The sequence below is a fragment of the Demequina sediminis genome, assembly GCF_039545075.1.
GTDB lineage: Bacteria > Actinomycetota > Actinomycetes > Actinomycetales > Demequinaceae > Demequina > Demequina sediminis.
The window spans coordinates 1-55,790 of record NZ_BAABRR010000014.1; the positions used below are offsets into that span (position 1 = coordinate 1).

Genomic DNA, 55,790 nt, shown 5'->3' on the forward strand with positions numbered 1-55,790 from the left:
TCACGCCGATACTCCGGCGTATACGTCTTCCTCTTCTTCGTGCCCATCACGGACATCCTCCCCGACAGGCACTCGCTCACGCGAAACCCGTCTGGTCAGTGTCCGGAATCCGGGGTCAACCCCAGGGTGTCCGGGTGGGGTTGTAGCTGGCCGGGACGATGCGCGGGGTGTCCGTTGAGAGCGCTGCGGGCCTTACGGGACGCGTGCCCGCGCGAGTCACCTCAGATTGACAACACCGACTCGCGAAAGAGAGTCGCGTCGCTGTAGACCTTGTGAGCGACGTGGAGCACATTTCCGTCGAACTTCCAGTAGGCGCCTTCGACAGGAAGCACGACCATGTAGGTAAGCGTCGGCAAGTGCAGCGCTGTGTCCTCGGCCGCTAGCCAGATCGGGTTGCGCGCGAGCGGAGGGGCAAGCGATTGGATCGCGCGTTTGGCGGATGGCGACCAAGATCGCCAGACAATGACTGCTCCGGCCTCCGCGATCAGCGAGAGCACTTGCTCCGTGACGTCAGGCGAGGACTAGGCGGTAGGTGTGCGACTGAGCGTCTCCCACGCCTGTCGGGCGGCCGACTCAGCGTGTGGTGAGGGGTTCCTGTCGAGCGACCCGAAATCTGGCGGCGGCGCGCATGGCGGCGCAGCCGCGGCGATCGGGAGCCGCCATGCGTCCCGCAGGAACAGCACGCCCCAGAGATGTGACGGCGCGGCAACTCGGATCTCGGGGCGCGCTGTTGCACTCATGGGACTACCCCTCTCGTCGAGTAGTAGATGTAATCGCCATCACCGGGGACCTTCGATGCGCAGACCGCCCCGTTGGCTAGGACAGCACTTCCCGGCGCGAGTACTGCGTCTTAGCGTCGCTGGAATGCCAGTCCAGTCCAGGATGCCTTCCACCCGGTGCGGAAGCGAAGGCCGCCACTCCAGTTGTGGGCACAGCTCCCCATGGTGGCCCGCTACGGCGAGAAGACGGCGCTGGGTGTATCGGCCCAGCCTGCGGTGGCTCTGCGCTCCACTTCGCCGATATCGCACAGATGGCGCCACGACAACGGGAGTAACTCGTGAATGGACCCGCATGGTGGGCCTGCGCCCGTCAGCCACTCTCTCGGCCTGGTAGGGGAGCACCGTCGAGGAAAGCCTCGTATGCGACGAGGGCATCGTCGTCGATCTCGGTCGTCCGTGGCCCGTACCGTGTATCGCTTTGGTGGCTCTTCGCAAATGAGGCTGTAGCGCTGTCCCGGGGGTGGGTGGTTGGGGGTAGGGGTCGAGGTCCCCCAGGATGGAAGTTCTCACACTCACCGTCTGGAAGACCTCGACTTGTCTCACGCTACCTTCGCCGCGCCCGATCTCACGACCTTCTGCAACCTCGACGCCCTTGGCCTGATCGTCACCGGGCAGCGGATCGACGGCGACCGGGCGGTGCTCGAGTGCCGCGTTGCCGACCCGGATGACCTGTGCCACGAGTGCGGGAACCGGGGCGTGTCGCGAGGCACGCAAGATCGCCAGCTCGCGCATGAGCCGTTCGGGTGTCGGCCCACGACGCTGCTGGTGCGCGTGCGCAGGTTCCGATGCGATCCATGCGGACGGTTCTGGCTCGACGACCTCCGCGCGGCTGCAGAGCCGCGCGCGAAGGTCTCTCGCGGCGGCCTGACCTGGGCGCTCAGGGCGCTCGTCGTGGACCACCTGAGCATCTCCCGGATCGCGGCGGGGCTCGGCGTCGCATGGCACACCGCGAACGACGCGGTCCTGACCGAAGGGCACCGCCAACTCATCAACGACCCCACCCGCTTCCACGGCGTCGCGGTCATCGGGGTCGACGAGCACGTGTGGCGACACACCCGCTACGGCGGCAACTACGTGACCGTCATCATCGACCTCACCCCGGTACGCGACGGCGTCGGCCCCGCCCGGCTGCTCGACATGATCCCCGGGCGGTCGAAGGCCACGTTCCAGACGTGGCTGGCCGAACGCCCCCGATGCTGGCGCGAGCGGATCGAGTCGATCGCCATGGACGGCTTCAGCGGGTTCAAGACCGCCGCAGCCGAAGAGCTCCCGACCGCGACCGCCGTCATGGACCCGTTCCACGTCGTGCGTCTCGCCGGCGACGCCCTCGACCAGTGCCGCCGGCGACTGCAGCAAGCCATCCACGGCCACCGGGGACGGACCGGCGACCCGCTGTACATGTCGCGGCGGATCCTGCACACCGGGCTGGAGTACCTCACCGACCGCCAGCGGGCCCGACTCGACGCGCTCTTCGTGGAAGACGCACATGCTGAGGTCGAGGTCACCTGGGCCGCCTACCAGCGCATCATCACCGCTTACCGCCACCCCGACCGCGCGACCGCGAAGCGCGACTTCGCAAGCCTCATCGAGTCCCTGCGCACCGGCGTGCCAGCCGCCCTGGTCGAACTGCGACGCCTCGGGCGAACCCTGAGCCATCGCGCCGCCGACGTCCTCGCGTACTTCGACCGGCCAGGGACCTCGAACGGGCCCACGGAGGCGATCAACGGCCGACTCGAGCACCTCCGCGGATCCGCCCTGGGGTTCCGAAACCTCACCCACTACATCACGAGATCGCTACTCGAGACCGGAGGCTTCAGGCCACTCCTACAGCCCTAAATGCGAAGAGCCGCTTTGGTCCCGCTTCGGGCCCGAAAGCCAGAACCGCTCGTCGGTGTCGACGTCAAAGAAGTTGGCATCGAACATTCCCGGCCAACGTCGCAACTCACGGCCGCGATACTTGGCGGTCCTGAATGAGCGGTTGAAGTCGACCCAGCCAATCCAGGATGGTCCACGATCGATGTCAAAGCCGGTCTTCAGCTGAATGAACATGAGGCGCCTGGGCATGGAGCCAATGGTGGCGCATGTGGAGTTCCGGCAGCCGAGGACGCGCTCTCAACGCGCGGGCAGAACTTCGCACGGACCAGCCGGCTGCCGAGGGAAACACCTCGTCGTCCCACCGCCCGCAGGCGGTCGGGGCCTTTCACTACTGCGCCGCGGACCTCACTCGCATCGTGGGCATTTTCCGGCCAGCGCGCAAGCGTCGTGGCCCAATCGGGCCCAAGGTGCGACGCACAGACCAGCGCTCAAGCATCAGCGTCTCGAGCCACGCCATTCCACTCGCCGACCCGAGCCAAGGGGCCCAGTAGTCGGTGTCGCCGTACGCAAGCCAGTTTGGGGTATGCAGTTCGAGATAGACAGCGTCGCCTTCGAAGTAGAGCTCAAGCGTCGATGCCGTTCCTGAGGCCGTGCATTTCAGTGACGGCATGAATGGTGCGCCCATCGCTGGCCCGACTGCCGTTTCGAACCTCACATCGTGGCCAGCGCGCCTGATGCGCTCCTCAATGCGCTGCCTCCAGACGGCAAGGCTCTCGGCTTCACGTCCCTCCACGTGCATGAGCATAGGAGTGAGGAGTCTCTGATGGCAGCGAGCCGGTCGACTTGAGCCATGGCCGTGCGAAGGCGCCCAATGGAATGAGTCGATGCGCCCCCAACGGGCGAAGCAGTACGCCTAGGTGCCTATATGCACGCGCTCATGACTTGGGAGCGCTCCAGCGTCTAGGTGGGGTTCATGAGCGCGGTCGTTGAACAACAGAGGTCGAAGCGCAGGCACCTGTTCGCTGCCCTAGTCGCGGTCCCGACGATTGTGCTCATGGCGGTCGCGGTGTCTTGGTACTGGTCTGTGGGTTGGCATCGTGCGAGTTCGGTCTGCACCACGGACGCTGCGGTGCCGGCGGGTGTGTCCGGCGGCTCGATGGATCAGGCCTGGTCGTGGGTGCCCCTCGGATTCGCGTGCACGTGGCCTGCCGGCGACGGCGACGACTCGTTCACGATCGTCAAGGCGTGGTGGTAGCACGTCAGTTCGGCTCTAGTGCCAGATGTCAAGAGGTCGGCACGCTTGGACCTACCGCCACGCCCAAGGGAGCAGCTCGTGAGTGCATCCTGAGGAAACGGAGAGATCACATCCGCGCGCCTTGACAACACACGGCGTCGGTTGGCCGCGATAGAGTCACGACGTGGCCCAACAAATCAAACTGAGTAGATCGTTTGTCAAGACGCGATTAGAGCGCGCCACCCTCGAAGCAATTCTGACCGAAGCCCGTGCCACTCTCGGCGCGGCTGGTGAGGATCCGGACAGCCAGCTGCTCAAGGTGCAGCGCGGCGCCGACCAATGGACGCTTCCAGACGAACGGCAATTCCTGGCCGAGATTGGCAACGGATACTCGTCATATCACGCCTGGATCAAGTGGGGTTCCAAGGGTTCACTCGATCTCTTCTACGCAAGCGACTTCACGATAGAGATAATGGCTCCCGAGCGTACCGCTGTCGAGTCGGTCGCCCAGATGATCGCGCAGAAGCTTGGCGAGGGTGTCGTCGAGTGGGCGCCTGAGGTCCCTCTACGCGTTTTCATTGGCCACGGTCGATCAGGCGCTTGGAATGAACTGAAGCAGCACCTAATCGATATCCACCACATCGAAGTCGAAGCCTACGAAGTCGCTGCGCGGGGCGGATACACGATCCGCGAGGTGCTGGATTCGATGCTTCGTAGTTCCACGTTGGCGTTCCTCGTGATGACCGCCGAGGACGCACAGGCGGATGACACCATGCGCGCTCGCCAGAACGTGGTCCACGAGGTGGGGCTGTTCCAGGGGCGCCTTGGATTCAGCCGTGCCGTAATCCTCAAGGAGGCTGGAGTCGAGTTGTTCTCCAATGTGGATGGAGTTCAGTACATCGAGTTCTCCGCGGGAAACATCCGGGAGTGCTTCGGTGACGTCCTCGGAGTCATCAACCGAGAGTTTCCTGCCCTCCGACGCTCGCGCCCCTTGACTTGAAGTGGCAACGTTACTCGGGGGGGCAACCTAGCCACCTACGGTACTGTCACGCCTGCCCACGGTGCTCGCGCCAGACTCGGGCGTGGATTCGATACCGGAGGCCTCGGCGGTGGAGCGTGCCTGGTCCACCCGCTCCGACGCGCGGGCTTGACCCGCGCAGGTGCGGGGGCACCTTAGTCAGCACCTCACGAGGTAGCGGGCTGACGGCGCGCGTGGAGCCGCGATGCTGAGGGTCTCGGGTGGATGCCAGGCCACTGAAGCCGTACGGGCGAGGCGTTGACGCTGTCGGTGGCGTGCGCGGCACCTTGGCGCGGCGCGAGAGCCACAGTGGCTCCGACTCTGGTGGGTAAGTGGACGGGGCGCTCCCGACAATGGAGTGCCTCTGTGCACGCGTAGTCGCGTTCAGCGGCAAGTGGCCGCGCGCGACGTCGACCTCACGCGGGCCCGTTCAGGCTGTCCGCATGCGCGGCGTGAGCCGCACCTCCGGCATGGGCGGCGCGGGGATGCGAGTGTCGTGGCCAGGGACCTCCGCGAACCTCCCGGTGCGCCCGTTCCAGTCGTGCCACGCGGCCACGATCTCGTCGTGGGTGCGGCCCACGAAGTTCCACCACATCACCAGCGCGTCAGGAAACGGCTCGCCCCCGAGCAGCGCCACGGTGGCGCCCGCCGCGGAGCTCAGCGTGATCTCGGTGCGGTCCGTGCCCAGGTAGAGGATGCCGTCCGGGGGAGGGGCGCCGAGGGTCCCAGTGGTATCGGCCACCGTTCCGTCCGCCACCTCGATGTCACCCGAAACGGCCACCACGCCGTGCTCCCACTCGGGATTCAGCGGCACCCGGACGGTCGAGCCCGCCGGAATCGCGATCTCGGCACCTACGATCGGCGTGTACGTCGTCGCGGGCGACTCCACGCCCGCCAGCACGCCCATGATGACGGTGGCCACGGCATCGTCCCCGCGCAGCGCGCGCAACCCCACCGTCGGCAGAGACGCGTGTGTCTCGAAGCCCGGCGCGCTGTGGCGCGCCTCCTCGGGGAGCGCGACCCAAAGCTGGAGCGCGTCGAGCGGCGCCGGGTCCTCGCCCAGGGAGTACTCGGAGTGCGCGATCCCGTGGCCGCTCGTCATGAGGTTGAGTGCGCCGCGGCGCAGCACCACGTCCGAGCCGAGCCCGTCGCGGTGGCGCACCTCTCCCACGAGCGGCCACGTCACCGTCTGCAGCCCGATGTGCGGGTGCGGCTCAACGCGCATCACGGCCTCCTGCGGGCCGAACCTGTCGAGGAAGCACCACGCCCCGATGGTCGGCAGTCCGCGCTGCGGGAGCGACCGGCGCACCTTCATGGCGCGCAGGCCGCCCAGCGGCACCTCGCGCGCCTCGAGCGTGAGCGCCATCGGGCCGGGGCGGGTCATGACTCGGGCCACTCCACGCGTGCCCCGGGGACGTCGTGGCGGCGCAGGTAGCGCGCCATGAAGGGGCACAGGGGGACGATGCCCTCGCCGCGGGCGGCGGCATCCTCCAGGGCGCCCTTCGCGAGCGTGGTGCCGAGGCCCTGGCCCTCGAAGGCGCCGTCGATCTCGGTGTGGGTGAAGACGGCCCGACCCTCGCGCAGGCGGAACTCCGCGAAGCCGGCGAGCGCGCCGTCGACCGTGATCTCGTAGCGCGACCGCTCGTCGCTGCGGGTGACCTCGACGGTCATCAGGCCCTCCTGGGATCGAATGGGTCGTCATCGGCGCTGCGGAGCGAGCCGCCCGTCGCCAACTTCATCATGTCGGAGTCGAGCGAGATGTCGAGCTCGGTGCCCCCCGCGGAGCCGTACGTGTGCTGGTAGGCGCCCCAGGCATCGTCCCTCACGGAGCGCGCGAAGCCGGACTCCATGAGGAGGACCAGCTCGCGTGCGGCGCGGTCGATGCGTGTGCCGAGCGCGGCGTCCGTCCAGTCCTCGGTCGAGGCGAACAGGCTGGTCGGCACGGGCAGCGTGCGCAGGTAGGCGAACAGCGAGCGCATCTCCTGGTCGACCACGAGCGCGTGACGTGCCGTGCCCGCCGTCGCCGCGAGGATGACGGGCTTGCCGATCAGGAGGTCGTTGTCGAGCACCTGGAAGAAGCTCGTGAACAGCCCGGACGCGCCGGCCTTGTACACCGGCGCCGCCGCGATGATCGCGTCCGCGGCGAGCAGGGCGTCCACGGCGCGCGTGAACTTGGCGCCCAACAGCTGGTTGGACATCGCGGCCGGGAGCTCGGGCAGGAGCTCGCGCAGGTCGACGGTGGTGACGCTCACGGCGTGACCGTGCTCGCGGGCGAGGGAGGTCACGCGCTGCGTGGCGCGGTCGGCGAGCAGGCGGGTCGACGAGGGATCGGAGACGCCGGCGCTCACCACGACAAGGCGGAAGTCGGTCATGAGGGGTCCTTTGCGGGGTCGGCAAGAAGCTTGAGGGAGAGGGACTCGAGGAGTAGTAGCTCGTCGTCGGTGAGCCGGGAGGTGAGCGCCGCGGCGACCGCTGCGCCGTGGCCGCGGCCCACGCGACGCTGGACGGCACGCCCGGCATCGGTGAGCGACAGGTGGGCGGCGCGGGCGTCGGACGGATCCGCGCACCGCGCCACCAGCCCGCGCTCGACCAGCCGGTCCACCAGGCGGGACAGTCCCGGCTGGCTGAGCACCACGTGCCTGCCCAGGTCGCCCAGGCGCTGCGGGGTGTCGCACTTGGAGAGCGTGTAGAGGACGTCGTATTCGCGCATCGACAGGTCCTCCCACACGTCGTCCGCCGCGAACTGGCGCATGAGCGTCCCGTGTGCGCCGAGCGCGGCCTCCCACGCGTCGTTGGCCAGGCGCGTGCGGCCCCGAGTGGGGGCCGCGTCCCGGGTGGGGGCCGCGTCCCGAGCGGGTGTCGCGAGCGAGGTGGTCATGACGTGCTCCCTAGAGGCTCGGGTACGCGGAGACCTCGGTCTCCGAGTCCTGGTACGGCGAGCCGCCCGTGACGTTGTCGCCGCGGTTGGCGTTGGGGCGCGGCTGGCGCGGCTCGGCGTCGCCGTACTTGGCGCGCACCAGGTCCGCGTGCGACGGCGGGTTCGACGGGGCCTCGGGGTCGCGACGCGCCTCGAGCTCCGCGCGCAGCACCGGCACCACGTGCTCGCCCAGCAGGTCGAGCTGCTCGAGGACGGTCTTGACGGGCAGGCCCGCGTGGTCGACCAGGAACAGCTGGCGCTGGTAGTCCCCGAAGGCGTCGCGGAAGGTCAGCGTCTTGTCGATGACTTCCTGCGGGCTGCCGACGCTCAGCGGCGTCATCTCCTCGAAGTCCTCCATCGTGGGGCCGTGGCCGTAGACGGGGGCCTCGTTGAAGTACGGGCGGAACTGGTCGTGGGCGTCCTGCGAGTTCTTCGCGATGAAGGCCTGACCGCCGAGCCCCACGATCGCCTGCTTGCGCGTGCCGTGGCCGTAGTGCTCGAAGCGCTGGCGGTAGAACGTGATGAGGCGCTTGTAGTGCTCCTTGGGCCAGAAGATGTTGTTCGCGAAGTAGCCGTTGCCGTAGAACGCGGCCTGCTCGGCGATCTCGGGGGTGCGGATCGAGCCGTGCCACACGAACGGCGGGACGTCGTCCAGCGGACGCGGCGTCGAGGTGAAGCCCTGCAGCGACGTGCGGAACTGGCCCTCCCAGTCGACCACGTCCTCGCGCCACAGGCGGTGGAGCAGGTTGTAGTTCTCGAGCGCGAGCGGCAGGCCCTGGCGGATGTCCTGGCCGAACCACGGGTACACGGGCGCGGTGTTGCCGCGGCCCAGCATGAGGTCCATGCGTCCCTTGGTGAGGTGCTGGAGCATCGCGTACTCCTCGGCGAGGCGCACCGGGTCGTTGGTCGTGATGAGCGTGGTGCTCGTGGTGACCGTGAGCTTCTCGGTGAGCGCGCCGATGTGGCTCAGCAGCGTCGTGGGCGAGGAGCTGAAGAACGGCGGGTTGTGGTGCTCGCCGATCGCGAAGACGTCGAGGCCCACCTCCTCCGCGTGGACCGCGATCTTCACGATCGCGTCGATGCGCTCCGCCTCCGAGGGCGTGTAGCCGCTGACCGGGTCACGCGTGATGTCCGAGACGGACATGATGCCGAACTGCATGGTGTGCCTCCTGGGGATCCGTTCGGCTCGGGGGAGCCGCTGCTGGCGATTATATGCGTACGCATGTAATAACGCGAGGGGGCGGGTTTCATTCCCCGCGGGCGCGGGGCCGGCAGGGGGACGATGCCGGGGATGGGTGGTCGGGACGTCGGGCCCGGGCCTTGCTGCTGGCTGACTTGATAAAGTCATCATATGGAAACCGGACGGCCGCTCAACGAGGTCAAGGCGGACCTCTTCAAGGGTCTCGCTCATCCCGTGCGCATCAGGGTGCTCGAGCTGCTCGCCGAGTCGCCCGAGCGCACGGTGGCCGACCTCCTCGCTCACACCGGACTCGAGGCCTCGCACCTTTCTCAGCACCTCCGGGTGCTGAGGGGTTACGGGCTGGTCGCGTCCGAGCGGCGCGCGTCGAGCGTGTCGTATCGGCTCGCGCACGCCTCGGTCGCGGACCTCCTCGACGCGGCACGGCTGCTCCTGGGTGACGTGCTCGCGGAGCGTCGCGCGCTCGCGGACCTTCACGACGCCCACCTCGACGCCGCTCGCTCATGACCGCGGTCGGATGGCGTGCGCTGCTGCCGTCGCGCGCGGACTACGCGGGGCTGCGAGGATCCTGGCGCGCCGATCTCCTGGCGGGAGTGACGGTCGGAATCGTGGCGCTTCCCCTCGCGCTCGCCTTCGGGGTGTCCTCGGGTGCGGGCGCGGAGGCGGGACTCGTCACGGCGATCGTCGCGGGCGTCGTCGCAGCCGTCTTTGGCGGCTCGCCGGTCCAGGTGTCCGGGCCCACCGGCGCGATGGTCGTGGTGCTCGCGCCCGTGCTCGCGGCGCGAGGCGCGACTGCGCTCGCGCTCGTGACCGTGCTCGCGGGTGTCATGGTGATCGCGCTCGGCGTGTCGCGGCTGGGCCGGCTCGTGGGCCTCATCCCGTGGCCCGTCCTCGAGGGCTTCACGCTCGGCATCGCGATCATCATCTTCCTGCAGCAGGTGCCCGCGGCGATCGGGGTTCCGGCCGGCGGTCACGGCTCCAACGCGGCGGCGGCCGCGGTCGATGCGCTGCTCGACGCGCGCGTCGAGACGGCCTGGCCCGCGCTCGCGATGGCGGCCGCCGTCGCTGCCATCATGGTCGTGATGCCGCGCCTCACTCGTGCGGTGCCGGGGTCGATCGTTGCGGTCGTGGTGGTGTCGGTCGCCGCGGTGACCGCGGACGCCGCGGGCCTCTTCGCCGCCCCCGTCCCGAGCATCGGCGCACTGCCCGCGGGACTCCCCGCGCCCGGCCTCGCGCTCCCGACCCTCGCGGAGGTGACGTCCTTGCTGGCGCCCGCCGCGACCATCGCGGCGCTCGCGGCGATCGAGTCGCTGCTCTCGGCGCGCGTGGCCGCGTCCCAGACCGGGGGCGGCTACGACGCGGATCGCGAGCTCGTGGGTCAGGGGCTCGCCTCAGTCGCAGCCGGACTGTTCGGGGGCATGCCCGCGACCGGGGCGATCGCGCGGACCGCGGTCAACGTCCGGGCGGGGGCGCGCACGCGGCTCGCGGCCGTGGTGCACGGCGTGGTGCTGCTCGCGGTGGTGGCGGTCGCGTCCGGCGTGGTGTCGCGGATTCCGCTTGCCGTGCTCGCGGGGGTGCTCATGGTGACGGCCATCTCGATGGTGCACCGGCGCACGGTCGCGGCCGTGATGCGGGGCTCGCGGCAGGGTGCGGTGGTGTTCGTCCTCACCGCGATCATCACGGTGAGCGTGGACCTCATCTATGCGGTCGGAATCGGGATGGCCGTGGCGGCCTTCCTCGCGCTGCGCGCGGTGTCGAACTCGGCGGGCGTGCACCGGGAGGAGCTGCCCGGCGGCGCGCACGCCGGCGACGAGTGGATCGCGTTGCTCCGCCTCGACGGGGCGCTGTTCTTCGGCGCGGCCGAGCGCGTGCTCGAGCGCGTGTCGCGCGTCGAGGGCGCGCGCGTGGTGATCCTGCGCATGTCGCAGGTCGACCTGCTCGACGCGACCGGCGCGCAGCTGCTGGCCGAGGTCATCGCGAGCCTGCGCCGCCAGGGCGTGACGGTGCTGCTCAAGGGGATCCGGCCCGAGCATCGGCGCGTGCTGCTCCATGCGGGCGCGCTCGAGGAGCCGCGCGTGGGGGAGACAGTGTTCGAGACGCTCGACGGCGCGGTGGCGCGGGCCAGGGAACTGGTCGCGGGCTGAGGAGTCACCTGGAGGGTGCCGGAACCCGGCGGCCCTCCATCGCACCCGCGAGCGCCACGACCAAGAGTCCGAAGACCGGCACGAGGGTGAGTCCCACCCGGAGGCTGGTCGCGTCGGCGATCGCGCCGACCACCGGCGGCGAGAGCAGGAACGCGAGGCGCAGGAGCCACGACAGCATGGTGAGTCCGGTGCCTGCACGTAGCCCCGGCAGGCGGTCCGCAGCGTGCATCGCGCCGGGAATGAGCGTGGCGATGCCGAAGCCCGCCGCGCCGAATCCCAGCACGGTGCCCCACGAGGTGGGAATCGCGAGCGCGAGCCCCATGCCGACCGCGACGAGCGCGCCGCCCCAGCGGGCCACCGCGCGCTGGCCCCAGCGGTCGACCATGCGGTCGCCGAGGAGGCGCCCCACGAACTGGAAGCCCTGGAGAGAGACGAAGGCGAGGGCGGCGAACGTCGCGCCCGCGAGGAGCTCGTCGCGCAGGTAGATCGCGGACCACGTGGCCGCGGCGTCCTCGGCCCAGCCGCCCGCGAGCGCGATGACCGTGAGCGCGCCGAGCAGGCCCCACGTGCGCACCGGGATGCGCCGCAGGGGCACGTGCTGAGGATGGGGGAGTGCGGTCTCGTCGGCGCCCTCTTCGCCCGCGTGCTGCGGTTCGGGGCCCGCGAGCAGCATCGGATACGCGACGGCATTTGCCGCGAGGACCAGCACCAGCCCACCGAGGAACTGCCACGGCACCGCGACCCCAAGCCCGGCAGAGAGGCCGCCGATGAGGCCGCCCGCGACAGCGCCGATCGACCACAGCGCGTGGAACGCGTTGAGGATCGATCGCCCGTAGAGCCGCTGCACTCGCAGGCCGTGCGCGTTCTGCGCGACGTCGACCCACGCGTCAGTCACGCCCACCACGAACAGCGCCGCGCCGAAGGTCCACACGTTGGGCGCGAGGCCCGCGGCGAGCATGGCGGCCGCCGAGAAGACCATCGTCACGGTCGCGACCCGCGACGACCGGAAGCGCCGGATCATCGCGGCCGCCGTGAGGCCGAGCGCGAGCGCCCCGATCGGCCACATCGCCATCGCGATGCCGAGCGTCCCGTAGGAGACGCCCAGCTGGTCGCGCAGCTCGGGCACGCGCGGGGCGAATCCGCCCAGCACGATTCCGTTGGTGAAGAAGATGATCGAGACGCCCACGCGCGCGCGGCGCAGGTGGACCGGAACGGCGGTCGACACGGTTTCTCCTACATCGGGCCGGAGGGCGGGTTCATGGGCAGGCTGGGCTCGAGGCGGTCCGCCGCGCGGCGCGTCGAGAGCGCCCCGGCGAGCGCCACGATGAGCAACCCGGCCGCGGTGACCAGCAGCAGGCCCACGCGCAGGCTCGAGGCGTCCGCGATGGCCCCCACGACCACGGGCGACAGCATGAAGCCCAGCCGCAGCGCCCAGCTGAGGATCGCGAGTCCGGTGCCGGCCCGGAAGCCGGGGAGCTCGTCGGCCGCGTGCATCGCCACCGGAATCGTGGCGGCGACGCCCAGGCCCGCAAGGCCGAAGCCGACGATCGTGAGGGGCACGGAGGGCCACGCGAGCGCGACGCCCATCCCGACGGCCGTGATCGCGCCGCCCACACGGATGACGAGTCGCGCGCCGTAGCGGTCGATGAGCCGGTCGCCCACGAGCCGGCCCACGAAGTGCATCGCCATGAGCGCGACGAAACCGAGCGAGGCGAGCGTGGGCCCGGCCAGGAGCTCGTCCTGGAGGTAGCTCGCGGACCACGAGATGCCGGCATCCTCGACCCACGCGCCCGCGATCGCGATGAGTCCCAGCAGCGCGAGCGCGAGCCACGTGCGCGCGGACACCTTGGGGAAGGCGCGCGCGTGGGCGTCGCTCGCGGCGGCAGGCTGGGGATCGGCGCCCTTGAGGAGCAAGCGCGCGCAGCCGAGGTTGATGATCACGACGATGACCGCGACCACGCCCAGGTGGGTCGCGACCGGGATCCCGAGCCCGGCCGCGGCGCCGCCCATGAGTCCGCCGACCGCCGCTCCCACGCTCCACATGCCGTGGAACGCGTTGAGGATCGACCGGCCGTACTCGCGCTGGACGCGCAGCCCGTGGGCGTTCTGGGCGACGTCGACGATCGAGTCGATCGCCCCCACCGCGAACAGCACGGCGGCGAACACGATGCCGTGGGGCGCGAGGCCCACGAGGAATGCCGCGATGCCCATCGCGATCATGGTGGTCACGCCGACCATGCGCGAGGAGTAGCGGCGGATGATCGCGGCGGCCGTGAGGCCCACGACGAGCGCGCCGAAGCCGCTGAACGTCAGCGCGATCCCGAACTCGCCGTAGCTGAGCCCGATCGTGCGCCTGATCTCGGGATAGCGCGGCGCGAGGTTGGCCCAGATGAGCCCGTTGGTCATGAACAGCAGCGTCACGCCCAGGCGCGCGCGCCTGAGCTCGGGCGTCACCGCCGCGGCGGAGGTCACGCTCACGCGGTGACCTCGAGGTCACCGACCAGGAGGTCCGCGAGGCGCGAGGACGGGCCCACGAGCACCTGGAAGGCTCCCGGCTCGACCACGCGCTCGCCGCGCGCGGTGACGATGCTGCACGCCGCGACGGGGATGCGCACCGTCGCGTCGACCGACGCTCCGGGGGCGACCTCGACCTGCGTGAAGCCCTTGAGTTCGCGGTCCGCCCAGGTGGCCGAGCTGGTGACGTCGCGGATGTATGCCTGCACCGTCTCGAGCATAGGGCGAGCGCCGGTGTTGGTGAGCGTCACGGTCGCCTCGATCTCGCCGTCGAGGCCCAGCGTCGACTCCGCGAGGCGCAGGTTCGCGAACTCGATCGTGGAGTACGAGCGGCCCTCGCCGAAGACCCAGCGCGGCTCCTGCGTGAGGTCCGCGTAGCGGTAGCCGTGCTGCGCGTCGATCTGGTTGTAGAACGTGGGCTGCTGGCCCACGTGACGCGGCCACGAGATCGGCAGCCGGCCGCTGGGCTCGATCGCGCCGAACACGAGCTCCGCGACGGCGGTGCCTCCGGCCATGCCGGGGTTGGCCGCCCACACGATCGCGGCGGCGCGCTCGGCGGACGCGGGCAGCACGTGCGGCTTCGACGCGAGGATCACGAGCACCACCGGCGTGCCCGTCTCGACCAGCGCATCGAGCAGCGCGACCTGGCCGCCCAGCAGCTCGAGGGTCGCGGTGGACTTGCCCTCGCCCACGAGCTCGATGCGATCGCCCAGCACGGCGACCACGGCATCGGCCCCTCGCGCCACCTCGACGGCCTCCGCGATCATGGCCTCGTCGGGCCCCACGGGGAACGCGATGTGGGGGCGCGGCTGGCCGTCGGGGAAGAACGCGCCCTTGGGGTCGGGGCCGGTCGTGATGATCTCGGCGCCGCGCGCGTACGTCACCTCGGAGCCGGCGGGCGCGAGAGCGCGCAGCCCGTCGAGCACGGTGGTGATCATCTCGCGGGGGTGGCCCTCGGTGAGCCAGTCCGCCTGGCCCGATGCGCCCGCCCAGTCGCCCAGCGTGGTGTGCTCGTCGTCGGCGTTGGGGCCCACGACCGCGAGGCGCAGCGGGCGGTCGGCGGGCAGGGGCAGCGTGCCGTCGTTCTCGAGCAGCACGAGCGAGCGGCGCGCGACCTCGAGATTGAGGGCACGATGCGCGGGGCTCGCGATCACCTCGGCCTGACGCGCGGTGTCGGCGAAGCGGGGGTCCTCGAACAGGCCGAGGTCGAACTTCAGGGTGAGGATGCGCGCGACGGCCTGGTCGATCCGCGACTCCTCGAGCAGACCCTGCGCGACCGCCTCCTGCGCGCCCTCGAAGAACGCGGGCGTGGTCATGATCATGTCGTTGCCCGCGTTGACGGCGGCTGCGGCCGCCTGCGCGTAGTCGGGGAACAGGCGCTGCTCGCGCACCAGGTTGCCCACGTTGTCCCAGTCGGTGATGAGGGTTCCCGTGTAGCCCCACTCGTCGCGCAGGACGTCGTTCAGCAGCCACTCGTTGATCGTGATCGGCACGCCATCCGTCGACTGGTAGCCCAGCATGAAGGTCGCGCAGCCCGCGCGCGCCATGCGCTCGAACGGCGGCAGGTACCACGAGCGCAGCTTGCGCCGCGAGATGTCGGCCTCCGACGCGTCGCGGCCGCCCTGGGTCTCGGAGTAGCCCGCGAAGTGCTTCGCGGTCGCAAGGATCGCGGTGCGGTCGCCCAGGCCCTCACCCTGGTAGCCGCGCACCATCGCGGCACCCAGCTCGCCCAGCAGGTACGGGTCCTCGCCGAAGGTCTCCGACACGCGCCCCCAGCGCAGGTCGCGCGCGATGCACAGCACGGGGGAGAAGGTCCAGTGAATGCCGGTCGCTGCCACCTCGACCGCGGTGGCCCTCGCGACCCGCTCGAGCAGGTCGGGGTCGAACGTCGCGGCCATGCCCAACTGGGTCGGGTAGATCTCCGCGCCCTTGAAGAACGAGTGGCCGTGGATGCAGTCCTCGCCGATCAGCAGGGGGATGCGCAGCCGGGTCTGCTCGACCAGCGCATGCGCCTGCTCGAGGCGCTCGGGGGAGGCGTGCAGGATCGAGCCCACGTGCAGCTTCTCGATGAGGTGGGGGACGCCGTCATAGGTGTGCATCTGCATCATCTGCCCCACCTTCTCGGGCAGCGTCATGCGGTCCAGCAGGTCCGCGACGCGCTCGGACGTGGGGAGGGTGGGGTCGAGGTAGGCGGCGGTCACGCTGGTTCCTTGTCTCACGGCGGTGGAAGAGGGGTGGTACTTTCCTCAAGTTCTACCACATGGTAAAACAGTTCTCGAAACGATGCGACGGGCGGCCGATGCGGCGCCGAGGAGGGTGAGATGGTGGCGGCTCGCGAGTTGTCGGACAAGGGCGCCGAGACTCGCACGCTCATCCTCGACACGGCGATGGAGCTGTTCGCGACCCAGGGCTACCTGGGGACCTCGGTGCGCGAGGTCGCGGCCCGCTGCGGGCTCACGCATCCGGCCCTCATCTATCACTTTCCCGCGAAGGCCGACCTCCTGATGGAGGTGCTGCGCCGGCGCGACGACACCGAGGGCCGCGAGGTGCACCTCGATGATCTGCGCGGCACGGAGGTGCTCGATCACCTGGTCGAGACGGCGCGGCGAAATGCCGGCCGGCGCGGGATCGTCGAGCTGTACGCGACGCTGTCGGCCGAGGCCTCCACGCGGGCCCACCCCGCTCACGACTACTTTGTCGAGCGCTACGAGGGGCTGCGCGACCGGCTCACCCGCGCCTACGCGCAGGCCGTCGAGGACGGGCGGATGCGGGCCGGGATCGAGCCGACCGTGGCCGCGACGCAGGTGATCGCGCTCATGGACGGCCTCCAGGTGCAATGGCTCCTCGACCCGAGCGTCGACATGGTCGGCGCACTGGCCGCCCACCTCGCAAGCCAGCGGGCGTGACCGGGCGGGCGCGGCATCGTCCCTCGTCAGGGGTTGTTTTGCGACAGGTGGACAACTGTTTCGAAAGGTCGGGACCGAGGTCCCGTGAGAGGTAGGTGATGCGTCAATAGTCTCGTTCCCACGTGCTATCCCCAGCACGGAGGGCCCCCGGCCCATCCAAAGGAGCAGACTCATGGCAGACAACACTTCGACCGCGGAGCCCGCGGTCTCGACCCGCAGCAACCTCGGCTGGAAGCTGCTGAGCATCACGCGCATCGCGCTGGGCTTCTACTTCCTGTGGGCCTTCCTCGACAAGATGTTCGGGCTCGGCCGCTCGGTGTGTTCGATCAAGGATGACGCCGGCGTCATCACGGGCACCGACTACTTCTGCGACTCCGCCTGGATCAATGGCGGTCGCGTCACCGAGGGCTACCTGGTCTACGGCGGCAACCCCACCAGCCCGTTCCACGACTTCTTCGTGAACCTGGGCGGCCAGGCCTGGACCGACGTCCCGTTCATGCTCGGCCTGCTGGGCGTGGGTCTCGCGCTCATGCTCGGCATCGGCACCAAGGTGGGTGCCTGGTCCGCCGGCGCGATGCTGGTCTTCATGTACCTCACGCAGATGTGGCCCGGCACCAACCCGATCCTCGACGAGCACCTCATCTACGCCGTCGCGATCGCCGCGATCGTGCTGGTGGAGCTCGAGCGCCAGGACATCGGCCTCGGCTCGTGGTGGCGCAAGCTGGCGATCGTGAAGAAGAACGCCTGGCTCGTGTAGTTCACACGCGGACATCGGCGCCCCGGCGGGCTTCCCGCCGGGGCGCCGTGCCGTGTGACGGCATTCCCGGCGGCGGGCGTGTTTCCAGCGACGATGCGGGACCCGGGGCTACGGTGGAGGGGCGGACAACGACGTCCGTTGCGTCATCGGACCATCCCATCTCACCGGGAGGCACTCATGACCACCAGCGACACCGCCGTAGCGGCGACTCGCAGCCGAGCCGGATGGGTGCTGCTGAGCATCACCCGCATCGCGCTTGGCTTCTACTTTCTCTGGCCCTTCCTCGACAAGCTCATCGGGCTCGGCTACTCCGTGTGCCGCCAAGAGGACAACTCGATCGAGGTCATGTGTGATCGCGCATGGCTGTCGGGTGGCCACGTCACCGAGGGCTACCTCGGATCCGCGACCGGTCCGCTCGCGGACTTCTACGCCGACCTCGGCACCCAGCGGTGGACCGACTGGGTCTTCATGATCGGTCTGCTCGGCATCGGGCTCGCGCTCATGCTCGGGATCGGCACCAAGATCGCGGCGTGGGCCGCTCCCGCGATGCTGCTCATGATGTACACGTCGCATCTGTGGCCCACGACCAACCCGTTCCTCGACGATCACATCATCATGGCCCTCGCGATCCCCGCGATCGTGCTCGTCGAACTCGAACACCAATCGATCGGGCTCGGGCGGTGGTGGCGGCGCGTCGTCGGCGACCGTCGCTGGCTGATCTAGGCCTCGGCGCCCCACGCGCGGGTGGCGGCCCCGCCTCCACCCGCTCCGTGGCGGCGGGCCGTGCCGCCGCGACGGGCCACCCGGCTCGCGCGGCGCTCGGCCTGAAGCTCGCGCGCCACGACCATCGTCACCTGGGGGATGAGGTCCCTGCTGCGCTTGAGCGCCCACGGCAGCCCGTTGACCGCGAGCCACGCCGCGACGGCCGCGCGGCTCGGCGGCCGCGGCGGTGCCGGCGTGTCGTGGAGGCGCGGCCACTCGTCCTCGAGCGCGGACGCCGCGGCCCCTGCGAGGGCCCGATGCCCGAGCGGCGAGGGGTGGATGCGGTCGATGTGCCACGCGCGACGCCCCAGCGACGCGAGCAGGGTCGCGCCGTCGATCACGTCGACGTCGGTGTGCTCGACCGCGCGCGCGATCGCGGCATTCGCCTGACCGATCCGCCGGGCCATCGCCTCCGCGACCGCGCGCGGGGCGACGTCGAACAGGCCGATCCTGTCGAGAGAGACGGTGACGATCCTGCGGCCGGGACGCTCGAGACGGTCCACTGCCTCGCCCAGCGCGAGCTCGACCTCGATGGGGGAGAAGTCGCCCCTCAGCACGTCGTTGCCGCCCACCGTGAGCAGCACCACGTCCGGGCGCTCCATGAGCGCGCGCGGCACCTGGGTCGCGAGCATGTCGCGCGCCCGCGCACCATTGGCGGCCAGGTTGGTGAAGTGGGAGGCGCCCAGCGAGCGCGCGGCGAGCGCCGCCCAGCCCACGTCTCCCCGTGAGCGCTGCACGCCGTCGCCCACGCCCAGCGTGATCGAGTCGCCCAGCGCCACCACTCGGGGTCCGCTCATGCCGTCCTCCTCACCGTGTCCCCGCGAGTGCGCTCGCGTGGATCGCGCGCATCCTCGCCACCGTGGTCTCCCACGGGAAGCACTCCGCCCGGGCCCGCGCGGCGAGCCGACGCTCCCGGCCGTCCCTCGCGAGCAGCGTCTCGACGGCATCGGCGAATCCCACGGGCGTGCCCGCGGCGGCGACACCGGACTCGGCGATTACCTCGGGCAGCGCGGATGCCGCGTTGACCACGGCGGGCGTGCCCGAGGCGAGGCCCTCGAGGGCGGCGAGGCCGAACGTCTCGATGGGCCCGGGAGCGAGGAGTACGTCCGCGGTCGCGAGCAGCGACGCGAACGAGCGCCTGTCGCCCACGAATCCCAGGAAGTCGACGGGGAGGCCGCGCGCGCGGCGGCGCAGGTCGCGATCGAGCGGGCCGGCGCCAGCGACCACGAGCCGCACGGCCCGGCCGCGGCGCGTGAGCTCGCGGACCGCGTCCACGGCGAGGTCGGGCCGCTTCTCGGGGGAGAGCCGCGAGGCCATCACGAGCAGGGTCTCGCGGTCGGCGGCGAGAGCACGGCGCGCGAGGGCGCTCGCATGGCGCGGGTGGAACGTGTCGAGGTCGACCCCGAGCGGTACCGTCTCGACCGTCGCCCCTGCGCGGCGCAGCTCCTCGCCCGCGTACGACGTGGTGGCGACCAGGGTGTCGAAGCGGGAGGACAGCCCGCGCGTGTGCGCCCTCGCGAGCGGGGCGACCAGGGGCGACAGGGCGCGCGGGAGCGCGGAGGCGAGCACGCCATCGGCGCGCTCGTGGGCCGTGAAGGTCGCGACGATGCCGCGCCCGCGGGCCCACGCGCCCAACCGCGCGAGCGTGGTGCGGTCCGAGACCTCGAGCACGTCGGGGGCGAAGTCCGTGAGCGCGTCGCGCACCGCACCCACGCGGGTGATGACGCGATAGCCGCCCGATCCTGGCAACACGGGGCTGTGGAGCGTGACGACGCGACCGTGGGCGGTGAGCGTGTCCGAGTCCTCGTCTCCCGGCACGATCAGCAGTACCGTGTCGCCGCAGTCCTGGTAGCCGCGGCCCAGCGCGCGCAGCGCGGTGCGTAGCCCGCCCGAGCGTGGGCCGTAGAAGTTGGCCACCTGCGCGATTCTCATCGCGTCGCCGTTCCTGTGGTCGTGCCCGACGTTGCGCGCGCCGCGATCGCGGACTCGTAGTGGTCGACGAGAGCCTCGCAGACCCGCGGCCACGTGCGCCCCTCGACGGAGATGCGCGCGTGAGCGCCCTGGATGAGCCGCAGGTCCGTGTCCTCGACCAGCATCGCGACCGCGGCCTCCATCCGGTCGAGCCGGCCGGGCTCGTAGAGGAAGCCGTTCGAGCCGTGGTCGATGAGGTCGATCGGGCCGCCGCGGCGCGGGGCGATCACCGGCACGCCCGAGGCCAGCGCCTCCTGGACGGACTGACCGAACGTCTCGAGCTCTCCCGGGTGCACCATGACGTCGAGGCTCGCGACCGCGCGCGCCAGTTCCCCGCCGCCCAGGAAGCCGGCGAACTCCGCAGACGGCATGAGGCGGCGCAGCCGTGCCAGCTCGGGGCCCTCGCCGATGACGACCAGCCGCACTCCCGGCAGGCGCGCGATCCGGGCGAGGTCGCCCACGCGCTTCTCGTTCGCGAGCCGGCCCACGTAGCCGACCACGACCTCGCCGCGCGGCGCCCACCTGGCGCGCAGGGCATCGTCCCGATGCGCGGGGGAGAAGCGCGTGGTGTCGACGCCGCGCGGCCACAGCCGCAGCCGCTCGACGCCCATGTCCTCGAGCTGGCTCATCGCGGCGGTCGAGGGCGCGAGGGTCACGTCCGCGGCCGAGTGGATGGCGCGCACGCGGGCCCACAGCAGGGGCTCGCCCCACGGGGCGCGGTAGGCCGCGGCGTACGAGGGGACATCGGTCTGATAGATCGCGACCGTGGGCAGCCCCGCATCCGCCGCGGCCCTCACGGCCGCCCAGCCGAGCATGAATGGCGAGGCGAGGTGCACCACGTCGGGGGCGTGGGCCTCGAGGAGTCGGGTGACGCCGCGGACGCTCGACAGCGCGACGCGGACGTCGCGATAGCCGGGCCAGCCGACGGCGGGGACGTGGACCACGGGAGCGCCCGCGACGGCGTCCGGAGCACCGGGCGCCTCGGGGGCGATGATGACCGCCTCGTCGCCGCGGGCGGCGAGGTGATCGAGCACTCGCAGCAGCGAGTGGGTGACGCCGTTCGTGTGCGGCAGGAACGACTCTGCGACCAGCGCGACCTTCACGACTGCCAGTCTTCGGGCCGCGGGCGACGGCGCGGTTGCCGCGTGCTGGATGTCGCGTGACGGTCGAGTGACGGTTGGGTGACGGGGGCGCCGGTGCGCGGGGACGATGCCGTGATCGCGGGCCGTGGGAGACTTCTGGCATGCCTCACGCCCCCTCCGGACTCGTCCCCCGCGCGCTCGCGGCACTCGCGACCGTGCTGGCAGTCGCCGTGATCGCCGCCCCTCCCGCCGCGGCGCACGCGGCGCTCGTGGGCTCGACCCCCGCGGAGGGCGACACGGTCTCCACGCTGGAGAGCGTCGAGCTCGAGTTCAACGAGCAGCTGCTCGACATCGGCAACGAGGTCGCGCTCGAGGCCCCTGACGGCACCCGGACGCCGCTCGAGGTCGACGGCGAGGTCACCTCGACGCTCACCGCGATCGTGCCCGACGGCGCGGCGGGCGCGGGAACCAACCTGCTGCACTTCCGGGTGGTGTCCGCCGACGGTCACCCGATCGAGGGCACCGTGACCTTCACATACGCGCCGCCCTCGCCCAGCCCCACGCCGAGCGCGAGCGAGTCGCCCGATGCGAGCGAGGAGCCCACGCCCAGCGCGTCCCCGAGCGAGGTCGCGACCCCGACGCCGTCCGCGACCCCGAGCCCCTCCGCGACCGCGGGCGCCGCCGAAGAAGGGCAGGGCGCGAGCCTGTTGCCGTGGCTCGTCGGAGGAGCCGTGGCCGCCGCAGCCGTCACCGCAATCGCCCTCGCCGCCCGCCGCGGCGCGGATCCGAACGGCCCCGCGGGCCAGCACTAGGGAGTCGCCACGTGACCGAGCCGCAGCTCTCTCCCACCGCGGAGGACTACGTCAAGATCGTGTGGAGCGCGACCGAGTGGAGCGACTCCCGCGTCACGACCAAGCAGCTCGCGGAGCGCCTCGGCGTGTCCGCCCCGACCGTCTCGGAGAACGTCCGCAAGCTGGTGGCCGCCGGGCTGCTCGATCATCGCCCGTACGGCGCGATCACGCTCACCGCGGAGGGCGAGCGCAGGGCGCTCGACATGGTGCGCCGCCACCGCCTCATCGAGACCTTCCTGGTGACGCAGCTCGGCTACGGCTGGGATGAGGTCCACGACGAGGCCGAGGTCCTCGAGCACGCGTGCTCGCCGCGCATGATCGACGCTCTCGACCGGCTGCTGGGACATCCCACCCGCGACCCGCACGGGGACCCCATCCCGAGCGCCGCCGGGCGCATCGTCTCCCTCGACGGCACGAATCTCGCGCACGCGGCGCCCGGAGCGTGGACGGTCGCGCGGCTGTCGGACGCCGATCCGGCGGTGCTACGGGACCTCGCCGCCCTAGGATTGACGGTGGACGCCTCGATCCGGGTCATGGACCCGCCCGACCTCGAGGGCGACCGCGGAATCCTCATCGAAACCGCGGAGGCGACCACCGTCGTCGTCCCGCCCGCCACCGCGTCCGCGGTGTGGCTCGTTCCGCAAGGCATCTCATGACTTCTCTTCCCCCGGCCTCCGAGGCCGGCACCCCGCGCTGGCTGCTGCCGCGCACCGCCCACGCCGCTCACCCCGCGCTCGTGCTCGCCGGATTCGTGGTGGCGGGATTCGGGATCGGGCTGTCGCAGCAGGGCGCGTCGGGAGTGATCCTCGACCAGGTGCGCGGCCTCGACACCACGGTCGACATGATCGGCTGGACGATCGTCACGTACGCGCTGGGCGTCGTCGTGGGTGCGCCGCTGCTCATGGTGGGACTCGCGGCGTGGAATCGCCGGAGGCTGCTGCTCACGATGTCGGGGATCTTCGTGGTGACCTCGGTGGCGACGATGCTCGCTCCCACCGTCGAGTCGCTGCTGGTGATTCGCTTCTTCGCGGGCCTGCCGCACGGCGCGCTGCTAGGAACGGCCTCGTACGTGGGCATGCTCGCGCTGGGTCCCGAGCGTCGCGGACAGGTGATCGCGACCATCATGTACGGCCTCACGGCGGCCGCGGTGCTGGGAGTGCCCGGCATGCAGTGGCTGTCCGAGCTCGCCGGCTGGCGCGTGTCCTACGCCGTGGTGACCGCGGTGGGCATCGCGGGTCTCGCGCTGATGTGGGCGTACGTGCCGTCGATCGCCGGCACCGCGAGCGGTGGCTTCCGCGCCGAGCTGTCGGCGCTGCGCGGCCGCGTGCTGTGGACCGCGATCCTGACCATCACGGTGGGCTTCGCCGGCCTGGGCGCGGTGCAGTCCTACATGGTGCCCCTGCTCGAGGAGACCAACGGCTTCTCGACCGGCACGGTGACCGTGGTGCTCATGCTGTTCGGCGTGGGCATGACGATCGGCGCCTTCGTGGGCGGCAAGCTCACCGACCGCTCGGTGCTGCTCACCGCGCGCGTGGGGATCATCGGCGTCGCGGCGGCGTTGGCCGTGCTGGGCGTCGTGGGAGACAGCGGCTGGCCCGTGGTGCCCGCGCTCATGCTGCTCGGCGTCTTCATCCAGACCTTCTCGCAATCGGGGCAGGCGCACCTCATGGACGCGACCCACACGTCGCCGTCGCTAGGGGCCGCGCTGTCGCATTCCGCGCTCAACGCCGCCACGGTGGTGGGCACCGGCATGGGCGCGATCGTGATCGGGCTCGGCTGGGGATTCGTGGCGCCCGTGTGGTTTGCGCTCGGGCTGTCCGCGATCGCGGTCGTGCTGGTCTTCGTGGGTCCCGGCTACCGCCGCTGAGCGACGGTAGCCGTCAGGGACCGTCGCGCCCACTCGTTACCCTTGGTGCCATGGATCTCCGTCTGGGCACTCGTGGTTCCGCGCTCGCGACGGCACAATCGGGGCAGTTCGCCGATGCGGTGGTCGCGGCGGCCGCCGCGCGCGGCACGTCCGCCGGTGGTGGGGTAGCTGTCGAGTTGGTGACCATCACCACCAAGGGCGACATCGACCGCGGTTCGCTCATCGGCCTGTCGCAGACCGGCGTCTTTGTCACCGCGCTGCGCGAGGCGCTCCTTGCGGGCGAGTGCGACTTCATCGTCCACTCGCTCAAGGACGTCCCCACGCAGCCCTACGAGGGCCTCGAGATCGTCACGATCCCTCGCCGCGAGGACCCCAGGGACGCGCTGTGCACCGACGGCCGCACGCTCGCGGAGCTGCCCGAGGGCGCGCGCGTGGGCACGGGGTCGCCGCGACGCGCGTCGCAACTCAAGGCCATGCGCCCCGACCTCGAGGTGCTCCCGCTGCGCGGCAACGTCGACACGCGCCTGGCGCACGTCGGTGACGACCTCGACGCCGTGGTGCTGGCCGCCGCGGGCCTCAACCGCCTGGGCCGGTCCGCCGACGCGACCGAGCCGCTCGCGGTGACCGCGATGGTGCCCGCCCCAGGTCAGGGTGCGCTCGCGATCGAGATCCGCGAGGACGCGCCCGACGAGCTGCGGGCGCTGCTCGCGACGCTCGACGACCCCGCGACCCGCGCCGCCGTGACCGCCGAGCGCGAGGCGCTGCGCGTGCTCGACGCCGGCTGCGCCGCCCCCGTCGCGGCACACGCCGTGGTGAGCCGCGGCCGCCTCACGCTCCACACGCGCGTCATCAACGAGGACGGCACGCTCGCGCTCAACGAGCGCAACTCCGGAGTCCTCGCGGAGGCCTCGTCGATCGGCCGCTCGAGCGGATTCTCCCTGCTCGGCCGCGGGGCCGAGCGCCTCATGGGGCGCGCGTGAGTCTCGCGGGACGCCGCCTCCTGGTACCCGTGACCGCCGAGCGCACCGCTTTCGCCGACGAACTCGCCGCCGAGGGCGCGCACGTCACGCCCGTGGCGTTCATCGCGATCGAGCCCGCGACGGATCCTGCCGCGCTCGAGTCGGCGACTCTCGCGTGGCTCGCGGGGGAGTACGACTGGATGGCCGTCACGAGCCGCAACGCGGTGCTCGCAATGCAGCGGATCGCCCGCGCGCACGGCCGCGACCTGAGCGAGCCCCAGCCCGCCGCACGGGTCGCGACGGTGGGAGAGGCGACTCGCGCGGTGTGTGCGACGGCCGGACTCGAGGTGGCGCTGGTGCCGGCGTCCCGTGCCGACGCGCGCGGGATCGTCGCCGAGTTCCCCGAGCGCGTCCCCGCGTCGCGTGCGGTGGGCCGCGTGCTGGTTCCCGTGGGCAACCTCGCGTCGCCCGTGCTCGCGCGCGGGATCGCGCGCAAGGGGTGGTCGGTCGATCAGGTCGAGGCGTATCGCACGGTGGATGGCCCGGGCCCGGACGATGCCGTGGTTGCCGGGGTGGCGCGAGGCGCCTCCGGTGGTGGCTTCGACGCGGTGCTGCTCACGTCCGGCTCGGTCGCGGAGCGCTTCGCCGCGGCGTGCCCGACGGTCGCGCCCACGACGCGCATCGTCGCGATCGGTCGCACCACCGAGGCCGGCGCGCGTGCGGCGGGGCTGCGCGTGGACGCCGTCGCCACCGAGCCGACGTACCGTGGAATGCGCGCCGCTCTCGACACCGCGCTGCAGGTCCCAGAGGAGGACGCATGATCTCGCACCGCCCCCGCCGCCTGCGCACCACGCCCGCGATGCGGCGCCTGGTGCGCGAGGTGCGCCCCCACCGCGCGGAGCTCGTGCTGCCCGTGTTCATCCACGAGGACCTCGCCGAGGCCCGCCCCATCGCCTCGCTGCCCGGCGTTTCGCAGCACCCCCTCGCGGACGTGCCGGCGCTGGTCGAGCGCGCGATCGATGCGGGCATCGGCGGCCTCATGCTGTTCGCGATTCCCTCGGTGCGCGACGCGCGAGGCTCCGGCGCGGTGGACCCCGACGGCATCCTCAACCGCGCGATCCGCGCCGCGGCTGACGCCATCGACGGCCCACCCGGCCGCGGCATCGTCCTCATGGCGGACCTGTGCCTCGACGAGTTCACTGACCACGGCCACTGCGGCGTTCTCGCCCCCACGGGAGACGTCGACAACGACGCCACGCTCGACATCTACGCGCAGATGGCGCTCGCCCAGGCCCGCGCCGGGGCGCACGTGTTGGGGCTCAGCGGCATGATGGACGGCCAGGTGGCGGCCGTGCGCGCCGCGCTCGAGGCCGAGGGCTTCACGGACGTCGCGCTGCTGGCCTACGCCGCCAAGTACGCCTCGGCGTTCTACGGGCCCTTCCGCGAGGCCGTCGACAGCCAGCTCGAGGGTGACCGCCGCACGTATCAGCTGGATCCGGCGAACGGCCGCGAGGGGCTGCGCGAGGCCGAGCTCGACGAGCTCGAGGGCGCCGACATCGTTATGGTCAAGCCCGCCCTGCCGTACCTCGACGTGGTCGCGGAGGTCGCGCAGGCGTCCCGCGTTCCCGTCGCGGCGTACCACGTGTCGGGCGAGTACGCCCAGATCGAGGCCGCCGCCGCGCACGGCTGGATCGACCGACGCGCCGCGCACCTCGAGGCGCTCACGTCGATGCGCCGCGCGGGCGCGGACATCATCGTCACGTATGCGGCGCTCGAGCTCGCCGCCTGGCTGGAGGACATGTGAGCACGTACAGCGACCGGGCGCGGGCGATCCTGCCGGGCGGGGTCAACTCGCCCGTGCGGGCGTGGAACGGGGTCGGGGGAGAGCCCGTGCCGATCGCGTCCGCGCACGGCAGCCGCATCACGGACGCCGACGGCCGCGAGATGATCGACCTGGTCGCCTCGTGGGGTCCCGCCATGCTGGGCCACGCGCACCCCGAGGTGGTCGCGGCCGTCCAGGCCGCCGCCACGAGGGGCCTCAGCTTCGGCGCGACCACGGAGGCCGAGGTCGAGCTCGCGGAGCTCATCCGCGAGCGCTACGCCCCCGCCGAGCGCGTGCGCCTGGTGTCGACGGGCACCGAGGCCACGATGACCGCGATCCGTCTCGCGCGCGCCGCGACGGGCCGCGACGTGATCGTCAAGTTCGCCGGCTGCTACCACGGCCACTCCGACGCGCTGCTGGTCGCCGCCGGCTCGGGCCTCGCGACCGCAGGCGTGCCAGACTCCGCAGGCGTGACGCGCGGGGCTGCGGCGGACACCCTGGTGCTGCCGTACGGCGACGAGCCCGCGCTCACGGACGCTTTCGCCGAACACGGCGCGCGGATCGCCGCCGTCATCACCGAGGCCGCGCCGTGCAACATGGGCGTGGTGCGCCCGCCCGAGGGCTTCAACCGCCTCATCTCGACGCTGTGCCGCAACGAGGGCGCCGTGATGATCCTCGACGAGGTCCTCACGGGCTTCCGCGCAGGACCGGCCGGCTGGTGGGGCGTCGAGCGTGATCACGATCTCGCGGCGGGGGTCGACCCGTGGACGCCCGACCTCGTGACCTTCGGCAAGGTGATCGGCGGCGGGCTTCCCGTCGCCGCGCTCGGCGGACGGCGCGACCTCATGGAGCGGCTGGCGCCGCTCGGACCGGTGTATCAGGCGGGAACCCTGTCGGGGAATCCCGTGGCAGTGGCCGCCGGGCTCGCCACCATGCGCCTGCTCACCCCCGAGGTGCACGACCGCGTGGCGGCCACCGCGGACGCCCTCGTCACGGGTGTGTCCGGCGCGCTCGCGGAGCGCGGCATCGCCCACGCGGTGGGCCGCGCGGGCACGCTGTTCTCGATCTTCCTGGGATTGGACGATGCCCCGGTCACGTTCGAGGAGGTCTCGCGCCAGGACACGGCGGCCTTCGCGCGGATGTTCCACGCGGTGCGCCGCGAGGGGGTCGCGCTGCCGCCGAGCGCCTACGAGGCCTGGTTCGTCTCCGCGGCGCACACCGCCGCCGATGTCGACCACGTGATCGCCACGGTGGCCGCATGGGCGGACTCCGAGCGCACGTAGGGAGATCCGCCCGGCGGCCCGCAATCTCACCCCGCCCGAGCATCGTCCCTGTTCAGGGCCCATTTTCACGGGCTCCCACCCGCCGCGTGAGCGACCTCACCGCTGTCACCCCGTGCCGGTGAGGAAGAGTTCTCGCACGCTTCACACGCGAAGACGGCCGCCGTAACCTCCCCTCCCTACTGTCGGGAACGTCCGATTCACTCCGAGGCGCCCGCCCCGGACGGACGCGAGTGTTCCTGGGGAGGGACCATGACCGTTTCCGACAAGACCGCCGAGCAGGTGATCGAGCCCGGCGTGATCGGCAAGGGGCGCTGGATCGAGCGCTGGGAGCCCGAGAACGAGCTGTTCTGGGAGGCCCGCGGCAAGGCGATCGCGTTCCGCAACCTCATCTTCTCGATCGTCGCCGAGCACATCGGGTTCTCGGTGTGGCTGCTGTGGTCGATCGTCGTGGTGCGCATGTACGGCACCTTCGACGAGTCCGGCGCGCTGGTCGCCGCCGGTGCCAACGGCTGGGCCCTCACCGCAGGTCAGGGCTTCACGCTTCTCGCCGTCGCGTCGGGCGTGGGCGCGTTCCTGCGCGTGCCGTACACGTTCGCGGTGCCGATCTTCGGCGGCCGCAACTGGACCGTGATCTCCGCGCTGCTGCTGCTCATCCCGACCCTGGGGCTCGCGTGGGTGGTCGCGCGTCCCGAGACGCCGTTCGGCGTGCTCGTCGCGATCGCAGCGACCGCGGGATTCGGCGGAGGCAACTTCGCCTCCTCCATGTCCAACATCACGTTCTTCTACCCCGACAAGGAGAAGGGCTGGGCGCTGGGCCTCAACGCGGCCGGGGGCAACATCGGCGTCGCGGTCGCGCAGAAGCTCGTGCCCGTGGTGATCGGCATCAGCGCCTTCGGCCTCAGCGCCGCGGGACTCGTGTACGTGCCGCTCGCGCTCGCCTCGGCCATCCTCGCGTTCCTCTTCATGGACAACCTGCGCGAGGCGAAGGCGGACCCCAAGCCCACCGCTGCCTCGCTCAAGCACGGCCACACGTGGCTCATGGCCTTCCTCTACATCGGCACGTTCGGGTCCTTCATCGGCTACTCCGCCGCGTTCCCGACACTGCTCACCGTGGTCTTCGAGCGCGCCGACATCGCGCTCGGCTGGGGCTTCCTCGGCGCGCTGGTCGGCTCGCTGGCCCGCCCGTACGGCGGCAAGCTCGCGGACCGCGTCGGCGGCTCGGTCATCACGCTCGGCGCGTTCATCGCGATGGCCGTCGCAGGGGTCGCCGCCGTGATCGGCGTGCAGCAGGAGTCGCTCGGGCTGTTCTTCGTGAGCTTCATGGCGCTGTTCGCCTTCACGGGAATCGGCAACGGCTCGACGTACCGCATGATCCCGTCGATCTTCACGCGGATCCAGGCGGACAAGGGCGAGAACACCGACGAGAGCCGCCTGGACTTCAAGCGCCAGGCCGCGGGCGCCGTGGGCATCATCTCCGCGGTGGGTGCCTTCGGAGGCTTCGCGATTCCGTTCGTGTACATGATCGCCCGCGAGCAGACCGGCTCGATCGTGCCCGCGCTGCAGGCATACGTGGTGGTGTTCCTGGTGATGGCCGCGCTCACGTGGGGGTTCTACCTCCGCAAGGGCGCCGCGATGAGGAACGTCTGACGTGACGCCCCTCACGCAGGGCGAGGTGGCGCCGGGAGTCCCCGGCGCCACCGTCGCCACGCACTGCCCGTACTGCGCGCTCCAGTGCGCGCAGACGCTCACGGCCACGCCCGGCGGGCGCCTGCCCGTGACCGTGACGGGCCGCGACTTCCCCACCAACAGGGGCGGCATGTGCCAGAAGGGCTGGACCTCTCCCGAGGTGCTGCGCGCCGCCGACCGCGTCACGACGCCGCTCCTGCGCACCGCCGACGGCGGCTTCCGCGAGGCCTCGTGGGACGAGGCACTCGACCTCGTGGCGGGCCGCATCCGGTCCCTCCAGTCCGAGTCGGGGCACGATGCGGTGGCCGTGTTCGGCGGCGGGGGACTTACCAACGAGAAGGCCTACGCGCTGGGCAAGTTCGCCCGGCTCGCGCTGCGCACGCGCCTCATCGACTACAACGGCCGGTTCTGCATGTCCTCCGCGGCCGCGGCGTCCAACCGCGCGCTGGGCATGGATCGCGGCCTCGCCTTCCCGCTCGCCGACCTGGGTGGCGCCGATGCCGTGCTGGTGCTGGGTTCGAACATGGGGGTGACGATGCCCCCGTTCGTCCAGCACCTGGCGGGCGTGCGGGAGCGGGGCGGGCTGGTCGTGGTGGACCCGCGCGAGACCGTGACCGCGAAGCTCGCGGCCGACGGCGCCGGCCTGCACCTGGCTCCCGTCCCCGGATCGGACATGGTGGTGCTGCTCGCGATCCTGCACGTGGTGTTCGCCGAGTCGCTCGCCGACGAGGACTACCTCGCGCGACGCGTGAACGGCGTCGACGCGGTGCGCCGCTCGGTGGCGCAGTGGTGGCCCGAGCGCGCTGAGTCCGTCACGGGGGTGCCGGCGGAGACCCTGCGCGAGGTCGCGCGGCTGCTCGCCGCGGCCTCTCCCGCGCGCGGAGGTCGCGGCGCGTACATCCTCACCGGGCGCGGCGTCGAGCAGATGGCGCAGGGCACGGACTGCGTGAGCGCCGCGATCAACCTCGCGCTCGCGCTGGGCCTCGTGGGCCGTCACGGCTCGGGCTACGGCCCGGTCACGGGACAGGGCAACGGCCAGGGCGGCCGCGAGCACGGCCAGAAGGCGGACCAGCTCCCTGGGTATCGGTCGATCTCCGACCCGGCTGCGCGCGCCCACGTCGCCGCGGTGTGGGGAGTGGACCCCGCGGTCATCCCCGGTCCCGGAGTGCCCGCGATGCAGCTGCTCGAGTCGCTCGGCACGCCGGGCGGCCCGCGCGCGCTGCTCGTCCACGGCAGCAACGTCGTGGTGAGCGCGCCGCACGCGACGCTCGTCGAGGAGCGCCTGCGCGCGCTCGACCTGCTGGTCGTGTGCGACCTGGTGCCCTCCGAGACGGCGCTGCTCGCGGACGTGATCCTCCCCGTCACGCAGTGGGCCGAGGAGGACGGCACCATGACCAACCTCGAGGGTCGCATTATCCGCAGGCGCGCCGCGACCGCCGCTCCGGGCGAGGCCCGCTCGGAGCTGTGGATCCTGCGCGAACTCGCGCGGCGCCTCGACTGCGGCGCGCTGTTCAGCGAGGACCCCGAGGTGATGTTCGACGAGCTCGCGCGCGCCTCGGCGGGCGGTAAGGCCGACTACAGCGGCGTCACCTACGCGCGACTCGACGCCGGCGAGGAGCTGTTCTGGCCGTGCCCCGCGGCTCACGCGTCGGACCCCGCCCACCCCGGCATGGGCCACCCCGGTACGCCGCGGCCGTTCCTCGAGAGCTTTCCCACGCCCGACGGCCGCGCCGTCATGCACGCCGTCAACCACCGCGGTCCCGCGGATGACGTCCGCGCCGACGCACCGATCTACCTGGTCACGGGCCGCGTGCTGCAGCACTACCAGTCGGGCGCGCAGACGCGCCGCGTCGAGGAGCTCGCGCAGGCGCAGCCCGAGGCCTTCGTCGAGATGCACCCGCTGCTCGCCGACCGGCTGGACCTCGCGGGCGGTGACGTCGCGATCCTCACGAGCACTCGCGGACAAGCGTTGGCGCCGGTAAGGCTCACGACGGACATCCGCGCGGACACGGTGTTCATGCCCTTCCACTGGGCGGGCGAGGGCAGCGCGAACCGGCTCACGAACAACGCGACGGATCCGACGTCCTCGATGCCGGAGTTCAAGGTGACGGCCGTCCAGATCAGCGCGGCGCGGGTTGCCGCGGCAGCCATCGAGAGCGAAGGAGCGTTGCGATGAGGGTGGTGATTCTGGGCCACGGCATGGTGGGCTCGCGGCTCGCGCAGGACGTCGCCGCGCGCGTGCCGGGAGCGCGCGTGACGGTGCTGGGGCGCGAGCCGCACGCCCCGTATAACCGCGTGCTGCTGTCGAGCGTGGTCGCGGGCAAGACCGACGCCCGCTCGATCGCTCTCGACGCCGACACGCCCGGCGCCGACGTCCGCCGCGGCGTCACGGCGGTGTCGATCGACCGCGAGGCGCGCACGGTGAGCGCCTCGGACGGATCGCTGCTCGCGTACGACCGCCTGGTCTTCGCGACCGGCTCCGCCGCCCGCATCCCGCAGATTCAGCACGTGGCCGGGCCCGACGGGCTGGTGCCGGGGGTATTCGTGCTCAAGGATCTGGACGATGCGCAGGGGATCGTGGCGGCCCTGCCGCGCGCGCGGCGCGCCGTGGTCCTCGGGGCAGGCGTGCTGGGCATCGAGGTGGCGACGGGTCTCGCGGCGCGCGGCCTCGCCGTGACGCTCGTCCACCACGCCGACCGGCTCATGGAGCGCCAGCTCGGCTCGGTCGCGTCGCAGATTGCGGCGGACTCGCTCGGCCGCCTCGGCATCACCGTGGTGACCACCACCTCGGTCTCGCGCGTGCTCGAGCGCAGGGGCCACGTCAGCGGTGTCGAGCTCGACAACGGCGCACAGGTGCTCACCGACATGCTCGTGATGTGCGCGGGCACCATCCCCGAGACGGCGCTCGCGCGGCGCGCGGGGCTGCCGTGCGAACGCGGCATCCTCGTGGGCGACGGCCTCGCCTCGCCCGCGGATCCGGACGTGTTCGCGGTGGGCGACTGCGCACAGCCTCCCGAGGGCGGCACGGGTCTCGTGGCCCAGGGCTGGGACCAGGCGCGGCGGCTCGTCGACCTGTGGGCGGGCGACGCCGCTGGCGCGCAGGAGGACTCCTCGGGCGATGCCGCGCACGACCTCACCAACGTCGTGCGCGTCAAGGCCCCCGGTCTCGAGGTGGTCACGATGGGCCTGAGCGGCAAGTTCGATCACGGCGGTCGCGACCTCAGGGCCGTGCGCATCTCGGACCCTGCGGTCGGCAGGTTCGTCGAGGTCGTCGTGAGCGGCGGGATCCTGGTCGGCGCGACCGTCGTGGGGGACAAGGCCACCGCGTCCGACCTGCAGGCGCTCTACACGCGCCGTCTGCCCGTCCCGAGCGACCCCGCCCACCTCATCGTCCGTCCGATTCCCGGCGCCGCACCCGCACGCCGGTCGGCGGCGGAGCTGACGGACGAGGACACCGTCTGCCAGTGCAACGGGGTGTCGAAGGCGCGCATCCGCGCGGCCGTCGATGACGGCTGCGCGTCCCTCGAGGACGTCTCGCGCGCCACGCGCGCATCCACGGGCTGCGGCGACTGCAAGCCGCTCGTCCGAGAACTCATCGCGGCGCGTGCCGCGGATCACCACATCCCCGCGCTGGTGGGGGCAGGGGAGGCATCATGACCACCGAACGGATCGTCGTCGTGGGCGGCGGCATGGTCGCGCACCGCTTCACCGAGGCGCTGCGTGCGCGCGACACGGACGGCCGCTTCGCGGTCGAGGTGATCGCCGAGGAGCCGCGCGCGCCGTATGACCGCGTCGCGCTCACCAGCTACTTCACGGGCAAGTCTCCCGAGGACCTGCAGCTGGGTGATCCCGCGCTGTGGCACGACCCGCTGGTCGCGCTCCACCGCGACTCGCGCGCCACCGCGGTCGACCGCGAGCGACGCGTCGTGACGGTCGAGGGCGGCAGGGAGGTCGCGTACGACCACCTGGTGCTCGCCACCGGCTCGTACGCGTGGATGCCCCCCACGCCGGGAGCGGACCTGCCCGGCGTGTTCCTCTACCGCACGATCGACGACGTCGCGGCGCTGCGCGGCTGGGTCGAGGAGCGGCGCGCGGCTCTGGGCCGCCCGGTGCGTGGCGCCGTCATCGGCGGCGGCCTCCTGGGTCTCGAGGCCGCCGGCGCGCTGCAAGGACTGGGCGCCACGAGCACCGTGATCCAATTCGCCGACCGCCTGATGAACCTCCAAGTCGACGAGGGCGGCGGCGAGGCGCTCAAGCGCCTCATCGAGCAGCTGGGCGTGACGGTGAGGTGCAGCACCGCGACCTCCGAGCTGCGTCCGGGCAAGGACGGTCGCGTGGGTTCGATCGTGTTCGCCGACGGCGGCGAGCAACTGGTCGACGTCGTGGTGTTCGCCACCGGAGTGCGACCGCGCGACGAGCTCGGCGCCGCGGCGGGACTCGAGCTGGGCCCGCGCGGCGGCATCGTGGTCGACGACACGTGCCTCACCGCCGATCCCGCCGTCAGCGCGATCGGCGAGGTCGCGTGCATCCAGGGCTCGTGCATCGGCCTCATCGCTCCTGGCAACACCATGGCCGAGATCACCGTGGACCGCCTGCTGGGCGGCGCGAGCACGTTCCCCGGCGCGGACACCGCGACCAAGCTCAAGCTGCTCGGGGTGGACGTCGCGTCCTTCGGCGACGCGTTCGCGACCACGCCCGGCGCGCTCGAGATGGTCTATGCGGATCCGGTCAACGGCGTCTACAAGAAGCTGGTGCTCACCGACGACGCGCAGACGCTGCTCGGCGGCGTGCTCGTGGGGGATGCGTCGGCGTACGCGTCGCTGCGCCCGATGGTGGGCGCCCACCTTCCGGGCGACCCCGCCGGCTGGCTGCTGCCCGAGGGAGCGGTCGAGCGCCCGAGCGTGGACCTGCCGGACGAGGCCGCGGTGTGCTCGTGCAACAACGTCACAGCTGGCACCATCAGGGACGCCGTCAACCACGAGGGCTGCACCGACCTGGGCTCGGTCAAGGCGTGCACCAAGGCGGGGACGTCGTGCGGGTCCTGCCTGCCGCTCGTCAAGAAGATCATGGCGACCGAGCTCGAGAAGTCGGGCATCGAGGTCTCGAATGCGCTGTGCGAGCACTTCGCCATGTCCCGCGCGCAGCTCTTCAACGCCGTCAAGGTCGCGGAGGTGACCACCTTCTCGGACGTCATCGCCCGGTTTGGCAACGGCCGCGGCTGCGACATCTGCAAGCCCACCGTCGGGTCGATCCTCGCGTCGCTATACAACCAGCACGTGCTGGGCGACGACCGCGCGGCGCTGCAGGACACCAACGACCGCGTGATGGCGAACATGCAGAAGGACGGCACCTACTCCGTGGTGCCGCGCGTGCCGGGAGGCGAGATCCTTCCCGAGCACCTCATCCTGATCGGCCAGATCGCTCAGGACTTCGGGCTGTACACCAAGATCACGGGCGGCCAGCGGATCGACCTGTTCGGCGCTCGCCTCGAGCAGCTGCCGAGCATCTGGAAGCGGCTGGTCGACGCGGGCATGGAGTCGGGCCACGCGTACGGAAAGTCGCTGCGCACCGTGAAGTCCTGCGTCGGCTCGACCTGGTGCCGCTATGGCGTTCAGGACTCGGTGGGCATGGCGATCGCGCTCGAGTTGCGCTATCGCGGGCTGCGCAGCCCGCACAAGATCAAGCTGGGCGTCTCCGGTTGCGCACGCGAGTGCGCGGAGGCCCGCGGCAAGGACGTCGGCGTCATCGCCACGGACAAGGGCTGGAACGTCTACGTGGGCGGCAACGGCGGCTTCACGCCCGTGCACGCTCAGCTGCTGGTCGAGGACGTCTCCGACGAGGACGTGTTCCGCGTGATCGACCGCTACCTCATGTACTACATCCGCACCGCCGACCGCCTGCAGCGCACTGCGCCCTGGCAGCAGGAGCACGAGGGCGGGCTGGACGCGATCCGCAAGATCGTGGTCGACGACTCCCTCGGGCTGGGCGAGGAGCTCGACGCCCACATGGCGCGCCACATCGACAGCTATGAGGACGAGTGGAAGGCCGTGCTGAACGACCCCGAGCGCCTGCGCCAGTTCACGAGCTTCGTCAACGCGCCCGACCAGGCCGACCCGTCCCTCGCCTATGTGGAGCAGCGCGGCCAGCGTCGCCCCGCCACCCCCGCCGAGCGCGAGTCCGGCGCCGTGCTCATCGCCCCCTCGACCCTGGAGGTCCGTTCATGAGCGCGACCGTCACCCCGGCATCGTCCGTCGCGGGACCGTCCCTCGCGGGACCGTCCACGGCGACCGTCGTGTGCGACTACGACAGGCTCACGCCCGAGCTCGGGGTCGCCGCTCTCGTCGGCGGCGAGCAGGTCGCGTTGTTCCGTCTCGCGGACGGCAGCGTGCACGCGGTCCAGAACCTCGACCCGTTCTCCGGCGCGCACGTGATCTCGCGCGGCATCACGGGGGACAGGGCCGGCGTGCCGACGGTGGCCTCGCCCCTCTACAAGCAGGTGTTCTCGCTCATCGACGGCGCCTGCCTCGTGACCATGGACAAGGAACCCGTGGAGGGACACGCCGCGCACCTGCGTGTGTTTTTGGTCACGGTCGAGCACGGGAAGGTGCTCGTCGCCGCCGCGTAGGCGCGGCGTCGGGTCCAAGGTCACGGGGTGATCGCGCATGCCGTTTCTAGGGTGGAGCCAGCACTGGTCCCCACCGCAGCGGCTCGGTCGTGGACGCTGGGGCGTGCCGCGATGCGGGCCAGGAAAGGCAGCATCATGAGCACCCAGCGAATCGTCGTCGTCGGGGCGGGCATGGTTGCCCACCGCTTCGTCACCACGCTGCTCGAGCGCGACGGCGCCGGGCGATTCGAGGTCGAGGTCTACGGCGAGGAGGACTACGCGCCGTACGACCGCGTCGCCCTCACGAGCTACTTCCAGGGGACGTCCGCCGAGGGCCTCCTGCTGGGCGAGCCGAGCCTGTGGGAGGACCCTCGCGTCACCCTGCACCGCGGCGTCCGGGTCGAGTCGATCGACCGCGAGGCACGCACCGTCGCGACGTCCGACGGCGGCGAGGCGGGGTACGACCACCTGGTGCTCGCGACGGGATCGTACGCGTGGGCGCCGCCCGTGCCTGGCGTGGACCTGCCGGGCGTGTTCATGTATCGCACGGTCGACGACGTCGCGCGGCTGCGCGAGTGGGTGGAGACCCGCCAGCGCTTCTTCAACCGTCCGGTGCGCGGCGCGGTGATCGGCGGCGGCCTGCTGGGTCTCGAGGCCGCGGGCGCGCTGCAGAGCCTGGGCGCGACCAGCACCGTCGTCGAGTTCGCGCCGCGCCTCATGGCGCTCCAGGTCGACGAGTCGGGCGGTGAGGCGCTCAAGCGCCTCATCGAGAAGCTGGGCGTCACCGTCCGCACGGGCGTCGCGACCTCCGAGGTGCGCGCCGACCGCGACGGCAACGCCGGCACGCTCGTGTTCGCCGACGGCGGCGAGCAGCTAGTCGACGTCGTCGTGTTCGCCACCGGCATCCGCCCGCGCGACAACCTGGGCCGCGACGCCGGACTCGTGATCGGCGAGCGTGGCGGAATCGTGGTCGACGACACGTCGCTGACCGCGGACCCGGCAATCAGTGCGATCGGCGAGTGCGCGGCCGCCGCGGCGGACGGACACCTCTCGGTGGGCCTTATCGCGCCGGGCAACACCATGGCCGACGTCGCGGTCGACCGGCTGCTGGGTGGCGACGCGGTCTACATGGGCGCGGACACCGCGACCAAGCTCAAGCTGCTCGGGGTGGACGTCGCGTCCTTCGGCGACGCGTTCGCGACCACGCCGGGGGCCCTCGAGGTGGTCTACTCCGACCCGTTCTCGGGTGCCTACAAGAAGCTCGTGATGACGGACGATGCGTCGACCCTCCTGGGTGGGATGTTCGTGGGGGATGCCTCGGCCTACGCGACGCTGCGCCCGATGATCGGGGCGACGCTGCCGGGAGACCCGTCCGCATGGATCCTGCCCGAGGGTGCGGTCGAGCGGCCCGACCTCGAGCTGCCCGATGCCGCAACCGTGTGCTCGTGCAACAACGTCACCGCGGGCGCGATCCGCGACGCGGTCAACCACGACGGCTGCCACGACCTGGGCGCGGTGAAGTCCTGCACCAAGGCGGGCACCGCGTGCGGGTCCTGCTTGCCGCTCGTGAAGAAGATCATGGGTGCCGAGCTCGAAAAGGCGGGCCTCGAGGTCTCGAACGCGCTGTGCGAGCACTTCGCGATGTCGAGGGCTCAGCTGTTCAGCGCGATCCAGGTGGCCGACCTGCGGACGTTCTCGGACGTGCTCGAGAGGTTCGGCACGGGACGCGGCTGCGACATCTGCAAGCCCACCGTGGGCTCGATCCTCGCCTCCTTGCACAACGAGCACGTGCTGGGCGGCGACCGCGCCGCGCTGCAGGACACCAACGACCGCGTGATGGCGAACATGCAGAAGGACGGCACGTACTCGGTGGTCCCGCGCATCCCCGGCGGAGAGATCACGCCGGCCAAGCTCATGGTGATCGCGCAGGTGGCCGAGGACTTCGGGCTCTACACGAAGATCACGGGTGGCCAGCGGATCGACCTGTTCGGCGCTCGCCTCGAGCAACTGCCGCAGATCTGGAAGCGACTCGTGGACGCCGGAATGGAGTCGGGCCACGCGTACGGAAAGTCGCTGCGGACCGTGAAGTCCTGCGTGGGCTCCACCTGGTGCCGCTACGGCGTGCAGGACTCCGCGTCGATGTCGATCGCGCTCGAGCTGCGCTACCGCGGACTGCGCAGCCCCCACAAGATCAAGCTGGGCGTCTCCGGCTGCGCACGCGAATGCGCCGAGGCCCGCGGCAAGGACGTGGGGCTCATCGCGACCGAGCGCGGCTGGAACGTCTACGTGGGCGGCAACGGCGGCTTCACGCCCGCCCACGCTGACCTCCTGGTCGCGGATGCCTCGGACGAGGAGGCCTTCCGGGTGATCGACCGTTACCTCATGCTCTACATCCGCACCGCGGACCGCCTGCAGCGCACGGCCGCGTGGCAGGCCGAGTACGAGGGCGGACTCGACGAGATCCGCAGGGTGGTGGTCGAGGACTCGCTCGGCATCTGTGCCGAGCTCGACGCCCACATGGCCCACCACCTCGACACGTACGAGGACGAGTGGAAGGCCGTGCTCGACGATCCCGAGCGGCTGCGCCAGTTCACGAGCTTCGTCAACGCCCCCGACCAGGCCGACCCGTCGCTCGCCTACGTCGAGCAGCGCGGCCAGCGTCGCCCTGCCACCCCCGCCGAGCGCGAGTCCGGTGCCGTCCTCATCGCCCCCGCACGCCTGGAGGTTCACTCATGACCATCACCGCACCCGCCGTCCCATCGCCTTCGCGCGTCGTGGTCTGTGACTACGACGCGCTGTGCCCCGAGTTGGGTGTCGCGGCGCTCGTCGACGGCGTCCAGGTCGCGCTGTTCCGTCTCGCGGACGGCAGCGTGCACGCGGTCCAGAACCTCGACCCGTTCTCCGGCGCGCACGTGATCTCGCGCGGGATCACGGGAGACAGGGCGGGCGTGCCCACCGTCGCGTCTCCCATCTACAAGCAGGTGTTCTCGCTCGTGGACGGAACCTGCCTCGTGACGATGGACAAGCAGCCGACGTCCGGGATGAGTGCCGACTTGGAGGTGTACCCCGTCACCCTCGACAATGGCCAGGTGATCATCGACCTGGCTGGCCGAGCGTGACGGCTCTCTTCGGACTCGACCTCGGTGGCAGGCGCGTGGTCGTCGCGGGTGCGGGCCACGTCGCCTCGCGGCGCGTGCGACGCTTTCTCGCTGAGGGCGCCGACATCATGGTGGTCGCTCCCGAGGCGAGCGACGACGTCCGTCGCCACGCCCAACACGGCGATCTCGAATGGCGTGAGCGGGGCATCGTCCCCTCGGACCTCGACGATGCCTGGTTCGTGCTCGCCGCGACGGACCGGCCCGAGGTGAACGACGACGTCGCGGCCTGGGCGGCCGAGCGGCGCGTGTTCTGCATCGATGCGTCCGATGCCGCCAAGGGCACCGCGCGTCAGGCTGCCGCCTCGCGCCACGGCGACCTCGTGGTGGGCGTCGTCTCGACGGACAAGCCCGACCCCGCTCGCATCCGCGCGGTGCGCGACGCCGTCGCCGCGCACATCGATGCGGGCGAGGTGGACCTGCGCCGCCGCCGCGCGGGCCAGGGCCGCGTGATCCTCGTGGGCTCCGGTCCGGGCGATCCGGGTCTCATCACCGTGCGCGGGCGTCAGGCGCTCGCGGAGGCGGACGTGGTGGTCACGGACCGCCTGGGCGCGACCGAGCTGCTGGTGACGGTGCCCTACGACGTCGAGGTCATCAACGTGGGCAAATCGCCCGACACCCACCCGGTGCCGCAGGACCAGATCAACCGCATCCTCGTCGAGCACGCGCTCGCGGGCCGCACGGTCGTGCGTCTCAAGGGCGGCGACCCGTTCGTGTTCGGCCGCGGCGGTGAGGAGGCGCACGCGTGCATCGTCGCGGGCGTGCCCGTCGAGGTCGTGCCAGGAGTGACGTCGGCGCTGTCCGTGCCGGCGCTCGCCGGGATTCCCGTGACCCAGCGCGGCATCTCGACCTCGGTGCTCGTCACCTCGGGTCACGCGGGGGCCGACGCCGCCGCGGTCGCCGCGATGGCCGCCGGCGCGACCGTGGTGGTGCTCATGGGCGTGGCCGCGCTGCCCGACATCGTCGCGGCGGGCCTCGCGGGAGGAGCGGACGCCGCCACCCCCGTCGCGATCATCGAGCGCGGCACCACGGCGGACGAGCGCATCACGCGCGGGACGCTATCGGACATTGTTCGTCTCTCGGGAGAAACAGGGGTGAAACCTCCCGCGGTTATTGTCATCGGAGACGTCGCACGACCGGAGTTGTTGGCCTCGCAAGCGGCGGCTACTCCGGCCCGGCGGGAGTGACGAGGAGGTCTCGATGTCAGTTGGGGGAGAGCCGCTGGCGGGATGCGTGATGGTGATCACGGCGGATCGGCGGAAGAGGGAGCTGGCCTCGGCACTGGAGCGCCGCGGGGCGATCGTCAAGCACGCGCCCGCGCTGAGCACGATTCCTCATCTCGACGATGCGCGGCTGGTGGCGGACACGCGCGCGCTGATCGCGGCGCCGCCCGACGTGGTGGTCGCGACCACGGGCATCGGCTTCCGGGGCTGGATCGAGGCGGCCGATGCCGCGGGCCTGGCCGAGCCGCTCATCGACGCCCTGCGCGGGGCGCGCCTGGTGGCGCGCGGGCCCAAGGCGCGCGGCGCGATCCAGGCCGCGGGCCTCGAGGCCGACTGGGTCGCGGAATCCGAGACCGCCGCTGAACTGCGCGACTATCTGCTCGCCGAGGGCGTGGAGGGCCTGCGCGTGGCCGTGCAGCACCACGGCAATGGCTCCGATGGACTGGACGAGGCGTTCACGGAGGCCGGCGCCGACGTGCAGAGCCTGCTCGTGTACGGCTGGGGGCCGCCGCTGCAGCCCGAGGTCCACCTCGAGTGGATCGACCAGGCGGCGACGGGCGGGGCGGACGCCGTGCTCTTCACCTCGGCCCCCGGCGCCGACTCGTGGATCACGACCGCGCGCCAGCAGGGTGTGCTCGACGCGATCGCGGCCCGCGCCGCAACCGGCGAGCTGGTCATCGCAGCGGTGGGTCCCGTGACCGCCGCGCCACTCGAGGAGGCGGGACTCGTGGTGCAGTATCCGGATCGCTGGCGCCTGGGGGCGCTCGTGCGCATGCTCGTGCAGGACTTCACCGAGACCGCGGTGGGCACGCCCACCCCCGACGGACCCCTGGTCATGAGGGCCACCACGGCGGTGCTCGACGGCAGGGTGCTGCCGCTCACGCCCACCGGGCTCGAGATCCTGCGTGCGCTCGCGAGGGCCAAGGGCAACGTGCTCACGCGCGAGCAGCTCGCCGCGATCCTGCCGGGAGCGCAGGCTGGCCCGCATGCCGTCGAGGCCGCGATCAACCGGCTGCGCGAGAACTCGGGTGCACCCACCCTCGTCCGCACGGTGGTCAAGCGAGGCTACGCTCTCGCGGTGAGCGCGGCATGAGCATCCTCATCGGCTGCGCGCACGGCACGCGCGACGCGGACGGCCAGGCGACCATTCGGCGGCTGGTCGAGGACGTCCGGGCCGCGCTGCCCGCACACGACGTCCGCGAGGCGTACGTCGACGTCCACGGGCCTTACGTGTCGGACGTGGTCGCGGAGCTCGAGGAAACCGACGGGACCACGGCTGTCGTGGTGCCGCTGCTGCTCGCGGGCGGCTATCACGTCTATCACGACATCGCCGAGGCCATCGAGGACCGCACCGACATCGTGTCCGCGACCGCCCTGGGCCCGGACCCGCGGCTCATCGACATCGTGATGGAGCGGGTCCATGAGGCCGGGGTGCCGCACACCGCGACGCTCGTGTTGGCCGCGGCCGGATCCTCCGATCCGCGCAGCCAGGCGGACACCGCCGCCGCCGCCGAGATGCTGCGCGCGCGCTGGGACGGTCCCGTGCGCATCGGCTACGCGGCGGGCATTCATCCCACGGTGGCCGATGCCGTGACGGAGGCCCGCAAGTATGGCGAGGACGGCGTGGTCGCGGTGGCATCCTTCCTGCTCGCGCCCGGCTTCTTCCAGAAGAGGTTGGGGGAGTCGGGCGCGGACTACGTGACCGGCCCCCTCGCCCCGCACCCGCGGCTCGTGGAGATCGTGCTCGACCGGTACCGTGACGCGGGTGGAAGCTGACGCATTCGTCCGCCACCGCGCCCTCGAGGGCTTCGGTGCGGCGGGCCAGGACGCGCTCGCGCGCGCGCGGGTGGCGGTGGTCGGGGCGGGCGGCCTCGGCTGCCCGGCCGCGCTGTATCTGGCGGCCGCGGGCGTGGGACGCCTCACGCTGATCGACTCGGACCGCGTGTCCGTCACCAACCTGCATCGTCAGGTGCTCTTTGGCCCCGAGGACGTGGGCCGGCCCAAGGTCGAGGCGGCCGCGGAGGCGCTCGCGCGCCTCGCCCCCGGCACCGAGGTGACGGCCCTGGACGCACGCCTGGGCGCGGATGCTCCCGCGGTGCTCGAGGGTCACGACCTGATCCTGGACTGCACCGACACGTGGCCGTCCCGGCTCACGGTGAACGATGCCGCGGTCGCCCTGGGCGTCCCGCTCGTGTGGGGCGCGGTGCAGGGCTGGTTCGGTCAGGTGACGGTGTTCGACGAGGGTCGCACGCTGCGCGACGTCTTCCCGCATGAGCCGCCGCAGGATCTTGCCGTGTGCGACGGCGGCGGCGTGCTTGGGCCGCTGTGTGGCCAGGTGGGCACCGCGATGGCGGCCCAGGCCGTAGTGCTGCTGTCGGGCACCGGCCGCGGACTGCGCGGCACGCTGCAGGTGCTCGACGCGCGCGAGGGCGTGTGGCGCGCGCTGCCGGTCGCGGGAGGCGCCCATGCGTAGTGCCGACGACCACGCCGCCCGCCTCCTGAGCCTGCTGCGCCCGCCGGTGCCGGGCATCGTCCCCCTGCGCGAGGCGCTGGGACTGGTCCTGGCCGCGGATGTCACCGCGGCGGGAGCCATCCCGCCGTTCGACAACTCGGCGATGGACGGCTACGCGGTGCGGTCCGCGGACTGCGTGGGCGCGTCGCCCGACGCCCCGGTGACGCTCGCGGTGGTGGGGGAGTCCGCGGCGGGGCACCCGTTCTCGGGCGCGGTCGGGCCGGGGACCGCGGTGAGGATCATGACGGGCGCGCCGCTGCCCGCCGGCGCCGACTCGGTGGTGGCGCAGGAGCACGTGACGCGTTCGGGTGGTGACGTGGTGCTCGCCGCGGCGGTGCGCGATGGCGCGCATGTGCGTCGCGCGGGCGAGGATGCGCGGTCGGGCGACGTCGTGGTGCGCGCTGGCGTCGAGTTGCGGCCGCGACACCTCGCGGCGGCTGCCTCCGCGGGGGTCGCGCGCGTCGAGGCGTGGCCGGCTCCGCGGGTGGCCTTCCTGGTGACGGGGGACGAGCTCGTGGCGCCCGGCGATCCGCTCGGACCGGGGCAGATCCACGAGTCCAACGCGACGACCCTGGCGGCGAGCCTGCGCGCGCTGGGCGCGGTCCTGATCGACCTGGGAATCGCGGGGGACAGCGCCGATGCGGTGCGCCGCGCGGTGGAGTCCGCGGTCGCGGCGGGCGCGGACCTCGTGGTGACCACCGGGGGAGCGAGCGTGGGCGACCACGACCCCGTCAAGGAGGGCCTCGCGGGTGCGGGCGTCGAGTTCCTGAACGTCGCGATGCAGCCCGGCAAGCCGCAGGGGCTTGGTGTGGTCGGCGGCGTGCCCGTCGTGTCCCTGCCGGGCAATCCCGTGGCCGTCGCGGTGTGCGTCGAGCTGTTCGTGGGCCCCGCGGTGCGCGCGCTGCGGGGCGTGCCCGAGCCCGCGTGGGAGCCCCTGCCCGCCGCGGTGGGGTGGGCATGCCCGCCCGGCCGCGAGCAGCTCATGCCCGTGGTGATCGAGGACGGGGCGCTGCGGCCCGCGACTTCGGGCGGCTCGGGATCTCACCTGGTGGCACGGCTCGCGGTGGCGGATGGCATCGCCCGTGTGCCCGCGAGCACGGAGGCCGTCGCACCGGGCGATACCCTCGCCTTCAGGAGGTTCACCGCATGAGCGACTTCACCCACTTGGACGGCGACGGCAGGGTCCGCATGGTCGACGTCACCCAGAAGAACCCGACCGTGCGCCGCGCGGTCGCGCAGGGCTTTGTCGAGTGCGCGCCGCACGTGGTCGCGGCGCTGCGCGACGGGGCGGTCCCCAAGGGCGACGTGCTGGCCCTCGCGCGGATCGCCGGCATCGCGGGAGCGAAGCGCACCCCCGAGCTGCTGCCGCTCGCGCACGTGATCGGGGTCCACGGCGCCACGGTCGAAGTCGAGGTGGTCGACGACGGCGTGGCGATCGTTGCCACCGTGTCCACCGCCGATCGCACGGGCGTCGAGATGGAGGCGCTCACCGCGGTCTCCATCGCGGCGCTCAACGTGGTCGACATGGTCAAGGGCCTCGACAAGATGACGTCCATCCGTGACGTGAAGCTGATCGCGAAGGACGGCGGGAAGTCGGGTTCCTGGCGACGTGCCTGAGGACTCCTCGCTGGCGTGGGACGCCGTGGTGATCGCGGGCGGCGCGGGCAGCCGCCTGGGCGGGGCGTCCAAGCCCGAGCTCGTGGTGGGTGGCGTCGCGCTGGTTGACCGCACGCTCGCGGCCGTGGCCGGTGCGCGCGCCGTGATGCTCGTGGGTGGGCCGCGGCGCGAGGGCGTGGGCTGGACCGTCGAGGACCCGCCGCGCTCGGGACCGGCGGCCGCTGTTGCGGCGGGGGTCGCGGCGCTTGCCGCGGCGGCTCGTGGCGGGGGTGCTGGTGCGGGTGCTGGTGCTCCGGCCGGGCCCGCGCCCTGGACCGTGGTGCTCGGCGTGGACACCCCGCGCGCGGAGCAGGCGGTTCAGGCGCTGCTCGCCGCGCGCGAGGGCGACGGCGGGGCGTCCCCTGTTGGTGCGACGTCCTTTGACGGTGCGTGGCTCGTGGATGGCGAGGGCCGCGAGCAGCCGCTGGTCGCGGTCTACCGCACCCGGGTGCTGGCCGCGCATGCGGAGGGAGACCTCATCGGGGCGTCGTTGCGTAGGCTGGTGGGCGGGCTCGCGATGATCGCGGTGCCGGACACCGCCGGCCTCTCACGTGACCTGGATACCTGGGATGATGCGCGCTTCTGGAAGGAGACGCTGGGATGACCGAGAACACGCTGGAGAAGTGGGTGGCCGCGCTCGCGACCGAGCTCGACCTGGACATCGCGGATGTCGACGTGCAGGCCCTGCTCGACGTGGCACGCGACGCCGCGCACTCGGTGGTGCGACCGGCGGCCCCGCTCGCGACGTTCCTGGTGGGCTACGCGGCGGGCCGGCGCGGCGCCGCGGGCGACGACCTCACCCCGGAGTGCGACCGCGCATCGGCCCTCGCTCGCGACTGGGTCGCCGAATGATCCGCGTGCGTGCGTTCGCCGCGGCCGCCGAGGCCGTGGGCGCTCCCGAGCTGGACATCGCCGCCGCCTCGGTCGGAGACCTCCGCGCCGCGTTGGGCGCGCGCGGCGAGTCCGCGCCCCGCGTGATCGCGCAGTGCGCGGTGCTCAGGGCGGGGGAGCGGCTCGAGGACTCGGCACCGCTGAACTCGGGCGATCTGGTCGACGTGCTCCCGCCCTTCGCGGGGGGCTGATCCGCGCGCACGTGCTCTGGTGCCGCGCTTTTCCGCGGCTCCGCCACACGCCGCGCGCCCTATGGGACACCCACCGTCGCTTTTCGCGCTCCGTTGCCTCCCATGGGACATCTATGGTCGTTTCCGTGTGGCGCAGCGGACTCGCGAGCGCTTGTGAAGCCCGCATCCGTCCCTCGCCGAGCGGTGCACAAGGGCACGCCCTTGGGAAGCCCGGCTGGCCCCAAGTCTTCATGGCACAGGGCACGCCCTACGTATTGACGTTGTCATGACGGCGCGCGTAGCCTGGAGTCCGTTCGTCTTCTGGAGGCAATCATGAGCGCGATCGCCCGCGACGCCCATCTGCAGGTGCGGATCTCCACCACGGAGAAGGAGCGCCTGCGTCGCGCGGCGGAGCAGTCTGGCCTCGACCTCTCCTCGTTCGTACTTCAGCATGCGCGGCGCGCTGCCGACGAGATTCTCGCCGAACAGGCCGCCTTCACCCTCACCGACGTCGAGTACGACCGCTTTCTCGAACAGCTCGATGCGCCCGCCCAGGTGGTGCCGGGTCTGGCCAATCTGATGCGCCGAGCCTCGCCGTTCTCCGACCGCTGAGGGCAGCGGCGGCCCGTGACCAGCTACACCACACCGGTCCACCTCGGGGTGAGGCACGACGTCAGCGAGTTCCGGTGCGAGAGCGAGGAACTCAGCACGTGGCTTCGTGTCCACGCTCGGAGTTCTCATGGGGGCGGCCACACCCGCGTCGCCGTGGTGACGGAGCACGGCAGCGATCGCGTGGTCGGGTACTCCGCGATCGCTCCAGGGCACGTGCTTGCGGAGGACGCAACTGCGCGCATGCGGGCTGGCGGCGGACGACACCCGGTTCCCGTGGTGGTGCTCGCACGGCTGGCCGTCGATGCGCGGCACACGGGCAAGGGTCTCGGCGGTGGTCTGCTGCTCGACGCCATCATGCGCTCGCTCGCCGCAGCCGAAGAGATCGGCGGCCGCGCCCTCGTGGTCGACGCGAAGGACCAGGCAGCCAAGGAGTTCTACCTCCGCCAGCTCAGCGGCTTCCAGGAGTTGCCCGGCGATCCGATGCGGCTCGTGCTGATGTTCAAGGACATCCGCGCGACCATTGCCGAGCTCTGAACCCACTCAGAGCCCAACCCCAGCAACCAGCCCCACCTACCCCCCGATGGCGCTCATCGGGCGGTCGGGCTGCACGAAGCTCGGGTCGTCGATCCCGTGACCGGGCCGCTTGCGCGCGACGCACGCCTGCATCGCGGCCGCAAGCCGGGCATCGTCCGCGCCCTCGCGCATCAGCGTGCGCAGGTCGGACTCCTCGTGCGCGAAGAGGCAGTTGCGGAACTGGCCATCGGCGGTCAGCCGCACCCTGTCGCAGCGCTCGCAGAACGTGCGGGTCACGGAGGCGATCACGCCCACCGTGGCGGTGGTGCCCGCGATCGCGAACTCCTCGGCCGGCGCGCTACCGGGAGCACCCAGCGGTGTCAGGTCGAAGCGCGTCGCGACCGCACCCAGGATCTCCGAGGCCGTCACCATCTCTTCGCGCCGCCACGTGTGGCCGCCGTCGAGGGGCATGTGCTCGATGAAGCGCATCTGCAGGCCGCGCTCGACCGCGAAGGACACGAGGTCCGCGATCTCGTCGTCGTTGACGCCGCGCATGATGAGCGCGTTGAGCTTGATGGGTGCGAAGCCCACGGCCCGCGCGGCCTCGATGCCCGCGAGCGTGTCCGCGAGCCGGTCGCGGCGCGTCAGCTCGATAAACCGCGCGCGCTGCAGCGTGTCGAGAGAGATGTTGACGCGGTCGAGTCCCGCGTCCCGCAGCGGCGCGGCCAGGGCCGGCAGCCGCAGCGCGTTGGTGGTGAGCGACAGGTCGAGAGGCCCGTCGGATGTCGAGATCGCGGCCAGCTCGCGGACCACGTCCACCACGTCGGGACGCAGTAGCGGCTCCCCGCCCGTGAGGCGCACCTCCCGCACCCCAAGCCCGACCGCGACACGCGTGAGGCGGACGAGTTCCTCGGTGGAGAGCAGCGTCGCGGACTTGAGCCACGGCACCCCGTCCGCGGGCATGCAATAGGTGCAGCGCAGCGAGCAGCGATCCGTGAGCGAGATCCGCAGGTCCCGGTGGACGCGGCCGTAGCGGTCGATGAGCTCCATCAGACCACCCCCACCCACGTGTGCGAGCCGTCGGCCAGGATCTCGCGCTTCCACACGGGCAGCTCCGCCTTCACCCTCTCGACGGCCTCGCGGCACGCCGCGAAGGCCTCGGCCCGATGCGCGGAGGCCGCCGCGGCCACAATCGCCACGTCGCCCACCCCCAGCAGCCCCGTCCGGTGCGTGAGCGCGATGACCGCGCCATGCGCGGCCTCGACCTCCGCGACGATGCGCGCGACCAGGGCTCCGGCGTCCGGGTGCGCCGAGTAGTCCAGCCCCACGACCTCGCCCTCGACACTCGGGTCGTGGTCCCGCACGAGGCCGATGAACGTCGCGACGGCGCCGTGAGAGGGACGGGCGACGGCCGCCACGTGGGCGTCCAGGGACAGCGGGGCGTCCGACACGGCGGCGATCGCGGGCATCAGTGGTCACCGCCGTCGACCTGCGCGATCGCGTGGGCGATCAGCGCGGGCAGCACCTCGAGCGCGGACTCGACCGCGGACATCGATCCCGGCAGGTTGATGATCAGCGCGGGCGGCTCGTGCGCGGTGAGTCCGGCCAGCCCGCGGGAGAGCGCCACGAGGGGCGTGCGGCCAGCGTCGCGCTGGCGCAGCAGCTCGGGGATGCCCGGCAGCGGCACCGCGATGAGCGGCGCGGTCGCTTCGGGGGTGACGTCGCGCGGCCCGATTCCGGTCCCGCCGGTGGTGACCACGGCGCGCGCACCGTCCGCGATGGCGTCCTCGATCACCTGGGCGATCGCGGAGGCGTCGTCGGGGACGATGCGCGGGCTGAGATGAGCGTCGACCGCCGCCAGGCCGCCGCACAGCGCCGGCCCCGTGAGGTCGTCACGCGCGCCCGCAAACGAGCGATCCGAGACCGTGACGACCGCGACGCGGATGCCGGCGAGGGTGGGGGACATGAGGTCAGTCTAGGAACGCGTCGGTTACGCACGGATTGCGGGGACATCCCCGCGCCGGTCACGAGGGCGTGAGCGGGTAGGCGTCGAGCCCCGCGGGCACTCCGAACGCGATCCGATCCCCCAGGGACAGGAGGGCGGCGTCCGCGGGGTCGACGTCCGCCGCCAGGCTCGTGCCGTGCACGCGGACCTCGTCACCGCGCGGCTCGAGGGCGGTGACGTGCTCGGCGATCCAGGCGCGCCCGGGCGCGCGCGGGCCCTCATCGCCCTCGAGCGCCACCGCGGCCGGGCGCGCCGCGACCGCCGCCCGCCGACCCGCACCGGGACCCCCGGTGACCGGCACCCTCACCCCGGCATCGGTGACCAGGGCGCCCCCGCGCATCGTCCCCACCACGAGCACGCGCGCGGCCATGCGCGCGGCGAAGGCCGTCCGCGGGCGGGTCAGGACCTCGCTCGCCGCGCCGGCCTCGACCACGCGGCCGCCCTCCACCACCGCGACGTCGTCCGCGAAGGCGTACGCGTCGAGCGCATCGTGGGTGGTGACGACGGCCGTGCGCTCCTTGAGCAGCGACGAAATCAGCGCGCGCACCTCGCTCGCGGCCCCCACGTCGAGCCCCGCGAAGGGCTCGTCGAGGAGCAGCACGCGCGGCTCGGCGGCGAGCGCCCGTGCGATGGCGACCCTGCGCGCCTGTCCGCCCGAGAGCTCGCCGGGTCGGCGGTCGCCGCATCCGTCGAGCCCCACCCGGGCGAGCCAGTCGTCCGCTGTGGCGCGCGCGGCGGCCCGGGACGCGCCGCGCGAGCGCGGCCCGAACGCGACGTTGTCGCGCACGGACATGGTGGGAAAGAGCGCATCGTCCTGGGACAGCAGGCCGATGCCGCGCTCGCGGGCGGGCGTCGACGTGCGGGCGTCGGCGAGGGGGCGGCCGTCGAGACTCACGTGGCCGTCGGACAGCGGGACCAGGCCGGCGATCGCCTCGAGCACGGTGGACTTGCCGGCACCGTTGGCACCCAGCAGCACGAGCGTGCGGCCGGTGGCGAGCGTGAGGCGGGCGTCGACGCGTCGCGGCTGGACGACCACGTGGCAATCGAGTGTCATCGCGCCAGGCGTCATCGCGTCGGGTGTCATCGGGCGGACCCCACGGGCCGGTAGGCCACCGCGACCACGACGATCGCGATCGCGACCATCACGAGCGACAGGGCGGCGGCCGCGCCGGGGTCGGTCTCGCGCGCGAGGTAGACCTCGAGCGGCGCCGTGCGCGTCACCCCCTCGAGAGAGCCCGCGAACGTGAGGGTCGCGCCGAACTCGCCGAGGGCACGCGCAAACGCGAGCACAGCTCCGGTCGCGAGGGCGGGGCCCAGGGCGGGAAGGGTGACGGTCGCGAGAATGCGAGTCCGCGACGCGCCGAGCGTCGCCGCGACGGCCTCGTGCCGTCCGGTGCGCGCCGCGAGCGCCGACTCGACCGCGACCACCATGAACGGCAGGGCGACGAAGGTCTGCGCGAGGACCACGGCCGTAGTGGTGAAGGCGAGGGACCCGCCCACGGCCTCGCCCAGCAGTCCGCGACGCCCGAAGGCGTAGAGCAGCGCGAGGCCGCCGACCACCGGGGGCAGCACCAGCGGGATGAGTACCAGCGCGCGCGCGACCGCGCGCGCGGCGCCGCGCATCGCGTGCAGTGCGAACGCGAGCGGGACGCCGAGCACCACGACCAGCGCCGTGGCGATCGCCGCCGTGCGGAGGCTGAGCCCGAGGGCGGTCGCGGCGGCGGGGGAGGACACCAGCCCGCCCAAATCGGCGAGCTCAACGCGGCCCACGAGTCCCGCGAGGGGCAGCAGCACCACGAGCGCGCCCGCGATCGCGAGCGGCATCATCCACCGGGGCGCGGTCACGGCACGCCGAACCCTGACTCGGTGAGCATCGCGCGCGCCTCGGGCCCCGTCACGTAGTCGACGAAGTCCGAGGCGAGGGTCGGCTCGGCGGCGGCGTCGAGCGGCGCGATCGGATAGCGCGTGAGGACGCGCTCGGTTCCCTCGATCGCCACGGCCTCGACGCCGTCCGCCCGGGCGATGTCGGTCGCGTAGACCACCCCGGCATCGGCCTGACCCGAGGCCACCTTCGCGAGCACGTCGCTCACCGACTGCTCCTCGGAGGCCGGCGCGAGCCTGAGCGCGTCGAGCGCGGCGAGCTCCGCGGTCGCGGCGCCGCACGGGACCTGCGGGGCGCAGATCACGGACACGACCGCGGGATCCTCGAGGTCGGCCAGGGCCGTGACGCCCGCGGGGTTGCCCGCGGGTACCGCGATGACCAGGTGGTTCTTTGCGAAGAGGCGGGGCTCGACGGCGACCAGGTCCGCCACGGCATCCATCTGGGTGGTGTTCGCGGAGGCGAACACGTCGGCGGGAGCGCCCTCGGCGATCTGTGCGGCCAGATCCGAGGAGCCGCCGTAGGTGACGCGCACGTCGACGTCGGGGTGCGCGATCTCGAACTGATCGGCGATGCGCTCCATGACCTCGGAGAGGGAGGCGGCGGCGTAGACGCTGAGGGTGCGTGACGGTTCGCGAGAGGTGTTCTCCGCGTGGAGGCCGGGGGCGATCCCGCAGCCGGCGGCGGTGCCCGCGAGCGCGAGCGCGATCCCGGCGGTGCGGGCGTGGGCGGTGCGGGCGGTGTGGGTGGCGCGGGCGGTGCGGGCGGCGCGCCTCGGGGTGGTGAGGGTCACGCCTTGGCCGCCGGCGTCTCGACGATGACCGTGGTCGCCTTGACCACCGCGGTCGCGACGGAACCGGGCTCGAGGCCCAGCTCCCGCACGGCCTCGGCGCTCATGAGCGACACGACGCGGTGCGGTCCGCACTGGAGGTCGACCTGGGCCATGACGCCGTCCGCGATCACGCGCGTGACGATTCCGGTGAAGCGGTTGCGGGCCGAGCGCCCGACGCCCGTCGGGTCCTCGGGCGCCGCGGCCCGGGAGGCGAAGGCCGCGACGTCGACGCCGTCGACCAGGAGGCGTCCGGCGGAGTCCTTGAGCGTGGGGATCGACTCGGCGTCGATCCACCTGCGCACGGTGTCGTCGCTCACGCCCAGGAGGGCGGCGGCCTCGGAGACTCGCAGATGCGGCATGAAGACGATGCTAGTGACGCACATGCGGCGCAGCAAGGCGTCTGGGGTGTGGGTCAGGGGGTGGGGATCGGGGTGCGCGGGTGGGTTGGCGGAAGGGCGGGTGGGTCGGCGGGTTGGCGGGCGGGGTTTGGTGGGCGGGGTTTGGTGGGCGGGTCCTGGACCGGCTGAGGCCGGGTGACGTTCTGCGGACGGCCGCGCTGCGCTTAGCGCAGAGGATTTTGCGATTCTCGAGGCCTCGATGGCCTTGGCGCAGAGGATTTTGCGATCGGGCTGGGTTGAGATCCCAGTGCAATCTGCAGATCTGATGCGCGAGGCCCGAATCCGCCCCAGAAATCGCAAGATTCTCTGCGCGAAGCGGGTTCCGCCTGCCGGTCAACGTTTGAGCACGCCAAGGACGGACCGCAGGATCGACCGGCCGATCTCGCGCCCCGCGGTGCGCGCGAAGTCGCGCACCGGCGCCGACTCGAGCACCTGCTCGACGCCCGACTTCTCGGAGCGGCGGGAGGACCCCGAGGAGGACTTGGAAGAGGACCCGGAGGAGGAGCCGCGGGGAGACCCGGAAGAGGACCCGGAAGAGGGCCCGGAAGAGGACCCGGCGGAAGGCCCGGGCTCGCGGCTGGCGGCCTTCGCGGCCCGCGCGGTCAGCATCTCGTACGCGCTCTCGCGATCCACGGCCGTCGCATAGCGCGGCGCGAGCGGAGAGGCCACCACGGCCTCGGCTACCACCTGAGCGGGCGCGGGATCCATGAGCCCGCGCGGCGCGCACAGCCGCGTCCACGCGACCGGGGTCGGCGCTCCCTTGTCGCTCAGCACCGTCACCACCGCCTCGCCGATACCCATCGTCGTGAGCACCTCCTCGAGGTCGTACGGCGAATTCGGGAAGGTGCGCGCGGTCGCCCGCATGGCCGCGGCATCGTCCGGAGTGAACGCGCGCAGCGCGTGTTGGATGCGTGAACCCAGCTGGCCCAGGACATCGGCCGGCACGTCCTTGGGGGTCTGTGTGCAGAAGAACACGCCCACGCCCTTCGAGCGGATGAGCCGCACCGTCTGGGTGACCTGAGCGAGGAACTCCTTGGACGCATCGGCGAACAGCAGGTGTGCCTCGTCGAAGAAGAACACGAGGCGCGGCTTGTCCGCGTCGCCCACCTCGGGGAGGTCGGCGAACAGGTCCGCGAGCAGCCACATGAGGAACGTCGAGAACAGCTGCGGGTGGTCGAGCAGGCGCGGCAGCTCGAGCGCGGAGATGATGCCCCTGCCGTCGGGCGCGAGCCGCAGCAGATCCGTGGTGTCGAAGGCCGGCTCGCCAAAGAACTCGTCGCCGCCCTGGGCCTGAAGATTCGCGATCTCGCGCAGCAGCACGCCCGCCGTCTGCGTCGACACCCCGCCGATCGTCTTGAGCTCCGCCTTGCCCTCGTCGGACGTGAGGTGCGCGATCACGGCGCGCAGGTCCTTGAGGTCGAGCAGCGCGAGCCCGTTGGTGTCCGCCCAGTGGAACACCAGCCCCAATGCGGATTCCTGGACGTCGGTGAGGCCCAGCACCTTTGCGAGCAGCAGCGGCCCGAAGTCGGTGACGGTCGTGCGCAGCGGCAGCCCCGTGCCGGCGGCGGCCTCTCCCAGCGCGTAGAACTCGACGGGGTAGGCGCGCGGCTCCCACTCCTGGCCGATGTCGGCGGCTCGCGTGGCGATGAAGTCCTTGGCCTCGCCCGCGACCGCCATGCCCGACAGTTCGCCCTTGATGTCCGTCACGAAGACCGGCACCCCGGCATCGGACAGCGACTCGGCGAGGCCCTGCAGCGTGCGCGTCTTGCCCGTCCCTGTCGCCCCCGCGATGAGTCCGTGGCGGTTCATCATCGCGAGTGGGAGGCGCACCTGTGCCGCGGGGTTGCCGGCTCCGCCCTGCACGAGCGCGCCGAGCGTGATCGACGGACCGTCGAAGGTGTAGCCCGCGGCCACCGCCGCGGCGTGGTCGGGACCGTTCGGTTCGCTCATGCTCCCCAATGTAGGGAGGGACGATGCCCGGCGCGCGGCGAGCGGATCAGGCGGGAGGGGGAGTGGTGGGCCTTGCGGGCCCGTCCTCGCGGTCGATGGTGTCAAAGACCTGGTGGTAAAGCTGCGCGTGGACGCGCTCGACGTGGGGGATGTCCTCGAACTCCAGGGGGTCGTCGGACGCGGACTCGATGATGAGCGTGCCGGTGCGCAGCATGCGGTCGATGAGGCCGTGGCGGAACTGCACCGTGTTGACGCGAGCGAGCGGGATGTCGATGCCGGTCTTGGTCAGCACGCCGGTGCGGAAGATCACGCGGCGGTCCGTGATGACGAAGTGCGTGGTGAACCAGCGAATGAACGGAGCGATGCCCCACCAGATGACCACGATCGCGAGGATCACGCCGATCGCGATGCCGATCACGGTCTGCGTGGTGTCCGTGAGGTCCGATCCCGTCACGAGCATGCCGGCCACGACGGCCGCCGCGACCGCGAGGGCCGCCACGATCACGGGGCCGATCAGAGCCTTCCAGTGGGGGTGGCTGTCGACGACGATCTCCTCGTCGGGGGCAAGCAGCGTGCGCGGGTATCCCATGACGCCGAACGTAGCAGCGGCGACGGTCGCGCGGAAGCCCAGCGCAGTGTGCCGCGAGGCGACGCTGACGCGCCGGTCACGTCCCGGTCACCGCCAGGAAACATGCCGTGGCTAGTGTGGGGCGCATGACCTCGTCACCGAACACGCCGTGGGCCGGCTACCAGCCCGTGCAGGCGTGGGACGAGGCCGTCGACCTCGACGGCAAAGTGAGGGAGCCGTACTCGCGCGTGTACGCGGAGATCGACCGGATGTCCGGCGATGACCTCTACTCACGGGCCGAGGCTCTCGCCTCGACCTATCTCGCCCAGGGCGTGACGTTCGATCACGCGGGCGAGGAGCGGCCGTTCCCCCTCGACATCGTCCCTCGCGTCGTGGGCGCTAGCGAGTGGGACATCATCTCGCCCGGTGTGGCGCAGCGCGTGAAGACCCTCGAGGCCTTTCTCGCGGATGTGTACGGCTCGCAGCATTGCGTCAACGACGGCGTGGTGCCGCGCCGCCTCATCGCTACCTCGCAGTACTTCTATCGGTCGGCCGCCGGGATCGACCCCGCGAACGGCGTGCGGGTGCACGTGTCGGGAATCGACCTGGTGCGCGACCAGCACGGCATCTGGCGGGTCCTCGAGGACAACGTCAGGGTGCCGTCGGGAGTCAGCTACGTGCTGTCGAACCGCCGCGCGATGTCGCAGATGTTCCCCGACATGTTCGGCGCGATGGGCGTGCGCCCGGTGCTCGAGTACTCGCAGCGCCTGCGTGCCGCGCTCGCGAAGTCGGCTCCCGACGATGTCGACGACCCGACCATCGTGGTGCTCACCCCCGGCGTCTTCAACAGCGCGTACTACGAGCACTCTCTGCTCGCCCGCACCATGGGCGTCGAGCTGGTCGAGGGCCGCGACCTCGAGACCCACAACGGGCGCGTGTACATGCGCACCACGGCCGGCAGGCGGCGCGTCGACGTCATCTACCGCCGCGTCGACGACGACTACTTGGACCCCGTGGTCTTCCGCCCCGACTCGACGCTCGGAGCACCCGGGCTGGTGCACGCCGCGCGGCTCGGTAACGTCACGATCGCGAACGCGATCGGTAACGGCGTCGCGGACGACAAGCTGATCTACACGTACATGCCCGACCTCACGCGCTACTACCTGGGGGAGGAGCCGATCCTGCCCAACGTGGACACGTGGCGCCTCGAGGAGCCCGAGGCCCGCGCCGAGGTCATGGACCGCCTCCACGAGCTCG

Annotated in this window: 56 protein-coding genes (1 of these 56 running past the window's edge); 34 read left to right on the forward strand and 22 right to left on the reverse strand. The window is 71.9% G+C overall.

Annotated elements, in window-relative coordinates; genetic code table 11:
• Window positions 1-221: 221 nt before the first annotated feature.
• Complete coding sequence (locus ABEA62_RS11370; RefSeq protein WP_286215563.1) at window positions 222-497, reverse strand: hypothetical protein; 276 nt, start codon at window positions 495-497, stop codon at window positions 222-224.
• A gap of 816 nt (window positions 498-1,313) precedes the next feature.
• On the opposite strand from ABEA62_RS11370, the gene ABEA62_RS11375 reads away from it, so the two are divergent.
• Window positions 1,314-2,615 carry an ISL3 family transposase gene (locus ABEA62_RS11375; protein WP_286215565.1) on the forward strand — a complete coding sequence of 434 codons (1,302 nt, stop codon included), beginning with the start codon at window positions 1,314-1,316 and terminating at the stop codon, window positions 2,613-2,615.
• On the opposite strand, the gene ABEA62_RS11380 is transcribed toward ABEA62_RS11375, so the two are convergent.
• Entirely contained in the window at window positions 2,604-2,828 is a 225-nt protein-coding gene (locus ABEA62_RS11380; RefSeq protein WP_286215567.1) for a hypothetical protein, read from the reverse strand. The genes ABEA62_RS11375 and ABEA62_RS11380 overlap by 12 nt on opposite strands.
• Before the next feature lie 739 nt (window positions 2,829-3,567).
• Here ABEA62_RS11380 and ABEA62_RS11385 point away from each other — a divergent pair.
• Both ABEA62_RS11385 and ABEA62_RS11390 read left to right on the forward strand, forming a co-directional pair.
• Window positions 3,568-3,849, forward strand: coding sequence for a hypothetical protein (locus ABEA62_RS11385; RefSeq protein ID WP_286215568.1), 282 nt, complete (start codon window positions 3,568-3,570; stop codon window positions 3,847-3,849).
• Window positions 3,850-4,012: 163 nt separating this feature from the next.
• Window positions 4,013-4,828 (forward strand): nucleotide-binding protein, encoded by an 816-nt coding sequence (locus ABEA62_RS11390; protein ID WP_286215570.1) that lies wholly within the window; start codon window positions 4,013-4,015, stop codon window positions 4,826-4,828.
• A 448-nt stretch (window positions 4,829-5,276) separates the two neighbouring features.
• On the opposite strand, the gene ABEA62_RS11395 is transcribed toward ABEA62_RS11390, so the two are convergent.
• The 5 genes from ABEA62_RS11395 to ABEA62_RS11415 are packed head-to-tail and all read right to left on the reverse strand — an operon-like array spanning window position 5,277 to window position 8,922.
• A complete protein-coding gene (locus ABEA62_RS11395) occupies window positions 5,277-6,230 on the reverse strand; it encodes a pirin family protein (protein WP_345380195.1) in 954 nt (317 codons plus the stop codon).
• Window positions 6,227-6,517, reverse strand: coding sequence for a GNAT family N-acetyltransferase (locus ABEA62_RS11400; RefSeq protein ID WP_286215571.1), 291 nt, complete (start codon window positions 6,515-6,517; stop codon window positions 6,227-6,229). The genes ABEA62_RS11395 and ABEA62_RS11400 overlap by 4 nt, the downstream gene beginning before the upstream one ends.
• Window positions 6,517-7,218, reverse strand: coding sequence for a CE1759 family FMN reductase (locus ABEA62_RS11405; RefSeq protein ID WP_345380198.1), 702 nt, complete (start codon window positions 7,216-7,218; stop codon window positions 6,517-6,519). The genes ABEA62_RS11400 and ABEA62_RS11405 overlap by 1 nt, the downstream gene beginning before the upstream one ends.
• Window positions 7,215-7,724, reverse strand: coding sequence for a MarR family winged helix-turn-helix transcriptional regulator (locus ABEA62_RS11410; RefSeq protein ID WP_286215573.1), 510 nt, complete (start codon window positions 7,722-7,724; stop codon window positions 7,215-7,217). The genes ABEA62_RS11405 and ABEA62_RS11410 overlap by 4 nt, the downstream gene beginning before the upstream one ends.
• Window positions 7,725-7,734: 10 nt before the next feature.
• Complete coding sequence (locus ABEA62_RS11415) at window positions 7,735-8,922, reverse strand: LLM class flavin-dependent oxidoreductase (RefSeq protein ID WP_286215574.1); 1,188 nt, start codon at window positions 8,920-8,922, stop codon at window positions 7,735-7,737.
• 192 nt (window positions 8,923-9,114) lie between these two features.
• On the opposite strand from ABEA62_RS11415, the gene ABEA62_RS11420 reads away from it, so the two are divergent.
• Together ABEA62_RS11420 and ABEA62_RS11425 are read left to right on the forward strand one after the other, a co-directional pair.
• Window positions 9,115-9,468, forward strand: coding sequence for an ArsR/SmtB family transcription factor (locus ABEA62_RS11420; RefSeq protein ID WP_286215576.1), 354 nt, complete (start codon window positions 9,115-9,117; stop codon window positions 9,466-9,468).
• Window positions 9,465-11,105 carry a SulP family inorganic anion transporter gene (locus tag ABEA62_RS11425; RefSeq protein WP_345380201.1) on the forward strand — a complete coding sequence of 547 codons (1,641 nt, stop codon included), beginning with the start codon at window positions 9,465-9,467 and terminating at the stop codon, window positions 11,103-11,105. The genes ABEA62_RS11420 and ABEA62_RS11425 overlap by 4 nt, the downstream gene beginning before the upstream one ends.
• A 4-nt stretch (window positions 11,106-11,109) precedes the next feature.
• Here ABEA62_RS11425 and ABEA62_RS11430 read toward each other — a convergent pair whose 3' ends face one another.
• The 3 genes from ABEA62_RS11430 to ABEA62_RS11440 are packed head-to-tail and all read right to left on the reverse strand — an operon-like array spanning window position 11,110 to window position 15,820.
• Window positions 11,110-12,330 (reverse strand): MFS transporter, encoded by a 1,221-nt coding sequence (locus ABEA62_RS11430; RefSeq protein WP_286215577.1) that lies wholly within the window; start codon window positions 12,328-12,330, stop codon window positions 11,110-11,112.
• Window positions 12,331-12,338: 8 nt separating this feature from the next.
• Window positions 12,339-13,583, reverse strand: a complete 1,245-nt coding sequence (locus tag ABEA62_RS11435; RefSeq protein ID WP_286215579.1) for an MFS transporter — start codon at window positions 13,581-13,583, stop codon at window positions 12,339-12,341.
• A complete protein-coding gene (locus ABEA62_RS11440) occupies window positions 13,580-15,820 on the reverse strand; it encodes a glycoside hydrolase family 3 N-terminal domain-containing protein (RefSeq protein ID WP_286215580.1) in 2,241 nt (746 codons plus the stop codon). Before ABEA62_RS11440 ends, ABEA62_RS11435 begins: the two co-directional genes overlap by 4 nt.
• Before the next feature lie 120 nt (window positions 15,821-15,940).
• Here ABEA62_RS11440 and ABEA62_RS11445 point away from each other — a divergent pair, with 120 nt between their 5' ends.
• From ABEA62_RS11445 to ABEA62_RS11455, 3 genes are all read left to right on the forward strand, one after another.
• Window positions 15,941-16,525, forward strand: coding sequence for a TetR/AcrR family transcriptional regulator (locus tag ABEA62_RS11445; protein WP_286215581.1), 585 nt, complete (start codon window positions 15,941-15,943; stop codon window positions 16,523-16,525).
• 172 nt (window positions 16,526-16,697) lie between these two features.
• On the forward strand, window positions 16,698-17,282 hold the full coding sequence (locus tag ABEA62_RS11450) for a DoxX family protein (RefSeq protein WP_286215582.1): 585 nt from the start codon (window positions 16,698-16,700) through the stop codon (window positions 17,280-17,282).
• Between the two features lie 177 nt (window positions 17,283-17,459).
• Window positions 17,460-18,005: a hypothetical protein gene (locus tag ABEA62_RS11455; protein WP_286215583.1), complete on the forward strand. Its 546-nt coding sequence runs from the start codon at window positions 17,460-17,462 to the stop codon at window positions 18,003-18,005.
• Here the strand turns inward: ABEA62_RS11455 and ABEA62_RS11460 are convergent.
• The 3 genes from ABEA62_RS11460 to ABEA62_RS11470 are packed head-to-tail and all read right to left on the reverse strand — an operon-like array spanning window position 18,002 to window position 21,118.
• On the reverse strand, window positions 18,002-18,841 hold the full coding sequence (locus ABEA62_RS11460) for an SGNH/GDSL hydrolase family protein (RefSeq protein WP_286215585.1): 840 nt from the start codon (window positions 18,839-18,841) through the stop codon (window positions 18,002-18,004). The two genes, ABEA62_RS11455 and ABEA62_RS11460, sit on opposite strands and share 4 nt — an antisense overlap.
• 10 nt (window positions 18,842-18,851) lie before the next feature.
• A complete protein-coding gene (locus tag ABEA62_RS11465; protein WP_286215586.1) occupies window positions 18,852-19,976 on the reverse strand; it encodes a glycosyltransferase in 1,125 nt (374 codons plus the stop codon).
• Window positions 19,973-21,118, reverse strand: coding sequence for a glycosyltransferase family 4 protein (locus ABEA62_RS11470; protein ID WP_345380208.1), 1,146 nt, complete (start codon window positions 21,116-21,118; stop codon window positions 19,973-19,975). Before ABEA62_RS11470 ends, ABEA62_RS11465 begins: the two co-directional genes overlap by 4 nt.
• A 140-nt stretch (window positions 21,119-21,258) precedes the next feature.
• On the opposite strand from ABEA62_RS11470, the gene ABEA62_RS11475 reads away from it, so the two are divergent.
• The 25 genes from ABEA62_RS11475 (at window position 21,259) to ABEA62_RS11595 (ending at window position 46,922) form a co-directional block, all read left to right on the forward strand.
• Window positions 21,259-21,909 carry a copper resistance CopC family protein gene (locus ABEA62_RS11475; RefSeq protein WP_286215587.1) on the forward strand — a complete coding sequence of 217 codons (651 nt, stop codon included), beginning with the start codon at window positions 21,259-21,261 and terminating at the stop codon, window positions 21,907-21,909.
• Window positions 21,910-21,920: 11 nt separating this feature from the next.
• Entirely contained in the window at window positions 21,921-22,604 is a 684-nt protein-coding gene (locus ABEA62_RS11480; RefSeq protein WP_286215588.1) for a metal-dependent transcriptional regulator, read from the forward strand.
• On the forward strand, window positions 22,601-23,815 hold the full coding sequence (locus ABEA62_RS11485) for an MFS transporter (RefSeq protein WP_286215589.1): 1,215 nt from the start codon (window positions 22,601-22,603) through the stop codon (window positions 23,813-23,815). The genes ABEA62_RS11480 and ABEA62_RS11485 overlap by 4 nt, the downstream gene beginning before the upstream one ends.
• 50 nt (window positions 23,816-23,865) lie before the next feature.
• Window positions 23,866-24,795, forward strand: a complete 930-nt coding sequence (hemC, locus tag ABEA62_RS11490) for a hydroxymethylbilane synthase (RefSeq protein WP_286215590.1) — start codon at window positions 23,866-23,868, stop codon at window positions 24,793-24,795.
• Complete coding sequence (locus ABEA62_RS11495; protein ID WP_286215592.1) at window positions 24,792-25,595, forward strand: uroporphyrinogen-III synthase; 804 nt, start codon at window positions 24,792-24,794, stop codon at window positions 25,593-25,595. The genes hemC and ABEA62_RS11495 overlap by 4 nt, the downstream gene beginning before the upstream one ends.
• A complete protein-coding gene (gene hemB, locus ABEA62_RS11500; protein ID WP_286215593.1) occupies window positions 25,592-26,578 on the forward strand; it encodes a porphobilinogen synthase in 987 nt (328 codons plus the stop codon). The genes ABEA62_RS11495 and hemB overlap by 4 nt, the downstream gene beginning before the upstream one ends.
• Entirely contained in the window at window positions 26,575-27,879 is a 1,305-nt protein-coding gene (gene hemL / locus ABEA62_RS11505) for a glutamate-1-semialdehyde 2,1-aminomutase (protein ID WP_345380213.1), read from the forward strand. The genes hemB and hemL overlap by 4 nt, the downstream gene beginning before the upstream one ends.
• Before the next feature lie 249 nt (window positions 27,880-28,128).
• A complete protein-coding gene (locus tag ABEA62_RS11510; RefSeq protein ID WP_286215594.1) occupies window positions 28,129-29,526 on the forward strand; it encodes an MFS transporter in 1,398 nt (465 codons plus the stop codon).
• 1 nt (window position 29,527) lies between these two features.
• Complete coding sequence (locus ABEA62_RS11515) at window positions 29,528-31,741, forward strand: molybdopterin oxidoreductase family protein (protein WP_286215595.1); 2,214 nt, start codon at window positions 29,528-29,530, stop codon at window positions 31,739-31,741.
• Window positions 31,738-33,222, forward strand: coding sequence for an FAD-dependent oxidoreductase (locus ABEA62_RS11520; protein ID WP_286215596.1), 1,485 nt, complete (start codon window positions 31,738-31,740; stop codon window positions 33,220-33,222). The genes ABEA62_RS11515 and ABEA62_RS11520 overlap by 4 nt, the downstream gene beginning before the upstream one ends.
• On the forward strand, window positions 33,219-35,789 hold the full coding sequence (nirB, locus tag ABEA62_RS11525) for a nitrite reductase large subunit NirB (RefSeq protein WP_286215598.1): 2,571 nt from the start codon (window positions 33,219-33,221) through the stop codon (window positions 35,787-35,789). Before ABEA62_RS11520 ends, nirB (ABEA62_RS11525) begins: the two co-directional genes overlap by 4 nt.
• The gene (gene nirD / locus ABEA62_RS11530; RefSeq protein ID WP_286215599.1) at window positions 35,786-36,190 is read left to right on the forward strand and encodes a nitrite reductase small subunit NirD; all 405 of its coding nucleotides are present in this window, start codon (window positions 35,786-35,788) and stop codon (window positions 36,188-36,190) included. Before nirB (ABEA62_RS11525) ends, nirD (ABEA62_RS11530) begins: the two co-directional genes overlap by 4 nt.
• 135 nt (window positions 36,191-36,325) lie before the next feature.
• A complete protein-coding gene (gene nirB, locus ABEA62_RS11535; RefSeq protein ID WP_286215600.1) occupies window positions 36,326-38,905 on the forward strand; it encodes a nitrite reductase large subunit NirB in 2,580 nt (859 codons plus the stop codon).
• A complete protein-coding gene (nirD, locus tag ABEA62_RS11540) occupies window positions 38,902-39,288 on the forward strand; it encodes a nitrite reductase small subunit NirD (RefSeq protein ID WP_286215601.1) in 387 nt (128 codons plus the stop codon). Before nirB (ABEA62_RS11535) ends, nirD (ABEA62_RS11540) begins: the two co-directional genes overlap by 4 nt.
• Window positions 39,285-40,511, forward strand: a complete 1,227-nt coding sequence (gene cobA, locus ABEA62_RS11545; RefSeq protein ID WP_286215602.1) for a uroporphyrinogen-III C-methyltransferase — start codon at window positions 39,285-39,287, stop codon at window positions 40,509-40,511. The genes nirD (ABEA62_RS11540) and cobA overlap by 4 nt, the downstream gene beginning before the upstream one ends.
• 13 nt (window positions 40,512-40,524) lie before the next feature.
• Window positions 40,525-41,640, forward strand: a complete 1,116-nt coding sequence (locus ABEA62_RS11550; protein ID WP_286215603.1) for a uroporphyrinogen-III synthase — start codon at window positions 40,525-40,527, stop codon at window positions 41,638-41,640.
• Entirely contained in the window at window positions 41,637-42,323 is a 687-nt protein-coding gene (locus tag ABEA62_RS11555) for a sirohydrochlorin chelatase (RefSeq protein WP_286215604.1), read from the forward strand. Before ABEA62_RS11550 ends, ABEA62_RS11555 begins: the two co-directional genes overlap by 4 nt.
• Window positions 42,313-43,020, forward strand: a complete 708-nt coding sequence (locus tag ABEA62_RS11560) for a HesA/MoeB/ThiF family protein (protein WP_286215605.1) — start codon at window positions 42,313-42,315, stop codon at window positions 43,018-43,020. The genes ABEA62_RS11555 and ABEA62_RS11560 overlap by 11 nt, the downstream gene beginning before the upstream one ends.
• Entirely contained in the window at window positions 43,013-44,209 is a 1,197-nt protein-coding gene (locus tag ABEA62_RS11565; protein WP_286215606.1) for a molybdopterin molybdotransferase MoeA, read from the forward strand. Before ABEA62_RS11560 ends, ABEA62_RS11565 begins: the two co-directional genes overlap by 8 nt.
• Window positions 44,206-44,676 carry a cyclic pyranopterin monophosphate synthase MoaC gene (gene moaC, locus ABEA62_RS11570; protein ID WP_345380222.1) on the forward strand — a complete coding sequence of 157 codons (471 nt, stop codon included), beginning with the start codon at window positions 44,206-44,208 and terminating at the stop codon, window positions 44,674-44,676. The genes ABEA62_RS11565 and moaC overlap by 4 nt, the downstream gene beginning before the upstream one ends.
• Window positions 44,669-45,319, forward strand: a complete 651-nt coding sequence (gene mobA, locus ABEA62_RS11575; RefSeq protein ID WP_345380224.1) for a molybdenum cofactor guanylyltransferase — start codon at window positions 44,669-44,671, stop codon at window positions 45,317-45,319. The genes moaC and mobA overlap by 8 nt, the downstream gene beginning before the upstream one ends.
• On the forward strand, window positions 45,316-45,567 hold the full coding sequence (locus tag ABEA62_RS11580) for a DUF6457 domain-containing protein (protein ID WP_286215608.1): 252 nt from the start codon (window positions 45,316-45,318) through the stop codon (window positions 45,565-45,567). Before mobA ends, ABEA62_RS11580 begins: the two co-directional genes overlap by 4 nt.
• The gene (locus ABEA62_RS11585) at window positions 45,564-45,797 is read left to right on the forward strand and encodes a MoaD/ThiS family protein (RefSeq protein WP_286215609.1); all 234 of its coding nucleotides are present in this window, start codon (window positions 45,564-45,566) and stop codon (window positions 45,795-45,797) included. Before ABEA62_RS11580 ends, ABEA62_RS11585 begins: the two co-directional genes overlap by 4 nt.
• Window positions 45,798-46,109: 312 nt before the next feature.
• Window positions 46,110-46,388 carry a type II toxin-antitoxin system TacA family antitoxin gene (locus tag ABEA62_RS11590; RefSeq protein WP_286215610.1) on the forward strand — a complete coding sequence of 93 codons (279 nt, stop codon included), beginning with the start codon at window positions 46,110-46,112 and terminating at the stop codon, window positions 46,386-46,388.
• A gap of 15 nt (window positions 46,389-46,403) precedes the next feature.
• Window positions 46,404-46,922: a GNAT family N-acetyltransferase gene (locus ABEA62_RS11595; RefSeq protein WP_345380228.1), complete on the forward strand. Its 519-nt coding sequence runs from the start codon at window positions 46,404-46,406 to the stop codon at window positions 46,920-46,922.
• A 36-nt stretch (window positions 46,923-46,958) separates the two neighbouring features.
• Here the strand turns inward: ABEA62_RS11595 and moaA are convergent, their stop codons facing one another.
• From moaA to ABEA62_RS11640, 9 genes are all read right to left on the reverse strand, one after another.
• Window positions 46,959-47,951, reverse strand: a complete 993-nt coding sequence (gene moaA / locus ABEA62_RS11600; RefSeq protein WP_345380230.1) for a GTP 3',8-cyclase MoaA — start codon at window positions 47,949-47,951, stop codon at window positions 46,959-46,961.
• Window positions 47,951-48,370, reverse strand: coding sequence for a molybdenum cofactor biosynthesis protein MoaE (locus ABEA62_RS11605; protein WP_286215613.1), 420 nt, complete (start codon window positions 48,368-48,370; stop codon window positions 47,951-47,953). Before ABEA62_RS11605 ends, moaA begins: the two co-directional genes overlap by 1 nt.
• Window positions 48,370-48,867: a MogA/MoaB family molybdenum cofactor biosynthesis protein gene (locus ABEA62_RS11610; RefSeq protein ID WP_286215614.1), complete on the reverse strand. Its 498-nt coding sequence runs from the start codon at window positions 48,865-48,867 to the stop codon at window positions 48,370-48,372. Before ABEA62_RS11610 ends, ABEA62_RS11605 begins: the two co-directional genes overlap by 1 nt.
• 58 nt (window positions 48,868-48,925) lie before the next feature.
• Complete coding sequence (locus ABEA62_RS11615) at window positions 48,926-49,990, reverse strand: sulfate/molybdate ABC transporter ATP-binding protein (protein WP_345380233.1); 1,065 nt, start codon at window positions 49,988-49,990, stop codon at window positions 48,926-48,928.
• Window positions 49,987-50,733 (reverse strand): molybdate ABC transporter permease subunit, encoded by a 747-nt coding sequence (gene modB / locus ABEA62_RS11620; RefSeq protein WP_345380254.1) that lies wholly within the window; start codon window positions 50,731-50,733, stop codon window positions 49,987-49,989. Before modB ends, ABEA62_RS11615 begins: the two co-directional genes overlap by 4 nt.
• Window positions 50,734-50,747: 14 nt before the next feature.
• Window positions 50,748-51,578, reverse strand: coding sequence for a molybdate ABC transporter substrate-binding protein (modA, locus tag ABEA62_RS11625; protein WP_286215616.1), 831 nt, complete (start codon window positions 51,576-51,578; stop codon window positions 50,748-50,750).
• On the reverse strand, window positions 51,575-51,976 hold the full coding sequence (locus ABEA62_RS11630) for a TOBE domain-containing protein (protein ID WP_286215617.1): 402 nt from the start codon (window positions 51,974-51,976) through the stop codon (window positions 51,575-51,577). The genes modA and ABEA62_RS11630 overlap by 4 nt, the downstream gene beginning before the upstream one ends.
• 372 nt (window positions 51,977-52,348) lie before the next feature.
• Window positions 52,349-53,965, reverse strand: coding sequence for a helicase HerA-like domain-containing protein (locus ABEA62_RS11635; RefSeq protein WP_286216637.1), 1,617 nt, complete (start codon window positions 53,963-53,965; stop codon window positions 52,349-52,351).
• A 46-nt stretch (window positions 53,966-54,011) separates the two neighbouring features.
• Window positions 54,012-54,554: a PH domain-containing protein gene (locus ABEA62_RS11640; protein ID WP_345380240.1), complete on the reverse strand. Its 543-nt coding sequence runs from the start codon at window positions 54,552-54,554 to the stop codon at window positions 54,012-54,014.
• Between the two features lie 125 nt (window positions 54,555-54,679).
• On the opposite strand from ABEA62_RS11640, the gene ABEA62_RS11645 reads away from it, so the two are divergent.
• Window positions 54,680-55,790, forward strand: partial view of a circularly permuted type 2 ATP-grasp protein gene (locus tag ABEA62_RS11645; protein WP_345380242.1) — the 5' portion only. The gene runs 482 nt beyond the window's last position; only the first 1,111 of its 1,593 coding nucleotides appear in the window; it begins with the start codon at window positions 54,680-54,682; the stop codon falls past the right edge of the window.

Excerpts from the sequence above, each read along its gene's own strand:
- ABEA62_RS11380 (WP_286215567.1), bottom strand. The coding sequence starts at position 2,828 with ATGTTCATTCAGCTGAAGACCGGCTTTGACATCGATCGTGGACCATCC.
- ABEA62_RS11385 (WP_286215568.1), top strand. The coding sequence starts at position 3,568 with ATGAGCGCGGTCGTTGAACAACAGAGGTCGAAGCGCAGGCACCTGTTC.
- ABEA62_RS11395 (WP_345380195.1), bottom strand. The coding sequence starts at position 6,230 with ATGACCCGCCCCGGCCCGATGGCGCTCACGCTCGAGGCGCGCGAGGTG.
- ABEA62_RS11400 (WP_286215571.1), bottom strand. The coding sequence starts at position 6,517 with ATGACCGTCGAGGTCACCCGCAGCGACGAGCGGTCGCGCTACGAGATC.
- ABEA62_RS11405 (WP_345380198.1), bottom strand. The coding sequence starts at position 7,218 with ATGACCGACTTCCGCCTTGTCGTGGTGAGCGCCGGCGTCTCCGATCCC.
- ABEA62_RS11410 (WP_286215573.1), bottom strand. The coding sequence starts at position 7,724 with ATGACCACCTCGCTCGCGACACCCGCTCGGGACGCGGCCCCCACCCGG.
- ABEA62_RS11415 (WP_286215574.1), bottom strand. The coding sequence starts at position 8,922 with ATGCAGTTCGGCATCATGTCCGTCTCGGACATCACGCGTGACCCGGTC.
- ABEA62_RS11420 (WP_286215576.1), top strand. The coding sequence starts at position 9,115 with ATGGAAACCGGACGGCCGCTCAACGAGGTCAAGGCGGACCTCTTCAAG.
- ABEA62_RS11425 (WP_345380201.1), top strand. The coding sequence starts at position 9,465 with ATGACCGCGGTCGGATGGCGTGCGCTGCTGCCGTCGCGCGCGGACTAC.
- ABEA62_RS11445 (WP_286215581.1), top strand. The coding sequence starts at position 15,941 with ATGGTGGCGGCTCGCGAGTTGTCGGACAAGGGCGCCGAGACTCGCACG.
- ABEA62_RS11450 (WP_286215582.1), top strand. The coding sequence starts at position 16,698 with ATGGCAGACAACACTTCGACCGCGGAGCCCGCGGTCTCGACCCGCAGC.
- ABEA62_RS11455 (WP_286215583.1), top strand. The coding sequence starts at position 17,460 with ATGACCACCAGCGACACCGCCGTAGCGGCGACTCGCAGCCGAGCCGGA.
- ABEA62_RS11460 (WP_286215585.1), bottom strand. The coding sequence starts at position 18,841 with ATGAGCGGACCCCGAGTGGTGGCGCTGGGCGACTCGATCACGCTGGGC.
- ABEA62_RS11465 (WP_286215586.1), bottom strand. The coding sequence starts at position 19,976 with ATGAGAATCGCGCAGGTGGCCAACTTCTACGGCCCACGCTCGGGCGGG.
- ABEA62_RS11475 (WP_286215587.1), top strand. The coding sequence starts at position 21,259 with ATGCCTCACGCCCCCTCCGGACTCGTCCCCCGCGCGCTCGCGGCACTC.
- ABEA62_RS11485 (WP_286215589.1), top strand. The coding sequence starts at position 22,601 with ATGACTTCTCTTCCCCCGGCCTCCGAGGCCGGCACCCCGCGCTGGCTG.
- hemC (WP_286215590.1), top strand. The coding sequence starts at position 23,866 with ATGGATCTCCGTCTGGGCACTCGTGGTTCCGCGCTCGCGACGGCACAA.
- hemB (WP_286215593.1), top strand. The coding sequence starts at position 25,592 with ATGATCTCGCACCGCCCCCGCCGCCTGCGCACCACGCCCGCGATGCGG.
- ABEA62_RS11510 (WP_286215594.1), top strand. The coding sequence starts at position 28,129 with ATGACCGTTTCCGACAAGACCGCCGAGCAGGTGATCGAGCCCGGCGTG.
- ABEA62_RS11520 (WP_286215596.1), top strand. The coding sequence starts at position 31,738 with ATGAGGGTGGTGATTCTGGGCCACGGCATGGTGGGCTCGCGGCTCGCG.
- nirB (WP_286215598.1), top strand. The coding sequence starts at position 33,219 with ATGACCACCGAACGGATCGTCGTCGTGGGCGGCGGCATGGTCGCGCAC.
- nirD (WP_286215599.1), top strand. The coding sequence starts at position 35,786 with ATGAGCGCGACCGTCACCCCGGCATCGTCCGTCGCGGGACCGTCCCTC.
- nirB (WP_286215600.1), top strand. The coding sequence starts at position 36,326 with ATGAGCACCCAGCGAATCGTCGTCGTCGGGGCGGGCATGGTTGCCCAC.
- nirD (WP_286215601.1), top strand. The coding sequence starts at position 38,902 with ATGACCATCACCGCACCCGCCGTCCCATCGCCTTCGCGCGTCGTGGTC.
- ABEA62_RS11550 (WP_286215603.1), top strand. The coding sequence starts at position 40,525 with ATGTCAGTTGGGGGAGAGCCGCTGGCGGGATGCGTGATGGTGATCACG.
- ABEA62_RS11555 (WP_286215604.1), top strand. The coding sequence starts at position 41,637 with ATGAGCATCCTCATCGGCTGCGCGCACGGCACGCGCGACGCGGACGGC.
- ABEA62_RS11565 (WP_286215606.1), top strand. The coding sequence starts at position 43,013 with ATGCGTAGTGCCGACGACCACGCCGCCCGCCTCCTGAGCCTGCTGCGC.
- moaC (WP_345380222.1), top strand. The coding sequence starts at position 44,206 with ATGAGCGACTTCACCCACTTGGACGGCGACGGCAGGGTCCGCATGGTC.
- ABEA62_RS11580 (WP_286215608.1), top strand. The coding sequence starts at position 45,316 with ATGACCGAGAACACGCTGGAGAAGTGGGTGGCCGCGCTCGCGACCGAG.
- ABEA62_RS11585 (WP_286215609.1), top strand. The coding sequence starts at position 45,564 with ATGATCCGCGTGCGTGCGTTCGCCGCGGCCGCCGAGGCCGTGGGCGCT.
- ABEA62_RS11590 (WP_286215610.1), top strand. The coding sequence starts at position 46,110 with ATGAGCGCGATCGCCCGCGACGCCCATCTGCAGGTGCGGATCTCCACC.
- moaA (WP_345380230.1), bottom strand. The coding sequence starts at position 47,951 with ATGGAGCTCATCGACCGCTACGGCCGCGTCCACCGGGACCTGCGGATC.
- ABEA62_RS11605 (WP_286215613.1), bottom strand. The coding sequence starts at position 48,370 with ATGCCCGCGATCGCCGCCGTGTCGGACGCCCCGCTGTCCCTGGACGCC.
- ABEA62_RS11610 (WP_286215614.1), bottom strand. The coding sequence starts at position 48,867 with ATGTCCCCCACCCTCGCCGGCATCCGCGTCGCGGTCGTCACGGTCTCG.
- ABEA62_RS11615 (WP_345380233.1), bottom strand. The coding sequence starts at position 49,990 with ATGACACCCGACGCGATGACGCCTGGCGCGATGACACTCGATTGCCAC.
- modB (WP_345380254.1), bottom strand. The coding sequence starts at position 50,733 with ATGATGCCGCTCGCGATCGCGGGCGCGCTCGTGGTGCTGCTGCCCCTC.
- ABEA62_RS11630 (WP_286215617.1), bottom strand. The coding sequence starts at position 51,976 with ATGCCGCATCTGCGAGTCTCCGAGGCCGCCGCCCTCCTGGGCGTGAGC.
- ABEA62_RS11635 (WP_286216637.1), bottom strand. The coding sequence starts at position 53,965 with ATGAGCGAACCGAACGGTCCCGACCACGCCGCGGCGGTGGCCGCGGGC.
- ABEA62_RS11640 (WP_345380240.1), bottom strand. The coding sequence starts at position 54,554 with ATGGGATACCCGCGCACGCTGCTTGCCCCCGACGAGGAGATCGTCGTC.